Below are 57,671 nucleotides of genomic sequence, written 5' to 3'. Positions count from 1 at the left end.
TGTTCGCGGATTTCGTTATCTGTAATCATATTTTAGATTTTTGATTTTAAATTTTGGATTTTTGATTTGTTGCGTAAAGTTTTAATTGATGCAACTGTCATTGCCAGAATTTCGGTATTTTCTAACATCAAGCTTTTCACTTTTTCCAGTGGTAATAAACCAACCTCAACAACAAGTTCCATCCAATAAAGACTTTCATCGGCTTCTTCCTCTACCAAACTGAGTTTAGCAATGACATCGGCGGTTGACTTTCCACGACAAGCTGACCGATAGTTAGCTCCCACAGATGTTGCTGAACGGATTAGCTGCTTGCCAATTACATCTGCCGTTCTGCTCTGTGGGAGAGCTTCTACTAAGCGGATTACTCGCAATGCTAGCTGCTTTGTTCTCCGCTTAAAATCCTCCTCATTCATAATCCAAAATCTAAAATCTAAAATCTAAAATTCATTTGACTTTAAACTTACTAGCAGTTGTTAATAGCTCTTGTGCCATTCCTGATAAATCTTGGAACACACTAGCAATTTCTTGAGATTCAGCAAAAGTTTTATTGGCAATTTCTGCTACATCTTGCATTGATTTAGTTACTGTTACAGATTGTGCCATTTGATTTTGAGTTGCTGCGGTAATTCGCTCGATTAGCTGACTAATTTCGGCAGTTGCAGAAACGATCGCATTTAAGTTTTGGCGAGTGTCACTGACAAGATTTGTACCTTCTACTACCTGCTGAATGCCAGTTTCCATCGCTACTGCAACTTCTCCGGTTTCTGCTTGAATCTCTTGGACTAATTTTTCAATTTCGATGGTTGCTGCTGCTGACTGACGAGATAAAGAACGGACTTCATCAGCTACAACCGCAAAGCCTTTACCATATTCACCGGCACGAGTGGCTTCAATGGCTGCATTTAGAGCCAGTACGTTTGTCTGTGTGGCAAAATTACCAATCAAATTCACCACTTTGGAGATTTTTTGTGAGGATTCGCTGAGGCGTTTAATCTTTTTGCTGGTTTGAGCAACGGTTTCACGAATGCCTTGGATTGCTTTTACTGTTAGGTTCATCGCAGTATCGCCAGACTCTACAGTTTGATTGGCTTTTTGCACTGCTAGTTGAACTAATTCAGCATTCGCCACCACAGCTTGAGTAGAGTCAACCATTTGTTGAATATCACCTAAAGCTGTGGTAATTTCCTCAGATTGTTGTTGCGCTAAATTATTTAGTCCGGTTAGTGAAGCCTCGCTATTACTAGAAGTTTGAGCAACTTGTTGAGCAGCCCCCTGTACCTGAACAACGATTTGCCGCAGCGCTTGCAGGGTATTATTATAAGCATCGGCGATCGTACCAAGCTCGTCTTCTGTAATCGGTGCGCGTACTGTTAAATCGCCGTTGAGGGCGGGTCTAAGGGCTTTTAAGAGTTGAATAGATCGTTGTTGTAGTAACTCCTTAGCTGCTTTTTCTCTTGCTGCTGCTTCTGCTAATTTTGCTGACTGCGCTTCTACTTGTTGCAAATATTCGGTGTGTTGTAATGCCAGTCCTAACTGGCTGCCAATGCGTGCTAACAAAGTGACTTCCGAATCTTCCCAATCACGAGTTCCCGAATTCTGATAAGCTGCTAGCAATCCCCATAATTGTTCCCCAGCAAATACAGGAACGATTACATAAGCTTTGACTTCAAATTGCTCTAAAATTTCAATGTGGCAAGGAGAATGACCTATCTGATAGATGTCATTGACGACAAAGTTTTCTCCTTGGGCATATCGACCTCCCTGAGTTTCTTGTAAGTGGGTATCTTCCCAGACAGTTTTGATATCAGGGCCTACCAGTTTTACCCAAAGATGACCTGCTGACTCGGCGACAAATTCGCCAGTCCAGTTAGGATTAAAGTGATACACGGCGACGCGATCGCATCGTAGTAATTGTCTGACTTCTTGAGTGGTTGTTTTGAAGATTTCTTCTACATCTAAAGATTGGCGGATGCGGTTACTGATCTTGGTGACGGCTTTCTCTTGTTCCGCTATCTGAGTTAGTTTATCAGATTTCACCCGGACTAATTCCAAATAATCTATCTGTGATTTAGCTAGACTAAATTGCAAGCTAGTCTGAACTAGAAAGTTCACTTCCCAGGTTTGCCACTCACGGGTGCTGGAATTTTGATAAGCTGCCAGCAACCCCCACAATTTATCCCCGAAGAATATCGGAACAATCATGTAAGCTTTGGCTTCAAACTGCTCTAAAATCTCAATGTGACAGGGAGCAAGCCCTACTTGATAGATATCGTTAACGATAAAGTTTTCGCCTTTGACATACCTACCTCCTTTAGTTTCTTGTAAGTAGGTATCGTCCAAAACGGTTTTAATATCAGGGCCTACCAGTTTTGTCCAACCAGTACCCACAGACTCAGCCACAAATTCGCCACCCCAATCAGGGTTAAAGCGATAGACGGCGACGCGATCGCATTGTAGTGATTGACGCACTTCTTGAGTGGTTGTTTTGAAGACGCTTTCTACATCTGAAGATTGTCGGATGCGGTTAACTATCTTAGTGAAAACTTTCTCTTGTTCAACTATTTGAGCTAGTTGGTCAGATTTCGTCTGCACTTGTTCCAGATATTCTCCTTGTGAAATAGCCACACCAAATTGCAACCCAATTTGAGTTACAAAGCTTTCTTCCCAAGGTTGCCAATCACGAGGGCCAGAATTTTGGTAAGCTGCCAGCAAACCCCATAATTTTTCTCCAGAAAATATCGGTGCAATGATGTAAGCCTTCATTTCATACTGCTCTAAAATGTCAATATGACATTGAGCATGGCCCGTTTGATAAATGTCATCGACCACAAAACTTTCACCCTTGGCATAACGTCCTCCTTGAGTTTCTTGTAAGTGGGTATCTTCCCAAACCATGTAAAAATCAGGGCTGACCATTTTTATCCAGCCATTACCCACTGACTCAGCGACAAACTCGCCACTCCAGTCAGATTTGAAACGATAAACACCGACGCGATCGCATTTTAGTAATTGGCGTACTTCTTGAGTGGTTGTTTGAAAAAGCTTATCGACATTTGATACTCGTAAAATTTTGTCGATGACTTTCGCTACCGATTTTTTTGCAAGTATCCGTTGTTGCTGTTCTTTTTGAAATTCAAAGCTCTGCAACTTGTAAGTCAGTTCTGTTGTAATTTGAGATAGTAAACTAATTTCTACTTCTTGCCACTGCCGCGTTGAGAAGCAATTATTGACTGCTAGTAAGCCCCACACTTTACCTTCGACTACAATCGGTAAACTCAAACTAGCTTTAATTTGAAATTTATCTAGCAGTTGCTTTTGATAAGGGCTAAGTTGAATCTGATTGATATCGTCAATAACTACAGGTTCTATATAGTCTTGATTGGTATATAAACCAAAAATAATTCCCGGAATATTTTCGCCCAGAGTCGGAGTCCAACCTAGTGTTCTAGATTCTGATAAAACATTACCTGATTCTCTGGAAGTAAAATGATAAATTAAAGCGCGATCGCAGCCAATCTTTTCTCTAATTTGCGCTACGGTGATTTTAAGTAGTGTATCCAGGTCTGGCGCTTGACGCATGTGAGTTGCGATATCTTGTAACTGTCGCCGCCAAGTTTTAAATTCTTGAGAGATCGCATTTAACAAAGATATTTCGCTACTAGCAATATTCGCTATATTTGCGTTACCATTTTGGTTTTCTAATTCAGAGATTAGATTATCAGTTTCATGGCTATTGTTGTACAAAAATGTCATTCGATTAACCTCAAAATTTTTGATAGATAATAGTGGTAAGCAATAATGATCTGGTATTTGTTTATAAAATACTAAGAATTTTCAAAACCCGATACCTAATCATCCATTACTAAACGTTCAATTATGAGTCCCCCAGATGGGAGCTTGGATAATAGTTATGGCATCCAAATTAAAAATCATATCCTCCGAATCATTAATAAAGTATCCCTGTAAAAAAGGTGATATTTTTGGATAAAATAATTCAGGAGTTGCAGCTTTCATTTGGTTCGTATCGAGCCATTCAATATCTATAAGCTGTCGCACTAATAATCCCAAATACTTACCCTTGTTTTCCAGAACAATCGCCATCATTTTTGAAAGCAAATTTGTCCCTTGCGAAATTGGGGGATAACCTAACATTGCGTCTAAATCTACTAGCCACAGCATCTCACCGCGCCAATTATAAATACCTAAGACGCTACTGGGCATTTGAGGAACGCCACATATTTCTGGTAATGATACTTGCAAAACTTCTGTGATGTTCTGTAAAGAAATTACGGCTGTATCAGTCGCTCCCAAATTAAAACTTAAAAACTTTTCCTTGGTTTCCAAAGTTATTCATCCTTTGTCCTTGATTTTTTATCTTTGGCCACTATTTGCAGTTATTGTTTGCTATTTCCGGGTTTCTATATTAAAAATAGTGACTTGAACGATTGTTGATTTATGACATATTTACTAATTAAGTAATCGTTTTAAAATCACCACTAGTTCGTCTCGATCAACTGGTTTTGATAGATAACCATCGGCGCCCAGCATATTACCCCAAATTTTATCTACATCACTGTTTTTTGTAGAACAAAAAACCACAGGTATATTACTAGTGTCGGGATTACTTTTCAGTTCACGGCAAATTTCAAAGCCACTTTTTCCTGGTAAAATTACGTCAAGGAATATTAAGTCTGGCTTATTTTGATCTATTTTGTCTTGAGCCTCTTCACTGCTTGTGGCGCTAATCACAGAATAACCTGCCTGTTGCAAGTAACGGCTGATTATCTCCATATCTGTTAAGCCATCTTCAACAACTAAAACAGTATTCATGGCAACTACTCGTTAACTTTTTCTCAAAATGTAAACAAATTAGACATACACGCCCTAAATGATTTGTCAGCAAAGACATCACATGGAAGGGACTAGAGACTAGCCCTAACCCCTTTGCTCTAACCAATATTTCACAAATCAAATAGGACTGCTATAAATACAAATTTTTGTATTTGTCTAATTTTGGTTTAATCTTTATATATCAACCTCAGAAAAAGTACGTAATCAACATAAATTAATATATATTTAAATGTAGAATAGTTCTATAAGCAAGTTTTTGATTTAAGGCTCAAAGCTGATAAATGCTTAAGAGCAAAAAATTTAAAAACGAGAATAATTTTAAAATTCCAAATTAATTGACAAAGCCAATGACTTTAGGCATGGAGTGAATATAAAATTTAAAATCCAAAATTGTTATACCCCAATAATTTAATTTTTACTGAGGTAGGAAATTCTATAAATTTTGGGGAAGAATTCAGAATCAAAAATTGCCTCTAATTCTCCTTAATTACAAACCTCTAAATTAGATTTATTCTTCTCAGTGGATACAGTCGATGTCGGTAAATACTTACGTATTATACTCATTACCTTATCAGCCACTACAGGTTTAGTAAGAAAATCTGTAGAACCAACTACTTTGGCACGAACTCTATCTAAAAGACCATCACTGCCTGTTAATATAATTATTGGTGTGTTGGAAAAGGTAGATATCCGTCGCAACTGAGTACAAATTTCGTAACCACTGGCAACTGGCATAATCAAATCCAAAAAAATCAGGTCTGGTTTATCCTGAATTAGAGTTGGTAGAGCTTGTACAGCATCTTGAATTTTGACAAACCTAAATCCATTAGCAGTGATAATATCCTCTAGCATTTTACATACCTGAGGGCTATCGTCGACACAAGCCACTAGTGGAGCAATCCGCTTCTTTGCTTGTGTGGTGTTATTATTGTTGACTTCAGTAACTCCTAAAGGCAAGTCAGGTACTTCTACCAATTCAATGATTCCTTTAAGGATATAAGGAAGCAACGAACGAGTTAGTGGCAGTACATTCTGCTTCATTTTCATGGCTAAATCTCGCAGAGTCAATTTGCCATTGATTAAATTCACAAAGTTTTTGTAAACAGATGGACTTACCATCTGTTCAAGTTGCTCTGGTCGCCGGAGAACTGGTGCCAAGTCAGGAGAAAAATTTGCTAACCCAGCTTCTGACCAAATTTTCCATGAGTCTTGCATGTGCTTTACAGACATTTCTGCACTCGTGAAGCTCATTGGGGTTTCTAAAATAACTTCTTGACTACGATTACAACTTATAGAAGCAAAGTTTCCTTGTAAAGCTAGGTCAAATAATAGTTCTGCTATTGTATTTTCTGCAATAGATTGAATTTGTTCTCTCTGGATTTTCTGTTTTTTATAAAATATTTCTATTAGCTTATAGTCCCAGTAATCGATTGATAGGTCTTGCAAACGTAATTGCAACTTATCAACATCGATTTGAGGACAATTTTGAGCTATATGTCTACGCCAGCGCCGGAAGGGATGAGTCCCCCCTGTTGCCCAAACTATCCGTCCCAGCCGATAGTAAAAAGTCCATTGACTCCCCTTTGAACTCTTAATATTTAATTTGCCATTGTATTGCAACTGAGTACAAGTTTTAAATTCATTCATTAGGTTATTTGAAACTACCAGTTCCGAGGGGTTCATATTTTATTCCTTTCATTAAAAAGCTAGGCATTAAAAACCGACACTAGTAAAGCACGGCACAAATCCAGCTAACATCTCAATTAATTAGACAAGTTTATTGAACAGAATTCAGGAGTCATGAGTCAGAATTCAGAATGAATTTTGTGCGACTGGCGGATAGCGCAGCGTTAGCGAGTACTCGAGCGTCTTAATAACCGGCGTTTTTGCACCCCCACTAAATTGAAAATTTAGTAGTCTTCAATCAGTCGCGGGTATGAATCCCCGACTGATTAATTCTGACTCCTGAATTCTGACTTCTGAATTCTTCTTCAATAAGTCTCTTGTTAAAGGTAAATAACACTTTCATCACAGGGTCTAGCTATATAATCATAAGTGCAAGTACGTTTGGTATATAGCAATGTAAATCAATATTATTAAAAGCAAGGTAAATGGAAAATAGCAAAAATGTTGCTAGTAAATAAATTATCTAGCATAGAGTTTTTATTGGCAGACTTTACTTTTCTGCTAATATTTATGACTCAAGTGGCTTGCTATAGTCCACATCATGATGTAATGAGTATTGATATATCATCTTAAGAATTTTCATACAGAATTATATCCGTGTAAGTTCTGAATTTTTATTTAAAAAAGATTAGAAGTCTTTAGGGGGTTGGGTTTTAGTTACTGAAGTTGACAATAAATGTTAAAAATATTTATTTAAGTTTACTATTTTTAACTATGTTAGTTAATGCCAGCTTTTCTAGAAAATATTTTTTTGAAAAACAGGTGTGCTACTAAGACAAGTAGCAGTCATATTATATGGTTGACATTTCCAGAATTAAAGTGACGCGCATCTAAATTTGATAATTTAGCGCCTGAACCCGTTTGCTGCCTTAAATTACTTTGTAAAAATAGCTGACGAACAGCTTAAATATGCTTTATCCAAAAACCTTGTAGAGACGTAGCACTGCGACATCTCTACATTCTTTTTGACTATATATCTAGTATTTATCTAGAAAATTCTTTCAAGCTTGCTTATGGTTTTGATAGCTGACAACAGCTGCCCTAAGATTGCTTTGGTGTTCTGAAAGAAGCCGATCGCCTTCCTCTTTTTCCAAACCAGTCCAGTGCATTAATAATGCTAACTTCACCCATTTACCACTGCGTTCTAATAAAAAACCAGCAGCTTCCCGATTTAAACCTGTGAGGTCTTGCAAAATTCGCAAAGCGCGATCGCGTAACTTTTGATTTGTTACTGCTACATCCACCATCCGATTACCATAAACTTTGCCTAGCTGCACCATCACCCCAGTCGAAAGGATATTTAAAGCTAATTTAGTGGCTGTACCAGCTTTCAGGCGAGTTGATCCGGCGATTATTTCTGGCCCTGTCAAAAGCCGAATGTCAATATCGGCATCAAAGCTAACTTGTTCTGCGGGAACACAGGCGATAAAAAATAGTCTTGGCTCCTCGCTGACGAGCAGCATACAGCGCACCGTGGACATAAGGGGTTGTGCCACCAGCTGTAATGCCAACCACTACATCTAGTTGGGTAATTTGACGCCCTGCGATCGCAGCCTCACCATCTTCGATGCTGTCTTCTAAATCCTCCGAACTGCGTACCAGCGCACCCGCACCGCCAGCAATAATCCCCTGTACCAACTCTGGGGGTGTACAAAAAGTAGGTGGACACTCAGCAGCATCTAATACCCCTAACCGACCACTTGTCCCTGCACCGATATAAAATAGGCGTCCTCCGTGGCGCAAACGCTCTGCGGTGCTATCAATTGCTTGTGCCAACTGAATTTTCGCTGCTGCAACTGCTGCAACAGCCTTTTGGTCTTCGTCATTAAACAACTCCACCAGTTCCAGAGGACTGAGCTGGTCTAAGTTTAGACTGTTAGGATTTACCAGTTCGGTTAAAAGATGCCCACGTTCCTGCAAGTTTGTCATTTGTTTTTTGTCCTTTGTCCTTTATCCGTTGTCATTAGTCAGTTAGCGACCAATGACCAGTGACCAAGGACTAATGACTAATGACTAATTACAACAATCCTTCCAATTTGCGACGCATCTTCTCTAGTTCAGAATCAGACAATTCTGGTTCTTCTAGTGGCTGTTGATTGAGAGGGAAGGTGTCTTCAACAGTATCCACCTTCTGGGCATCTGCTTGCCAGTCGGTTTCTTCTACGTTCAGTTCTGGGGAGTGACAACTAAATTGCTGTTTTCGGGAATAATTTCCCACTCATAGCCAGCACTTTCGCAAAATTCTTTGATTTCTTCAGCATCGATCGGTTCTGGTGTCGGTGCAGGGAAATCCTGAGCTTCTAACATCAGGGCAAAGCGCGTGGCATCATCTTCTGACTCGAACATCAGAATTTTATTGCGATCGCCTTCCCGAATGGTATGAATTCCCTCATTTTCCGTTCGAGCATTAAAAATTAACACAAAGACACGCATTGGTGTAATCATCTGTCTTTTTTAAGGTCTATCCATATTAAAGTTCTACGTTGTGCCTGTGCGAAAGTCACAGGAACTATTTTCACTCTATTCAGATCAGATTTACCTGAAAACGCCAATATTATGAAGCATAAGTATTGGATTAAGCAAATACCGTAACTTAACCAATGAGGTCTTGCGTTTAGTTGGCGTATCCTGGAAATAGCATACTGAATCAGCGTGCCAGTTAATGCTTGTGTGTGCCAACGACATCTGGCAATTAATACTGTAAAAGCAAATGACTAAATCTCCCAATCAAGATATTCTCTCCCCGTGCCCTATCCGCAAGCGTCTGTGGTTGCTGGTGTTGAGTCGGGGTAGCATTGCTTTGGGCGGACTTTTGCTGTTAGGAGTTATTGTCGGTATCTATCGGTTGTGGGCTTTTGTCCAAACAGAGTTAACACCCTTAGCACAACAAAGTCTCACTACTACACTCAACCGTCCGGTAAAACTGGGGAAAGTCACACAATTTTCGTTGACGGGAGTGCAGTTTGGGGCTTCAGCTATCCCAGCTACACCCACAGATCCAGATCGAGCCACAGTTGAAGTTGTAGAGGTGGGTTTTAACCCCTTACAACTAATTTTTAACCGCCAGCTAAAGCTAGATGTTACCTTAGTCAACCCAGATATTTATATTGAACAGGATAACCAAGGGCGCTGGGTTTCCACTAATATAGCGCCGTCGCGTGAAGGTGGCGCTATTAAAACCGATTTGGACAAATTACGGTTTCGTAATGTCAAGCTGGCTTTGATGCCGCAAAAGAGGCCAGGAGGAGATGAGGAAGCAGGGAGCAGGGGAGAAGAGTTTTCCCCTCTGCCCCCGTCACCCCGCCCCTCTGCCTCTTCTCCCTTATCTCCTGTGGGATTTTCTCAAATCAACGGTTCTGCCCAACTTTTAGCAAATAATCAGTTGATCAGGTTTGATGTGGGGGGTCAAGCAGACAGTGGTGGCAATATTTCTATTCAGGGAGAGACGCGTTCCAGGGTGCTAGCAGGCAACTTTCAAGTGCGATCGCAAGACTTGCTGGTTGAGGATATTAGTCGGTTAATTAAGTTACCAGTGAACTTAGAGGCGGGTCGAGCCAATGGCGACTTGTTAGTTAGGTTAACACCAGGACAACAGACTTTATTGTATGGCAGCGCTGCTGTGCAAGGCGTAACAGTTCAAATACCCAAAGTCCCGCAACTGTTGACCGATAGCCAAGGAAATCTCCGCTTCCAGGGAACGGAGTTGCAGTTGGATAATGTTACTACCAACTACGGCAAAATTCCGGTAGTGGCTACGGGAATCATTGACACTCAAGCAGGCTTTAAGTTGGCAGGGCGGGTAAATGCGGTGAGTTTGGCGAATGCCCAAGAGACTCTCAAGGTAAAACTACCTGTACCGATCGCTGGACAAGTACAAGCTGATTTGCAGATTACCGGATCAACTAAAGAGCCAATTATCTCAGGCACAGTTACCACTATTCAAACTGCTCGGATTGACAAAGTTGATTTTAATAGCATCAGTAGTAAGTTTGAGCTTGCGACTAGTTCCTCTTTAATTACCCTGAAAGATATTCAAGGTAAAGCCAAAGTTGGTGGTGATATCACGGGCGCTGGTACAATTCAACTCGGTAAAAACCCTCAACTAGATATAAATTTTGCAGCCAAGAATGTTCCAGGGGATGCGATCGCAAAAGTTTATGAAATAGCACCCACTTTCCAAATCGGCAATGTCTCAGGTACTGCCGAATTAACAGGCCCTCCTACCAATGTCCAAACTGCGGTACAATTTCAGGCTCCTAACGGAACTTACCCCGGAACTGGTGAAGTTGCGATCGCTCCAAATCGCAACGTCTCTTTCCGCAATGTGGCTCTGAATGTGAGTGGTGGTACAGTCCGGGCAACTGGTAGTTACGCCAATGAGCGTTGGCAAGCTGTGGCTGTTGCCTCTGGGGTGAAGTTGGAACCCTTTGTAGACAAAAGTCAACTGCAAAATCTCTCTTTGGCGGAAGCACAGTTTAATGGTCGTCTTATTCTTTCAGGCAGCACAGCACCATTTAAAATTGCCACGATTCGCAGCGATGGTGGAGGAGTTCAAATCGGTGGCGGCACAGTTGCAGTTTCTAATATCCAACTGCAAGACCAAAGCTTCTCGGCTCAACTTGTAGCTAATGGTGTGCGGTTGGGGCAGATATTGAAACAGTCTCCCCCAGCTTTGAATAATCCTTTAGCGGGTACGTTCCAAGTCGCAGGTAACAGAGATAATTTCAGCCTGAAAACCCTCCGTGGCAGTGGCGAGGGTCGCCTTGCAATTGGCGGTGGTACGGTTACAGCCTCTAATATTCAAGTGGCGAATGGTGTATATCAGGCGCAAGTTCAGGCTAAGAATGTGCCTGTACGGCAGTTAGCAACAGTACCAAAGCAGTTCCAGGGAGCGTTAACTGGTCAGTTCAACGTAGCGGGTTCTGTTGATTCTTTTAAGCTGCAAACTATTCAAGCCAACGGTCAAGCGCTGGTAAATGTTGCGCGTGGGACTATTACAGCCTCTAATATCCAACTTGCCAATGGTGTGTATCAGGCGCAAGTTCAAGCAAATAATGTTCCTGTGCGGCAGCTGGTAGCAGTACCACCGCAGTTCCAGGGAGCGTTAACTGGTCAAGCAAACGTGGCGGGTTCTGTGAAGTCCTTCCAACCGCAAACTATCCAAGCCAGTGGTCAAGGACGGGTGGATGTTGCAGGTGGAACTATTACAGCCTCCAATATTAAAGTAGGTAATGGTTTATACCAAGTACAAGTTCAAGCAAATAATCTACCGTTGCAGCAGTTAGCAGCAGTACCACCGCAGTTCCGAGGGACGTTAACTGGTCAAGCAAACGTCGCGGGTTCTGTTGAGTCCTTTCAACCGCAAACTATCCAAGCCAGTGGTCAAGGAAGGCTGGATGTTGCAGATGGAACGATCGCAGCCTCTAATATCCAATTGGCTAATGGTCGCTATCAAGCTGTAGTTAATGCTTCTGGTGTGGAATTAAATCGGTTAAATCAGCAATTGCGGGGTCAGTTTGGCGGTCAATTGCAATTAGCTGGCACACTAGGATCATCCAAATTAGCTGATGTACGTGCTGCTGGACAGGTGCAATTATCGCAAGGTATCCCTGGTTTTGAGCAACCTCTGACGGCTGCGATCGCTTGGAGTGGTGAAAGGCTTACCATTGAGCGAGCAACTGCTCCCGGTTTAAGTGTGACTGGTAACATATTAGCCAATGCCAAGAAGCCAGGTATACCGGAAATTACTGCCCTAAATCTCAACGTCCAGGCGCAGAATTACAACTTAAAACAGTTACCGATCAATTTTCCTAATCAGGTTGCTGTGGCGGGGAGAGTAGATTTTAACGGTCAAATCACTGGTAAACTGCCCTTGCCAAATGTAGTAGGGCAAATTAATTTACGAGACTTAGTTGTTCAAGATATTGCTTTTGAACCGTTGTTAACTGGAAACATCGATTCAGCACAGGGACGCGGTTTAAATTTGAACTTGGCGGGAAATAGCGTAGACGCGAAGCGGCTTCTCGACAGAGATCGCTTGGCCTTTAATTTAGATGCCAATAATCGTCCGAAATCCTTCTTAGTCAAATGGCAGCAAGCATCAGCCACAGGTAATGTTCAAGGGAATGATTGGGCGCTCAAAGTTGCCAATTTCCCTTTACAAATATTGAATTTGACTCCGCCACCAGTTACTCGACTCGGTAGTGGTAAGATAACTGGCTTGTTAACTGGGGATTTGCTATTTAATCAGCAGACATTGGCAACTACGGGAAATTTAGCGATCGCTAATCCGCAAATTGGTCGGGTTAAAGGCGATCGAATAGCTGCTCAATTCCGCTACGGTAATGGTAAAGGCACACTCACCAACAGCGAATTTGTCAAAGGAAAAAGTAGCTACGCCCTTGTCGGTACTTTTGCCCAAAGCCCTAAAGGCCCTCAACTGCAAGGTAAACTGAACGTCAATCAGGGAGAGATCCAAGATGTTCTTGCGGTAGCACAGGTATTTGATTTACAAAATTTGCCAGGTGGTTCAGCAGAAATCTATGGCACAGCAGCAGATTTAACCACCACCTCCCAAGGAGCGCCAAATCAACCTTTATTAACCCAAATCCAACGGTTTTCTGAAATTGAAGCTTTGGTAGAAAAACAGGAAGAACAGCGACTTAATTCCACCCCCATACCAGATTTGGCAGACTTAAAGGGGACTTTCAACGGGGAAGTGGCTGTAAATACAGCTACAGCCAATGGATTATCAGTGGATTTTAATTTGAATGGACAAAACTTTGCCTGGGGTAAAAAGGAAGAACGAAATCGTTATTATACTGCTGATAAAGTGATTGCCGAAGGCAACTTTGAAAACGGTATTTTGAGTTTGCGACCTTTACGAATTGAGTCTCAAAACAGGCTCATTGCCTTTACAGGTAACGTTGGCGGTGAGGAACAATCTGGCCAGCTGCGGGTGAATAATTTTCCGGTACAACTACTGAATAATGTTGTCAAACTACCAGTCGGAATCAGAGGTAATCTTAACGGTACAGCAGCAATAGCCGGCAGTATTGCTAATCCCCAATCTAGAGGGGAATTGCAAATTACAGAAGGAATACTAAATCAGAACAAAATAGAGTCAGCGATCGCAAGTTTCAGCTATGCCAACGGGCGCTTAAACTTTAATAGTACTGTAGCAGTTGCTGGGCCAAAACCTGTTGATATTACTGGCAGCATCCCTTATAAATTGCCTTTTGCAACCGTTGCACCAGACAGCGATCAAATCACTTTAGATGTAAAGTTAGAAAACGAGGGATTGGCGCTATTAAACGCATTGACTAATCAAATAGTATTTGAGAAAGGTGAAGGAGAAGTAGACCTCAAGGTGCGCGGAACATTGCAAAAACCCGAAGTAAATGGAATTGCTACTGTCAATAATGCTACTTTTTCAGCCCAGACTTTGCCAGGTAAACTGAGACGTGTCACAGGTAGAGTGCTGTTTAATTTTGACAGCATCTTAGTAGAAAATCTTCAAGGTAGATTTAGCCGTGGAAAAGTAGAAGCTGCTGGAGAAATTCCCATCTTTAACAATGAGAACGTAACTATCAACAATCCCCTGACTGTTGATCTCGATCAGCTAACGTTGAATCTCAAGGGACTTTACCAGGGTGGTGCTAGCGGCAATTTGCAGATTACTGGTTCTGCCCTTAACCCGGTAATTGGCGGTAAAGTAAATTTATTTGATGGTCAAGTATTGCTGGCAGAATCTACCGACACCGCTTCATCTGCAAATAGTAGCATTGGCGTATCACCCACAAATGGCAATAAGCAGAGCAAATCTGAAATTGGGAATGGGACGAGAAATGCAAACGCCAGATTTAATAATCTAGATTTGGAATTAGGCAAAAACGTCCAAATTACCCGTGCCCCTATTCTCAACTTCCGCGCCACTGGTAATCTCATAGTTAACGGCTTAATAAATCAGCCCATACCCGATGGCACTATCCAGTTAGAACAAGGAGGAGTAAATTTATTTACTACCCAATTTAACCTTGCTCGTGGCTATAAACACACCGCAACTTTTAGTCCTTCTCAACCTCGTGACCCCAACTTAGATATTCGGCTATTTGCCAAAGTATTGGATGTAACTCAAAGTAATGACTTCAGCCGGATAAATACCACAGGATTATCAGCCTTAGAGAGTGTTCGAGTCGAAGCCACCATCAACGGCCTTGCCAGCAAACTGAATGAAAATCTAGAACTAACAAGTAGTCCGTCACGTAGTCAAACCGAAATTGTTGCTCTTTTAGGAGGTGGATTTGTAGACACCCAAGGACGCGCTGACAGTACTTTGGGTCTGATTAACATTGCAGGATCGGCTGTGTTTAACAATTTTCAGTCAGCTTTTAACCAGATTGGCAGTACCTTTGGCTTAAGTGAACTGCGAATATTTCCCACGGTTATTTCTGAGAATCCCGAAGCTGGAAGAAGCAATTCAACTTTAGAATTAGCAGCAGAGGCTGGGGTTGATATTTCTTCTAAAATATCCGTTTCCAGCATCAAAATTTTGACAACAAATGACCCCTTTCAATGGGGTGTTAATTACCGAATCAACGACGAATTTCGTGTCCGTGCTTCTACTAACTTAGCCGATGACAGTCGTGCAGTAGTGGAGTATCAAACGCGATTTTAGAAGCAAAATAACTGAGGTATGCTGAAAGTACGAAGGCACAGTCCAAACTAGGTATCGCCTTTTGATTATCCAAAATTTATTTACTGTCTGTTCCCTTTTTTACTTGCTTTTCAATAGAAGGAATGATTTTTCTACCTACATTTAATTATTTAAATTGGGTAATATTAAATTGTAATATTATCATCTCCCTGCGAATTAATAACTAATCGCAAAATTGACAAGCCTAAAATTATCAAAAACAGCACTAGCCCAATCGTGCAAGCATAGCTAATTTCCAAGTTGGTGAAGGCTTGCTCATATAAATAATATACAATCGTTTTCGAGCTACTAAGTGGGCCTCCTTGGGTCATAATGTATACTTCTTCAAATACTTTGGTGGCAGAAATAGCCGATATTACCGCCACTAGTGCTAAATATGGCTTCATCAAAGGTATAGTAATATCCCAATGTTTGCTGATACCATCAGAGCCATCAATGGCTGCGGCTTCGTACACATCAGCAGGAATTGATTGTAGCCCTGCTAAATAAATCACCATGTAGTAGCCTAGTCCCTTCCACACGGTGACAGCCATGACGCTGGCAAGAGAAATTGGTATAATGCCAAAAATTTTTGTTGGGCTAGTTAGCCAAGGAATACCTTCTGGAAAAATACCTAAAGCTTTAAATAATTGATTAAGTAATCCGTTTTCTGCATACAGCCATTTCCAAGCTATTCCCGCAACCACCATTGAAATTACCACTGGAGTGTAGTAAGCTGCCCTAAACCAATTCATCCCCCGCAGTTTCTGATTTACCAAAATTGCCAACATTAGGGGAGCAATTACTAAAATTGGTACTACACCCACAAGATATAAAAAAGTGTTTTCTAAGGTTTTCCAAAAAATTGCATCCTTCCAAAGCTTGAGGAAGTTGGCAAAACCTATCCATTGTGGCGGCTGGGCAATATCTTCATAGCTAGTAAAACTGAGGTAAAATGCTTGCAGCGCAGGCCAAAAGACTGTTAACCCCAAAAGAACTAAAGCAGGTAGTAAAAATAAATAAGGGGTCAGCCGGTGTTTGATAAATATCCAATTTTTAGGTGTTAATTGATTCATTGGGGTCTTTTATTTGTGTGAAGTATTCCTGAAACTTAGTGGTAATGTCTTTGCTATCTATGCTGGGTGTACAAGGTGCTTTGGTTTTGCTTTTCTTGTTCTCAAATCCTCTTGGCATTACTTTGAACTCGCACCTAGATGTATTAAATCTTACCCTACCTCGGATAGACCACTTTTTTCCTACAACGACTGCTTATCTAACAAGTCCCTTTGTCAATAGCTTTTGAGACGCGCTAGCCCTGCCGGTTCTAATTACTTCTGTCATTTTCTGTGGTTCGTAAAAAAACTGACTTTAGCAAAGAGTTTTAACCTTAACTGAACCGTATTGCACCATAACGCATCTCTACAGATTTAAACTCAAAAATCCAATTCAAATCTTAATTACGAATTACGAATTATTTTTAATACCCATTCATACTCACGCTGAATAGAAGTAAGTAAATCTATTTTCATTTCTGATGGCAATACATCCCAAGTGTAAGTTTCAATTTCTAAATGTGAGCAAGCATTGTTTGTCTGAAGTAAATGCAAAACAGTAACAATGTCATCTTGGGTTGATTGTAAAATTTGATAATCATGAATAAAAATTGGCACATGGAAGTGAGTACGCCATTCTTCAGCTAAAGATTGCTCTAAATGTGGTAACGCAGTTATTAAGTCAGGATAGTGATGAAGTGTACCATCAGTACGACGTTCTATTACTTGGTGAAGATAAGTAGATTCAGCAAATGGACGTAACCGCTCAACTATCAAACTACGCTTCTCAATATCCACAGGAATTTTTACTTTAATTGCGGCACTAATTTGAATCTTACCAATCTTAATTCCTGCCGATTGCAAACGCGCAAATACAGATTGTGGTTCCTCATATTCAACTGAGAAATGACAGGTGTCATAACAAATTCGAACGTGTTCTAGTAATTTAGTTTCTGCTAAACTATGCTCAATATTTAATTTTTTTGATAAGTAGTTACCGCCAATTGGCAACAACCAATTTTGATAAAAGTCAATTACTTCGGAGGTATTTTCAATTAAACCATCAGGCTCAGGTTCTAAATCAATATGTAATATCCTTCCTGTTTCTTCGTAGATACGAATCATTTCTACAACAACTGATACTATGTTCAAACAACTATTTTTAATAACTGCCTCGAAAGCTGTTTGGTCTTTTTTCCACCAAGGTTTTATAAGATAATGGTAGTGTAGAAATTCCGCCGTCAAGTCCTTCTGGTAAAAGAGTAGCTAAAATTTGTGCCAAGTTTAATGTATAGTTTACCCGTTCTTGTGTAGACCAATCTGGTGCATAAACTTGGTCTTTTACCACCTGTCGATGGAATCCACCATAAGGAAATCCATTTAAGGTAAAAACGTATAAATTCTCTTGAGTCAGCCACGCTTGGAATTGAGCCAAGTTATTATTTTGTAACAGTTCTTTGGCAGCTGCATCTGCTAATCTTAAACCAATACCAAAAGGTGCTGTTGGCGATAAACGTGATTTGAGATTGAGAACATATTTTTCTAAATTGGTGAAAACCTCTGGCCAGCTTTCACCAGGATGAATATTGCTACAATAAGTTAAGTGATTATTGCTTTTTGTAATTTTCATTTTATAGCTTTACCCTTTGGCTTATAGGATTTCAGAAATACCTACTAAATACTCATTGTTATGGGCGCACATCTATGCGCCCATACAACCGATTCATGGTATTACTGGGTGTGTGCATTCAAATTTAAGTAACAGCAAATATTTTTGCTAACTTAATCGAAAACGGTAGCAAAATTAGAACTAACAAACCGTAAGATGAACCAGCAAAACCAGAGGCAATGGTTGCATCTAACACAATTAGAGATAAAACGCCTATTTTTACGGCATTTCGGATATTTTCGGCGACTGGTTCACGCGCCGATTTGATGAAATTAGGCAAGACTCTGATAGCTAATACAACAGCAAATGGTAGTGCTGCGATCGCTGTATAATCTTCTAATAGTCCTAAAGCTAAAACAGCCGTTAAAACTATTGCAATTAGCAGTAGTGCTAATACTCCCGTAATCTTCTTACCTCCGTGAACTTCACCTTGGCTAATTGCGGTAATAGCAGCAATGTAAAGAACAGGAATCAGTGCTAAATACCAACGTTCTCCGATTATTGTGGGTACAGCACTCACGCCTAATAATAAGTTACTGCCACGACACAAACCCATATTTAAAGGGCCGAAAAAAGGATGATGTTTAGCGAGTGAGTCATATAATAGGGATGAAAGAGTGATAAATATAGCGATCGCACCACTCACCAATGATACTTGAAAAGCAGCTATAATCCCGAACGCAAACAGTATACTTCCTAATAAAGCAGCATTTTGAATAGACACGCGACCACTAGGAATTGCTCTATTTGGTCGTTCTTTGGCATCTAATTCCGCATCAAAAACATCGTTAAAAACTATACCGCCGCCGTATAAACCAGTTGTAGCCAATAATAACCAAGCTAATGGAATTAGTATGACAAAACTTGCTTCTTCATTGATTAATTTGGTAAAAATAATCCCAGAGCCAGAAGCAGCAAAACCAACAAGAATATCCGCCCAAGCAGTAACAATATTAGCAGGACGCATCAATTCTAGATAACCCCGCCAGCTTTGAAAATTTAAGCTTGCAACATTCACTTAATCTGCCTCGCTATCTAGTAATTTATCAAAATAAACCGCATATTAAAATGAATCAGATATTTATGCAATTTTTCTTCCTCACACCCGTTCGGCTACCCTCACAGCAAGATCAGTACAGACGCGATTAATCGCGTCTCTCGCCAATTTTCTATTCAATCAACACATAATCTGAAACTGATTTGATTCCTGGTTCTTGTCCGCGCAACACAGAATTGCCATTAAACAACTGACGCTGATCAACAGATTGGGGATTGAGCCAATCTGATGCTTGCATCTGCCCAGTTTGACTGTAAGCAGCTAGGGCATTTTCATAACAAACTGCTCGGATATGTTCTTCAGGAATGCCCCTATCTAACATCAATTGAGCCGTTTTTGGTACTGCCAAAGGATCGCTAATACCCCAATCAGCGCTACTATCTACGATGATGCGATCGCTTCCATATTTGCGGACAACTTCTACCATCCTGGCGTTACCCATTTTCGTTTGTGGGTAAATTGTAAAAGCTGCCCAAAAACCGCGTCCTAATACTTCTTCAACGGTTTCTTCGTTGTTATGATCAATAACTACTTGTGAGGGATCTAAGCCATATTCAATACAGCGATCCATACTCCGGCTAGCACCCGTCTTTTTATTGCGGTGGGGAGTATGAATTAGTACTAACATATCGAGTTCTTTGGCTAATTCTAACTGTTGACAAAAGTACTTATCTTCTGCTTCTGTCATATCGTCATAGCCAATTTCGCCAATGGCAACAACTCCTTCTTTACAGGCATAAAGTGGTAGGAGTTCCATCACTTCAGTTGCTAGTGCCTCATTATTAGCTTCTTTCGGATTTAGGCCGATTGTGCAGTAGTGTTGGATGCCAAACTGACTAGCACGAAACCGTTCCCAGCCTACAAGACTACTGAAGTAGTCTTTAAATGAGCCAGCATTGGTTCGGGGTTGTCCTAACCAAAAGGCTGGTTCAATGACGGCGACAATACCATATTCCCGCATTACTAAGTAATCGTAAGTAGTACGCGAACACATGTGAATGTGAGGATCTATAAACATCATGGTTTTAATGATTGGGCATTGGGATTAGGGGAAAGGTGACAGGTGACAGGTGATAGGGGAAAGGTGACAGGTGACAGGTGATAAGAAATAATTTGTACCCTGTAACCTGTAACCTATTCCCTTCTTCACTCCTTTTCATTTGTAAACTGAAAAGCGTTCGCGGCTAAAACTGCTCCAAGTCAGATTACCTTGTTGAATGGATGACTGTAAATCTGGGTAACGGGATAGTAATTCTTGCGCTTGAGGTAAAGGTGACTCGGCACAAGCTAACGCTGCTGCTTTTTGCTCGTCTATATCCCCATCAGCCAGTACCTTTTCCAAATCTGTGATGATTGTGCCATCGGCAAACCGCCCTACAGGTCGCCAAAGTTCTGGCGTAACTGAACGTTTCGCTGCCCAGCGTTCATGGGCATAGTCTGCCAACATCCTCGCCAATTCTGGGTTAGCACGTTGATCTAAACCCCAAATTAGATGCAATGGACTGCCGACAAACACAGCCTTCAGCACCATCTGATTCCAAGCAGCATTATCTAAATAATTCGCTGGGTAAGGATTACGTAATGCTATTGCTTGGAATACATTACTCATATTGCTGCGAATTCCCTCAGCAGTACGATGACGATGTAACTCTGGATGTGGTAGTAACGGCAAACTTTGATAAAGGGCAACTAACTCCCCCATATCGGCAGTGGAGAAGACTTGATCGAGCGATCGCACATAACCCTCAGTATCATCGTGGGGCAAAGCTAAAAGCAAGAGTGTGCGACCTGCTTGATCGACACTCCAATGACCAGGATACCAGCCAGGAATCACATCCTGTGCTGCTTCCAAGTCCTGAAATGTCAGCTGTAAATCCTCTTTACCTAGATAACGCGGTACAGCACTAAAAGCTGTAAAAAACACTCGTTCAGGAGCGCCGCTAGCAATCTGTGTCTGCTTCTGTTCCAGCCAAGCAAAAGCTTTGTCTGAAACAGACTTTAACAGCCAGTGATGCAGTAACTTGTTTACTTTACTCATGATAAATTCAGGAGAAGTTGCCCAACTTCTTTGTGACAACCAAGTATAAAATCTACCACTAAACTTGATACTTTGGGTTTGAAGCAGTTAAATAATATACTACTTAGATCCTAACTTCACTGAATCTATAGAAATCTCCTGACTTTCAATAAGATATTGTAAAGATACCATTTTGGTTAGGTAAATTCTACAATTATCTTACGGAAAAAATTTAGAATCTTTATATAATAATATCCATTAACAACCTTAAGATATAAAGGTTAAGCATCAATAAAAGTGGTAAATCAATGTTGCTTTTAACTTGATCTAATAGGTGAAGACACGTCAAATTTATGATTGCTTTAATAGCTATATTTGACTAGTAAATCATTTTAATATTGAAATGATAAATGGTTCTATTATATTTATTTTGCTGTAAATTGTAATTGCAGCAATCTATCTATTTACACTTACTTAAATAACAATAATCAAATGGCTATTCAACAAAAAACCGCTCTTAATCTGCAACCAATTAACCAATGTGTCCGCGTAACCTTCAATTATGATGTTCACTTTACTAAAGGTCTATTTCAGTTAGATAATCCATTACTTGCACAAATGATTGCCGCAGATGGAGAAACAACACCAAAGCAAGTGCTAGTAGTGGTAGATGAAGGATTTTTACAGTATCAGGATGGGTTGCTAAAAAAATTATCAGCCTATGCCCAGCGTTATGAAGATATACTAACATTTAGCGGTGAGCCAATAGTAGTTCCGGGTGGAGAAGCAGTCAAGAACGATTCTAGATTTATAGAACAAATTCATCAGCAGATTAATATAGCTGGATTGTGCCGTCACTCCTACGTCTTAGCAATTGGAGGTGGAGCCGTCTTAGATATGGCAGGATACGCAGCAACAACGGCTCACCGAGGAATTCGGCTACTACGAGTACCGACAACAGTATTAGGGCAAAATGATTCGGGTGTAGGGGTAAAGAACGGAATCAATGCCTTCGGAAAGAAAAACTTTTTGGGTACATTCATGCCACCTTATGCGGTCTTGAATGATTTTGATTTTCTTACTAGCCTTAATGATCGAGATTGGCGATCGGGTATTGCAGAAGCTGTGAAAGTAGCGCTGATTAAAGATGCAGATTTCTTCGATTTTATTATGACTAATGCCGATAAATTGGCTAATCGAGATATGGGCATAATGGAACGGCTAATCTATCGCTGTTCGCAGTTGCACTTAGAGCATATTGCTGGTAGCGGCGACCCTTTTGAAATGGGTTCATCGCGCCCATTTGGATTTTGGACACTGGGCTGCTCACAAACTAGAGCAATTAACTAATTACAGTTTACGTCACGGTGAAGCTGTAGCGATCGGCATTGCTTTAGATACCACCTATTCATATTTAACAGGGCAACTGTTGCAATCAGAATGGCAAAGGGTTTTAAGTACGCTTAACAAATTAGGCTTTAGCTTGTATGTATCGGCATTAACAGAACAATTAGATCAACTAGACCATCCGCATTGTATATTTCGGGGGCTTACCGAGTTCCGTGAACACTTGGGAGGAAAATTGACAATCACTCTTCTACAAGGAATCGGAGAGGGAATAGAAGTTAACCAAGTGGATTTGTCTTTGTATAAAGATGCTATTTTAATGCTGCAAGATTGGGAAGTTTTGCATTAATTCTCTTTTTCTATGCAAATATATTGCTTAATTTTCCAGGCTTAAAGGGATTTCCCCAGTTTCAAAAAGATTGCCGTTCGGTTGAATACAAAACATCAGGATGGAAGCTTGCAGATAATCGTAAATCAATAACTTTTACTGACAAGAAAGGTATTGGTCGTTTAAAACTCAAAGGCACTCGTGACTTGCACTTCTACCAAATTAACCAAATTAAACGGGTAAGATTGGTAAAACGTGCAGATGGTGTGTATGTTCAATTTTGTATTGATGCAGACCGTTCTGAGAATATAGAACCTACTGGTAAAACAGTAGGGTTAGATGTCGGTCTGAAGGAATACTACACCGACTCTGATGGAATGATGGTTGAAAACCCTAAGTTTCTTCGTATTGGTGAAAAAGTTCTCAAGCGTTCACAACGTAGGGTTTCGAGAAAAGTAAAAGGTTCAAACAATCTTAGCAAGGCAAGACAGATTTTAGGTAATCGCCACCTCAAAATAAGTAGGCAACGTAAAGACCATGCTGTGAAATTAGCACGGTGCGTAATTCAGTCTAACGACTTGATAGCCTATGTTAGCGAAGCGGGGCGCTCTTAGCGCACAGATTTGAGGATTAAAAACATGGTGAAAAATCATTGTCTTGCTAAGTCTATTAACGATGCTTCTTGGTATCAGTTCCGTGTATGGATTGAGTACTTCGGGAAAGTATTCAAGCGCGTAACAGTTGCGGTTAATCCGCAATACAGTAGCCAGGAATGCTCTAGCTGTGGTGAAATTGTCAAGAAAACCCTATCAACGAGAACACACGTTTGTAGTTGTGGATGCGTGATGGATAGGGATGAAAACGCAGCTAGAAATATCCTTAGTCGAGGATTGGGTACGGTAGGGCATACCGGAACCTTTGCACTTGATGCAAGCAACGCTTGGGGAGATGAAACCGCTACTCATTTTGGTGAAAGCCTGCATGAGCAAGTTATGTCTTAGATCCAAGAATCTCAGTGTCTTTAGACCTGAGAGTGTCAATTCCTCAACCCTCCTTGGTGTTCACAATGAAAACCTCGATTCTCCCAAGCTTGCACATCTACTTCAGTAAGCCTTGTCACATTTGAGCATTGCGGTTGAATAATTTGACTTAAAATCGCCCAAAATAAGCTGCGTGTTACATCTAATCCAGTTTTAGGCCAAGATTCCTGATTACCAGGAACACCCAATTCCTGAACAGTTTTTGGCTCAACCCAAATACCATGAGCGCCCAAAAGAATCCGTGCCATCCATAAGGCTCTGGGTAAATGACTGGGCGAGGTAATCAACATGACTTTATGCACTCCCCAACGTCGCAAAATTGGAATACCATAATAAAAATTTTCAAAGGTAGAATTCGCGCAGTTTTCTAACCAGACGTTTTGTAAACTTGCTAATTCCGCCTGAAAAATTAACCAAATACAGGGATCTGGGGAACCATGAGAAATTAAAATTGGGGTTTGTGGGTATTGTTTTGCTTGTTGGGCAACATGAATTTCTCGACGAATACTGCCACCAAGTACAAAGAAGCCATCTACTGGCTGCGAAGAAGCAAAAACTAAGGTTATAGTAGTAAAAATCAGCCAAACACCCAGGACAACGAACAATCCAACCGTTAGTTTTTGTAACGATTGCCACAAATTAAGAGAATTTTTTTTAATAGAAATTAATGATTTGATGGTAAATTTGCGTTTCATGACTTAGGTAATAAAAGCTGATTTAATGGCTGTATAACAGTGCTGCAATTGAGTGAACAAAGTGCTATCTTATAAAGGTAATCTAGAATGCAAACATGACGCTAATCAAAGTGTCATAAGAACAGTATAGCCTTCCGGAGAAGGCTAAAAAACTGAGAAATGGTTGTTAATAATGCAGCATTTTCGGCATCATTGAATGATAAAAATGATGAAGAGAGCATAACTTAGTTTGGGGTATAAAAACTTAAAATTTTCTGGAAAGCCTGATTGCTAAACTGTCAACAACACAATTATTCCAGCTAATATACATGAACCAATCTGCGAAACGTTACTCGCCGCTCCAAGTAGCCTTGATTGGTGGAGCGATCGCCACGACTGCTACTATGTCCGTATTCGGCTCTGCTTGGACTCGTGGTGTTTGGGCTACTCTAGCCCTACAAGACAGCCCAAAAACGATAGTTGACCAAGTATGGCAACTGGTGAATCATGAATATGTTGATGGCAAGTTTAATCAACAAGATTGGCAAGCAACCAGGCAAAGCCTCTTGAGCAAAAATTACTCTTCTCGGGAAGAAGCATACACTGCTATCCGCGAAGCTTTACAAAAGTTGGGAGATCCTTACACTCGGTTCATGGATCCCCAACAGTTTGAAGCTCTGACTAGCCAAACATCTGGGGAAGTCTCAGGCATTGGCATTCGGATGGAAGTGAACGAAAAAACTCAGCGCCTCACTGTTGTCGAAGCCATAGAAAATTCTCCGGCGCTGAAAGCTGGGATCAAAGCAGGCGACGAAATTTTGGCCATTGAACGCAAACCCACTCTCAAAATGAAAGTGGATGATGCTTCTAAGTTTAATCCGTGGCAAAGCGGGTACTCCCATCAAGCTAAGGCTGGGACGGGCAGGAAAAAATGCCTTTGATTTGAAGCTGACAAGGGCAACTATTGAAGTGCCAACGGTACGCTATACACTCAAGCAAGAAGGGAATCGTCGCGTTGGCTATATCCGTTTGCGAGAATTTAGCGCCCACGCCGCAGAACAAATGCAACGAGCCATCCGCGATTTGAATACTAAGAAAGTTGATTCTTATGTTTTGGATTTGCGGGGAAATCCTGGCGGGTTGTTGCAGGCGAGCATTGAAATTGCTCGGATGTGGTACAACGACGGCGGAATTGTCAAGACAGTAAACCGCGTGGGTGGCACAGAGGAAACTAAAGCCAATCGCACTGCTTTAACAAATCGTCCTTTGGCGGTTTTAGTCGATGGTAATTCAGCTAGTGCTAGCGAAATCCTCACAGGGGCACTTAAGGATAATAAGCGGGCGGTAGTCGTAGGTGGTCAAACCTTTGGTAAAGCTTTAGTCCAGTCGGTTCATGAACTCGCAGATGGTTCCGGCTTGGCTGTCACCATTGCCCATTACTACACCCCGGCGGGAACAGATATTAACCACAAAGGCATTGCCCCAGATATCAAGTTAGACTTGACAGAGGCACAAGAGCGGCAGTTGGCTTCTAATCCCGATTTAATCGGAACTAAGAGCGATCCACAATATGCGCGTGCGATCGCAATTCTATCAAATAACAACTTTGCCCAACCGCCAGCAAATCAGCCCACTCGACCGATGAGCCGCGCCGATAAACTAAAATTTTAGATTGATGCGAATGATTTGTTGCCAGGTGTTTATAAATGGTAGGTTGAAAACCCCGGAGAAAAAGCAATGTAGTTGCGTATTTCGTGTAAACCGGCGTGGAAACCTTAGCTTTTGGGCTTTAGCCCTCAATGTAATGTGGTATAGTTAGTGTAGTGGAAGGGTAATTAACCACTTAAAAAACCCTATTGCTACCTAACACGTAGACGCTGAACCTTCTCCCAAGGGGAGACGCTAACGCGAAGACAATTGAAGATATAGGGTTCTATTCCACAGTTCTAGTTCCTTCCCAGGAATAGGTCAAATCTTCATGGGAGCTAGACGACCAGTACTAAACTTCAAACAAACTTTGTAGTAATACAACTACGGTAGGGCATACCGAAAGTTAAAGCTTGGGGAGAGAACCACCTCTGGCTTAGATACTGCAAGGGGTCTAAGTTAAGTGGACTTGTTGAACCAAGAATCCCCTCGGCTAAAGCCAAGGGGAGTGTCAAATAGTAGTATTCCCAAATCCAGATTTTTGGAGTTATGAAAACTGCTCGATATACCCTTCTAGGATTTTGGATTGGGAATAATAGCTAGTAATCCCATTTCCAAAATCTCAGATTTATGAATCATCAGCCAGTTGATGCAACCACCCCCGCCAGCTTTTTACCAATGGTGTCGGTGGTTGTTCCTATTTATAACGGTGAGACAGATTTACCAGAGTTAATTAATTGTCTGTTGTCTCAAACTTATCCAAAAGATCGGGTAGAGTACTTGTTGGTGGACAATAATAGTAGCGATCGCACTCTCACTATCCTCAAAACATCTGCTGAAAATTGCCCAATTGCAATTCACCCTTTGAGCGAAACCCAAATTCAAAGCTCTTACGCTGCTCGTAATACTGGGATTCGCGCCGCTACTGGTGAAATTATTGTTTTTACCGATGCAGATTGTCGCCCACAACCGCAATGGTTAGATGCATTAATTAAACCTTTTGTCAACAAAGAAGTGGTAATTATCGCTGGGGAAATTTTGGCACTACCAGGCACAACTCTGCTAGAACAGCACGCAGATCGTCAAGAAACTTTGTCGCAAAAGCATACCCTTAACCATTCCTTTCGTCCCTATGGTCAAACGGCTAATTTGGCGATTCGACGCATTGCCTTAGAAAAAGTGGGTTTATTTCGTCCCTATCTTACCACTGGTGGCGATGCCGATATTTGCTGGCGGATTTTGGGGGAAAACATTGGGCGGTTGGAATTTGCCCCGAATGCGATCGTTCAGCACCGTCACCGCACTACACTTCAAGAACTACAAAGTCAATGGCGGCGTTATGGACGCTCAAATCGCTATTTACATGAATTGCACAGTGTAGATTTAATGCGAGACATGACACCAAAAGAATACGGCTATCGTTTGGGACGTTGGTTATTGAAAGAGTTACCAAGAGACATTAAAAAGGCAATCGCGGGTCAAGCTACCCTTGTAGATTTATTAAATACTCCTATTGGATTATTTACAGCTAGGGCGCGTTCTGGTGGGCAAAGAGATGCGAAGTTGCCAGAGAATGCCAAGATAATTGAGCGACTGTAATACCAACAAACCAGAGGAGTGCCTGAGTATTGAATACGCGCTGTTTGTTCGTTAGTTCTTACCTATCGTACCTATGCTGAGAACCTCCGGCTTTTAGCCGGGGGATGAAAGCTAGCTGCCTGATTTATCAGGCATTTTAGTTTTAATTGCTTTTTTGATTCTCAATATATTTTCTTACAACCTCTGTACTCGCTGCACCAGTTGAAGCGACAAAATAGCTAGGACTCCAAAGAGAAGGGAGTCTTTTTAGATGTGGAAATTCAACCCTTAAATGATGAGATGCCCTCCCCTTAATCCACCTTGCTACCTCAGCAGGTGATTCATGTGTCGGGACATTTAGAAAACAATGGACATGATCAGGCATTATTTCTAAGGCGATTAGTTTCCATCCATGCTCAACTACTAATTCTAATATAATTTCTTGCAAACGCTGTGCGACTTCTTTTATTAACACAGCTTTTCGGCGTTTAGGTACAAAAACAAAATGGTAGTTCAGGGATGAGACTGAACCACTTGTGCGCCTGTATTCATGGTCTGATGGTGATAATTTAGCCATTAATTAATTGTTGTTGACTTTAGCTACAACAACAATTATAGTAAAAGATACAGGAGGATAAACAAGTGTACAGAACAATTCCAGTTAGAGCTAAATTTAGTGACGAGGAGACAGCTTTTTGGATCAATCAGTGTGAAAATGCTAATAGTTTGATTAACTGTGCATTGTATGAAGCCAAGAAAATTCATTATGCCAATCTAGAAGCAAACGGCAATGCCTTTACAATTTATTGGCGTGGTGATGATTTGCGTAGCGGTTGGAAAACTTATAGATGTAGTACAACTTATCCAGAATTAGATTTAATTCTTAAGCAGAACGTACACTACAAGGCAATGGCTGCACAGTCAGCACAACAAACGCTGAAGTCTGTCGGGGAATCAATTACAGCTTACAATGGACTGGTTAAAGCTTATTATAATGGCGAGGTTGATAAGCCATCTTTGCCCAAATATCGTAAGAAAGGAGGTCTAGCTGCTGTCACATTTCCTCGCCAAGCTATCAGCTTTAAAGAAGGATACTTTAAACCTTCAATTAGCAAAGAAAGCAAACCAGAATTGTTGTCCGAGATTAGATTATATCTCCCCGAATTCATTGATTCTGATTGGGTTAAAGAGGTAACAATTCGTCCAAACTTTGGGCAACTGTGGATAGATTGGGTAATTGATGATGGTAAAGAACCAATAGGGAATAGCCCCAATTTAGATTATACGCAAGCTTGGAGTTTTGACCACGGCGGATCTAATTGGCTAACAGGTGTTTCAACTCGTGGGAAAAGCTTAATCATTGATGGTCGTAAGCTTAGATCAATGAATCAAGGTTATTGTCGTTTAGTTGCTAAATATAAGCAGGGGAAGTCTGATTTTTATTGGGACTCTAACCTTGATAGAGTGCAGCGTAATCGCAACAATCAGATGCGAGATGCGATTAATAAAGCCGCTAGATTCATTATTAACCAATGCCTAAATGACCGAGTAGGTAACATTATTGTTGGATGGAATACCGGACAGAAACAAAATTCCAACATGGGTAAACGCAATAATCAAAACTTTGTTGTCATCCCCACGGCTAGATTAATCGACAGGTTAAAACAACTCTGCCCTGAGTACGGTATTACCTTAACAATTACCGAAGAAGCGTATACGTCAAAAGCATCATTTCTTGATGGCGACTCCCTACCCAAGCATGGCGAAAAGCCACAAGGGTGGAACCCATCAGGGAAAAGAATAGAGCGAGGGTTATATAAAAGTCGTGATGGCTTCGTTATTAATGCCGATTGCAATGGTAGCGCCAATATCATGAGAAAAGTAGCCACACAGCTAGGATTAAACCTAGCCGAGGTGGGTAGGGCATTCTTGACAGTGCCACAGCGAATTGATTTGTTTACGAGATTAAATAAATCATATCGTAAACGTTGCGGAGCGGGTCTTTTAGACCCCGTAGCAACATCAGTTTAGAATCCCCCGCGCTTCTAGCCGGGGGAGATGTCAAAATGGAGAACAATCGTCATCTCAAGTATTCAGCTTGATGCCCACAATGACACTGAAAGAGCTACAACCTCAACTTTTAGCCCTATCTTTGGAAGAAAAGGCACAGGCAATTCAGATTTTGGCGGCGAGTCTCAGCAATGGGTTGATTGGCATTGAGAAAACACCGGGTGTGATGGGGGGAGATGCCTGTATTCGGCAGACTCGGATTCCTGTTTGGTTGTTGGTTAGCCTCCGCCATCAAGGGGCAAGCGAAGCTTATTTGTTAGAAGATTACCCGACGCTAACTGCTGCTGATTTAGTGAATGCATGGCTGTACGCAGAGGTTTATCCTGAAGAAATTGAAATGGCGTAGGCGTAGCCCGTCGTAGACATCGCATGGCAAGAGGCGGCTTAAGGGTGGTATTGCTTTATGCCGATGAGGGGTTTCCCAAAGTGGTTACGGGGCTACTGTGTAAATTCGGTCACGATGTGATGACAGTACAAGAAGCAGGGCAAACTAACCAGCGAATTCCCGATGATTAGGTGCTTGTATTTGCGACGATTCAAGGGCGAGCAGTGCTGACAATGAATCGAGATGATTTTATCCGCTTACATCGCATGAGTCCCAATACTAGCTCGGTTTAAGGAATTTCTTGGTTGAGAGCAAGCAGGGGGAGCATGGGAAGAAATGGAGGCAGGGGAAGGAGTTTTACCTCCCCTGCTTCCCCTGCCTCCCCTGCTTATCCGAGCAGTATTGGCATGAGTCCAGATCATGCAGGTATCATTGTTTGCACAGAAGATTTGGATCGGCAGCGATTAGCTACCGCGAATTCATGAGGCAATTGGCGGCTGAAGAATCTTTGTTTGGGAAACTGATACGAGTCAATCGCCCACCTGCTGAGAAAAGTAGATGAGGTGAAACGCGATCGCCCATGATTGCAAAGTAGGTTATTCCCATGATTGAAATTCATCAATGGCGCTACGAATTAAGGAAGTTATTTGAGCGCGACGGGTTTCAAAGTTGGCAGCAATGTAAATCAGCAAGATGCCAACTAGCAAGCCAACAACCCATTTTAAAAAAGAGTACTGCAAACTGAAAATTACCGATTGATAAATTGTAGTAATTATAAAAGTGGCTGTACCAATGTAGAGAAAAGCTCGGACTCGTAAAGCTAATCCGGCAAAAATGGCGATGAGGCTGAAAATTCCAGGTATCCAGGCTGCATCTTGATGGAATAAAATAGCCCAACCACAAATTAAACCATTGCCTAGCACTCTCAGAATATGGCGAGCTGCTTTGTATTCTGGTAGTCTCAGTTGAGTATCTACTTGAGCAATATAAAGCAGTGATAATCCAATTGCTGTTACGTACCACAAAGCATCAGTGAGATGCAACTCATTAAACCAACGGTAAAGTGCCCAATCAACCAACGCTACACTGATATACGTAAAGCGGATGTTTTCACCCACTTTGGCGATAAAGATGTAAAATCCAGCTGCGAGTAGTAAGGTAATTGGGTAAGTTTGCAGTCTGGTTTCCCATAAAATTATCAGTGGTGTGATATAAGCGGCTTGTTGCCAAGGTCTTTTAGACCAACCCCAACTTTCCCAAGGTAGGATATACAAAAAATAGGCTACCACACAGGCGATCGCACCATTCCAAGGAACTAACGGCCCAGCCCAAAATTTTCCGACTGCTGTCTCACGCCAATAAACCCTCATGGCGGCTACTTCTAATAAGCCGATGTAAACCCACATCTCGGCTATTGTGATTCCTCCCAAGATGCTGGGGGAAGGGCGCGAATTTCGTCCCTGAAAGATGGCGTAACGAATCAAAAATACTCCAGTTGCCAATCCCACCAAACGGTTAACTCCAATGGGGAGAGGAATTGCAGCCATTAATAAACAGCTACTCCAAGCCCAATGTATATGGGCAATTCCTTTCAATTCTTGGGGAGTCAAGCGCAAGTAACTAACTAGCCAAGGCGATAGGATGCGATAAGCATACATGATACTAGCGCCAAGGGCAGACATGGCAATCAATCCATCACCTAATGCTCCTCCTGAAGCTTGTAACATTTGATAGAACAAAAGTTCATAAGCAGAAATGGATACGCCAATGATTCCTAAGTAAAGCAGGGGTTTAAAACTCTCACGCCGTCGCCCCACGCCAATGATAATTAAAGCTACACCCAAGGAATACAAACCTGTCCACTCGGTAAAGGTGTACAAACGCAGCAATACGCTGAATAAACCATAAATTAAGGGCAAAATGTGAAGGCTGCTAGGAAGCCTTTCTAATTGATGTCGTCGTCGCCACCATTCTCCGACAAGTTGAGCAATTAAACCCAAGGCAATATTTGCGATCGCAACTTTAACAATTGAGCGTTCCCCAAATCCCAACACCTGGGCAGTGAGCAATTCTAAACACCAACCGATGCCATAAAATGCCCAATTTGTCGGTTCGCGCCAACTGCGATAAACAATAGCTGTCAAGGTGATTGCAGTGGCAGCTAAGTACAAAAATCCAGAATTAATAAACCCTGAGTAAATCAATATTGAGTGCAGCGTTAAGCTAAACAACTCAAAACCACACAAGGCGATCGCCCATTTATCACTGGCGGCTGCATATATAACTGCTAATTCGTTACCGCGTCGGCTCAAAACAGTCCGTGTTACCCATAAACTTAAGGTTGCGATCGCTGCTGCCACAAACCAACCTGCCATCGCGAGGCGGGGTAAACCAGGTACACCTGTCCACAGCAACGCCCCAATGAAAGTCAGAGCAAATCCTTCTGTAATTACCGCAGATGGTTGGTTTCGCAAATAGCGCGTATTTACGAACATCAATCCAGTACCTACAGCCAAACCGATTAATCTGGTTTCTGGTAGCTGGAAAATCAGTAATTGGGCAACTACAACTGTCAAAACACTCAAGTAACGGCTAGTAGTCCGACGCTCTACAATTGTGGCATTGGCAACAGCCGTGAGAGTTAAAGGTGTAACTAGCCATAAGGCTCCCCAATAAGCTTGCCTATCAGCTATGCCATACCAAGATGATTCTGCGTTTATCCATAAGAGGAAAAAACTAGCGGCGGCTAGTGCTAAACCGATGTCCCATGCACTATGTCGCCATAATCCATTGCTTAGGCTAAATCCCCATTCTGCAACCATCAGAGCCAATAAAATACTTGCCCAGGCTTGTTGACTCAGGCTTGGTAAGAACCAATTGATGGTAGAGCAAAATGTCAGCACCCCCATGATGTGAGTCAAATATATGAGTGGAAGAGAAGGGGAGCGGCGTTGAGTAACGAATGCGAGAGTGGTAGTAGAAAATAGCAGATTTAGCGATCGCAATGTGGGATTTATGAGAGCGATCGTTGTTAAAAAAGTTCCAAATAAGAGGGTGAGTAGTTCGCCAAATGTAGCCAATTCTCGCTTTTGGCTACGATAAAGGCTATCCGTGAGCGCCACCATCAAAATTACGTAGGGAAATAAAGCTACACCCAGCAAAGCCCAAGGTTCATTTTGAGAATTAGTGAGTTGGGTGGCAGTTGCGATCGCCAATTTCTGTAAGTTATCAGGTACTAATCGCCAACCTAACCAAATCGCCTGTAAACCGATAACAAAAACTACTGCGAAGTCTAGCTTTAAACTGTACCACCGCAAGCGACTTCCTACAAACCACAAACCCAAACCACTTACAGCTATTGCTTGCCAAGGATAATTTACTACCGATACCAACCAACCCAGGAAGAGTAAAATGCCACCAAGTCTTTCCCAGAGTAACAGGGATGACGGAGATGAAGAAGATATTAATGTTACTCCCTCTGCTTCCCCTGCTCCCCCTGCCCCCTGCCCCCTGCCTCCTCCTTGCTGTGCTAACCAAGTTACTAACCAGCCGCAAATGCCAATAGCTAACCCCAACTGCGTCACATCTACTTTGGCAACAAAAATCGCTCGCACTAGCAGCACTATTAATGCATAAATAATTACAGCCGTAGATAAAGTAATATTTGGCTTCTGGCGTAGGTGTAGCCCGTCGTAGACATCGCTTCCATCTGCCTCGTTCCCAGAGTTAAACCCTTGGTAAAGATTGTGATAAACACTAATGATAGTTGTGCCAATCATTGCCATATAAACGGCAACTAAGGGAAATCCTCTTAATTGCCAACCCCAATGCAGATAACTCAGTCCCAGAATATTTACTAGAGGTAATTTCCCAGTATGTAAATTGGTAAAAATAGCCCGATTTTTGGAGAGTAAAACAGTTATAGCAGTGAGAGTAGGACAGGCGATCGCAACTACAATCCAATCCACAGGATTTTGCCACAACCGAAAGCTATCCATCGCCCAAAAGTTCACTGGCACTAACAAAAGGGTGACAATCAGCAAAGTCTGAGCCGTCAATCTGAGGTTGCTTTGCCTAGTTGCCCAAAAACTTAACCCCCAGAAACTCAAAGTATAAGCAAATAAAACTCCATACTGTCCAGAAGCGGGAAACCTTTCCCACTGACTGGCAGCAAGTACCCCAGAGGATACCACTACTAAAAATACTCCTAAAAAAAGCAGCCAACGGACACTCAGTTCTGCCCCCAAGGACTGCAACATTGTGCTGATAAAGTTGGGTTTATCTGGTTTTTGTTGCGGTTGTCTACGGCTACTAGATTGTAAAGCTGCTACAGGCAACTGCTGCACAGGGTCGGAAGTTGCAAATACTACCTTTGTTTTAGCTTTAGCCTGGGGTTGCAACGCCAGCGTACACACCAAAAACTCTTGACATAACTGCCTAACTTGGGTATCGGATATCAAACCTAAGCGCAACCATATATCTAATCCTTCTAATAACTGAGGATGGGAGGACGGCAGTCTAATTTCAATTTTTAGCGGGCGCTCAAGGGGCGATGACATAAGCGGCAGCAGTATAACTATATACTTAATTATGAATTTAATTAAAGTATATTTTGGTTCTAATTGTGCCAGTTATTACGTTAATTGATATTAATTTTTAACAAAACAGAATTCTGGCTGCTGAATTCTGACTTCTTCAACTTCCCCACAAAATTCAAAATTTAACGGTATTCAATAAGTAGTGAGACTAAATCCTAAACTGTCCACTTAAATATTGCTGAATTCTGAATTTTTTAATTAGGTTTTGTTATTTTCCAGAGAAAGCGGTTTACCTGCTGTAATTTTGAATTATAAACTTTTTCAATTCCAGTTTTTAAGAAGTCAGACGGCTTAAACAAGAACAAAAATATGTCAGTAAAACCATTAGTAATCTCTGGTAACTTATTTATTTCGACAATTTGGAATCGCACTTTTGGATCAACCAAATAAGTAAGTACTTCGACTGGTGGAAGTAGGTTATCTTCATCACTAATGATAAGCGGTTTATCAGCTTGATTAACAATGTTAGCAATTTTAGAATATTCTTGGTTATCTCGAGGAAATTGATTCCACCAAATAGGGGATTGATAGTGGGCTATACAAGATATAACTTCGCCCATAATTACCATAAGTGCTATGAGAGACCAGAGCTTTTTTTGCCAAGATTTACTAGAAGTAGACCTGATCTTAGCGGTAAATAGGTAAGCAACAGCTAACTGTATACCTAAAACGGATGGAAGTGTATATCGATTAGTGACTAATCGCTTTTGAAGCACGAAATCCGTTAATAGTAAGGGAAGCATTACAGAACCAATTAAGGTTAAGACAAATAACCAAACTTCTTTATAAGCTTTTCGACAGAGAAAATAAATTGAGTAGCTCATTATAGCTAAAATAATTAAAATAAAAGGAATTAAGGCAATCTTAAGTTTTCCTGGGTCGCTAGGGCTAACACCAAAATCAAAAAATGCACGACTAAAAACACCAACCCACCTTGCAGATAACGCAAAGAATGGTTCTTTAATATTCGCCCAAGCTACTGATTCTGGTTGAGGGTTAGTAATAATAATCCAAATCCAAGGTACAAAAGCCATAAACCCTGTAAACGCTGAAATCAGGTAATAAATCGATATTTTACTCAATCGTAAGCGTTCGATTATAAGTACATAAATTCCCTGTGAAAAAGCAACCAACGTAAAAAACAAATGTGTATAAAACCCTAGTACCAGCGTTGCTGTATAAATGCACCAACTAACCTTTGTTTTGAGACGCATGGCTCGCAACAGTGCTATGCTCGATATTAAGATAGCTACTATCCATAAACTGTATGTTCGTGCTTCTTGTGCATAGACGACATGAATAGGTGAAACAGCTACCAAACCAACGGCTATCCACCCTATTAATGAAGACTCAAATAATTCTTCACATAGCCAATAAAGACAAGGAAAGGTGAGCAGACTCATGAATACTGAAAAACTTCTTGTCACTGCTACAGAATTGCCAAATAACTCTACCCAAAAGCGGCTCATCAAAACGTATAGTGGCAAAATATGCGAGTCTTCTATGATAACCCCTTTAATTGTATCAATTACGTCTTTTTCATTATTAGGATACTGGTATTTAAGTAAATCTTCTCTGCTGAGAATACGACCATTACTTAACTGCTTTCTCATTTCTAATTGCGTGTAGCCAGATAGGCGTAACGATGAAAAAACTTCATCACCCCAATAAAGCTTTTTGTCAATATTGACAAAGCGAAAAAACACACCTATTACTAATAAAATTATGATTATAAAACGTAACCAAGATTTAGAAATAATCCAGTTATGTGGCAATTGGTTTTTCATGTAGTTTTTAATCCTCTTAAGTTATTAATAAAGGGTGGTACATTTTTGTTAGGTTTATCTTTAATATCACCAAATTTGATTATTAATATGCATTTTATTTTAAATCTTATCTTCTCACACGTATTGCACGAGGCTAATAATTATTTTATGTTGGGCAACTGCGAGATTTAAGTTAACTCAAACATTGTAACTTACGTATTTTGTCACCCACTCTCCCTCTAACCAGGAATCATTTGTAAATTAGTAACCGGTTGGTAATGGTCAAAATAAATTAGTATCTTTCAATATGTGAATTGACTAAAATTAATATTTATATAACCTATAAATTAAACACAAGGGAGTTTTTATTATTGATAAAACTTACCTATTAACAGAGAAGCAAAATATTTTAATTAAAAATTTATTATGTTTATAAAATGAGTTTCAAGTATTTTGCAGTTTTTGGCTAGATAATTCCATACTAAATACAGCTGTTTCGTTGTCATCGTACAGTATAAATTAATCAACACATAAAATACTGGTATAAAATAAAAAAATTCATAAAGTTTGTATGAAAACACTATAAAGATATCTATTGATAATAAAAAACACAATAATTTTACTTAGATAATCGCCACAAGCTCCAACAAAAAGGTACTTGCAGCAATAATTTAAGCAAATTGGCTCCATGCTAACCACGTGCGGAAAAGTAGCGATGTCCCATATACTACAGCAGAATGAACGAAAAAGGTCATCGTTGATTCAGTAGTTCGCACTCAAAAAATTAGTGACAAATGTCACTAAAACCCCTAAATATGTTTATAAACGCTTCTATAGTAGCAAACAAAAGAAACATACTTTCTCCTCTCTTAAGCTACGGTGTACACGTTTTTGTACAAAACCAAAATCGTTGAACATCCGCCTAAATCCCCCAGGGCTGTTTCATCGCTTAAAAGGCTGATTTACAAGCGTTTCAAGCAAAAAAATGAGCCTCAACTTGAGGTATAGTGCTAACGCCCCTTAGTCTCTTCGTTTAAGGAAGATAACTTAATCCGCCGACTTTCACGCGATAATGGTACTAAAACTGGCACTTTACTTTGAGCATTGCTTTTTTTAAAGCTTTCCACTATCTTAGATATTTGTGCAATCGTTGGTGCTTCAAATACGCTACGCAAAGGTAACTCCACACGCAAATCATCGCGCACTCTAGAGACAAGTTGAGTTGCTAGTAATGAATGACCGCCTAATTTAAAGAAATTGTCATAAATTCCTAAGCGCTTAAGTCCTAAAACCTCAGCAAAAATTTTCATTAGCGCTTTTTCTATGGGAGTCCGAGGTGCGATGTAATTTTCAGACAATTGGGGCTGAATTGCATCATAGAATCCTCTTAAAGCGCGGCGATTGACTTTACCATTAGCTGTTAAAGGTAAAGACTCTAATATTACAAAAGCTGATGGCATCATGTACTCAGGCAGTTTTTGTGCTATGTAAGTCTGCAATTGCGGCACTAATTTACGCACAGCTTTGGCTTGTAAAGGATTATTGGCGTAAGATTGCCAGGAATGAAATTGAGTTATGCTATGTGGAAAAGTAGCTGTCTTTCCTATTATATTTTGGCGTACAAAAACCACATCATAGTGTCCTTCAATACTTGAACGTGACCAGGTAATATCAACTTTGTAATTTATATCTAATATATAAAAGTCTTCTAGTTCTACTCCTATATTTTCGAGTTCTTGCAAAGCTTTACGAATTTGACCTACAGTTTTATAACCTTCTATATCTGATAGCCATTCTGCTGTTTTAACTGCTGGCATCACTCGCGCATTAGGTACATTATTAATACATAATATTTCTGGTTTAGTTTCAATTAATAACTGATGCACTGCTGATAATGTTAAATTCTCTTCAGACCAGTTCAGTACTGAATAATTTACAGTATTATTAATAGTTTCATCATCAATATGAAGAATTACATTGTACCGAAATTGAGTTAATTCATTGCGTTCGCATCCCCGCAGCAGTTGAATTTGTACATTGCTAATTTGGGGAAAGTATTGCTTTATTGCATTAAAAAAAGCTGGATCAATCACCAGTTCTGTTTCTTGGAAAATTTGCATTTTAACCCGTTGCTGTAATTCGGAACGGGTGAGAGAAGGTTCAGCTTGATAGAGTTGCACTGACGCATGGAAAGCTTGCAATAGTGGTAAACTACGCACATCTCCTATGAAGATAAAGCCACCTGGAGCAGTCGCTTTTACAGCACCTTCTAATACACGAATTAGATAATCAATATTCGGAAAATATTGTACAACTGAGTTTAGAATTACTGCATCAAAAGCTGCTGTTTCTACTTTCTCGAAGTCAGTAGCCATTTGCTGATACAGTGTGACTTGCGGTATTTTTTGCTTTTCTAAGTGCTGCTGAATGTAGTTAAGTGAAAACTGGGGAAAAGTCTGTTCCACAATATTTAGTGCAGTGAGGTGCAATTCTGAACAGAATTAAACCTGTTCCACAACCAATTTCTAACACTCGCTTGGGTTGCAAAGCCAAAATTTGCGCTACTTGGTTATTTACCCACTCATGCATTTGCTCTGCTGGAATAGGCTGATTTGTATAACTACTGTTCCAGCCAACAAAATTCGATGTTGGATCTGAATCAACAGCAGGTTGATTATAAGTTTCGTTATAGAGCATCTGCCATTGCAAAACTTGCTCATTCTGCAATTGTATTGATTGTCCATTCTCCTGCTTACTGCTGTATTCAGCTTTTGCTACTACATAAGCTACTAAACGCTTTTCTTCTTCATACTCACGACTTATTACTACAGTTTGCTGTACTGCTGGATGCTGACTCAGCACTGCTTCAATTTCGCCTAACTCAATGCGGTAGCCACGAATTTTTACTTGCTCGTCGAGGCGGGCTAAAAATTCGATGTTGCCATCTACTCTATAGCGGACTAAATCACCTGTTTTATAAAGTCGTGCTTTTAACTTATTAGTAAAACTATGAGAAATGAAGCATTTAGCAGTTAAATCAGGACAGTTTAAATAACCTCGTGCCAATCCATTACCACTTATATATAATTCTCCTGGTACGCCTATAGGTACTGGTTGTAAATGTTTATCTAGGATGTAAACTTGGGTGTTAGCGATCGCACCGCCAATTACAGGTGCTAAATTGTTTTTATTCGTAACAGAAATATGACCAGAAGTTGTAACAACTGTGTTCTCAGTTGGCCCATAATTATTATACACTTGAAAGGAGTGCGAAGCTAAAGGATATTGATTTAGTTTGTCACCACCTGTAAGCAATATTCGTAAAGCAGCATCTTCAGGAAAATCTAATAATAAAAACTTTTCTGCTATAGGTGTTGGTAAGAAGGAAATTGTGATTTTTTGCGATATTAACCAATCTCGCAGATATTCAGGCGATCGCCTGATTTCATCATCTACAATATAGATGCTTGCTCCAGCACTAAGGTAAGGCCAAATTTCCCAACCACAAGCGTCAAAAGCAACCCCGGCTATCTGTGTTACTCGATCGCTAAGTGAAACCGCAAAGGCTTTTTGATGCCAAAAAACTAGATTTAATAATCCTCTATGTTCAATTTGTACGCCTTTAGGCTTTCCTGTTGAGCCAGAGGTATAAATTACATAAGCAAGGTTGTCTAATACAACTTCAGTAGAAAGATTATCTTCAATCTCTTGAGCAATAATTTTACAATCTTTATCTAAACAGATTATATTTGAATTAGTATTTTCTAAACGTTCAAGCCATTGCTCGTGAGTTAGTAAAACTGAAACTTGAGCATCTTTGAGCATAAAATCCAAACGTTCAGATGGATAACTTGGATCTAGAGGCACATAAGCTCCACCTGCTTTCAGAATGCCCAACATCCCGATTACCATATCAAAAGATCGTTCTACACAAAGCCCGACTAAAACTTCGCTTTTAACTCCTAATTTTTTTAGATAATGTGCAAGTTGGTTGCTGCGTATATTTAACTCTTTGTAGGTGAGTTTACCATCGCCAAATATTAGTGCGATCGCATCAGGATTCTGCTCTGCAATATTCTCAAATAACTGATGAATATATCTATCTTTAGGATAATCTAACTGAGTGTTATTCCATCCAATTAATAAATTATGTTGTTCAGATTCACTTAAAAGCGGTAATTGTGCAATTCGTTGTTCTGGATTTGTAACTATACCCTCAAGTAATGTTTGAAAATGTCCTAATATTCTGGTGATAGTGGCGTCATCAAATAAATCAGTACTGTAAATTACAAACCCACTAATTCCTTCTGAGCTATCTACCCATAAACCATTTTGAGTATTTGGCTCCCACAGGTGGAATTCCAAATCAAAGCGTGTTGTTTCTGTATCAAATGGTAACGGACTTAAAGTTAAACCAGTTAACTCTAATGCTGACATAGGCGCATTTTGCAGAGCAAATACCACTTGAAAGAGCGGATTTTGATTTAAGTTCCGCTCTGGATGCAGTTCTTCTACGAGTTTTTCAAAAGGCAAATCTTGATGGCTGTATGCTCCTAAAGCTACCTCTTTGACTCGATTCAATAATTCTCGAAAAGTTGGATTTCCTGATAGGTCTGTACGCAGTACTAAGCTATTGACAAAAAAACCAATTAATCCCTCAATTTCACTACGATTGCGATTGGCAATAGGTGAACCGATCGCAATATCTTCTTGTTGTGTGTAGCGGTAAAGTAAAACTTTAAATGCTGCTAGTAAGGTTATAAATAAAGTTACCCCTTCTTGCTGTCCAAGAGCTAAAAGTGCTTTGCTCAAATTTTTTGATAATTGCAGAGGTTGCCTTGCACCCTGATAAGTTTGAACACCTAGCCTTGGTCTGTCGGTTGGTAGATTTAATATAGAAATGTCGTCTAATTGCTTTTGCCAGTAACCAAGTTGCTTTTCTAATACTTCCCCTTGCAACCATTGGCGTTGCCAGTATGCAAAGTCTGCATATTGAATTGTAAGTTTCGGCAGAGGAGAAGGCTGATTGTTAGTAAAGGCTGTGTAGAGTGCTGCTATTTCTTGAATCAGCACCCCAATAGACCAACCATCGGAGACAATGTGGTGCATATTTAGCAACAGGATGTATTCTGTCTCATCCAACCACAGCAATTTTACTTGCAGCAACGAATCAGTTGATAAATTAAAAGGATGTTGAGCTTCTTGGTTAGTAAATTGTCGTGCTTGTATTTCTCGTTCGGCTTGTGGCAGTTGCCGTAAATCTATTATCGTTAAAGGTATCGTTAGCGTCGAATTAATTACCTGAACTGGTTGCCCTGACTGGATAACAAAATTGGTGCGTAAAGCTTCGTGTCGTCGCACAATTTCATTAAAAGTTTGTTCTAATGCGGCATTATTTAGCGAACCTGTTAAATGTAATGCTACTGGAATGTTATAGAAAGGATTATTAGGGATTAATTGGTCAATAAACCACAGTCGTTGTTGAGCAAAGGAGAGGGGAAGATTTTCAGAACCTGAAATAGGTAAAAGAGGTCTAAAGCTGTGGTTATTAGTACGATTTGTTGCTTTTAAAAATTCAATAATTTCTGCTTTCTGCTCTTGAATTTTTGCACGCAGTTCTGCTGTAATAATTCCTTCAGGCGCGTTACAACGAAACTTTTCACCATCAATAAAAATTTGAATATCTAAGCTGCGAAGATAAGATAAAAACTCAACTGTATTCAAAATTATACTCCTTCGCAACAGTTGTTACTTACCAGTAATTAATCTCATCTTTTATCACACTTGTAACAACGTATAAATCATTCCTGGGGGTGAAAGTTTCATAAATGTAACTATGGTAGACTATTCCACATTTAAATTACATAAGTTTGGCGGGCAAGATGACCACCCCAGAGCCTGAATTTATCACCACATCTCATTAATTAAATAAGTAATGAGTAATAAGTAATAAGTAATGAGTAATAAGTAAGATTCTTTACTCATTACTCCTTACTCATTACTTCACCCGCGAAGGGAGCAGGGGAGCTTGTGAGAAATGCGGGAGAGGAGTTATGTTTAATTCGATTATGCAAATTAGATGTTTTTTAGCTTATGGTAATCCGCTTTGATTTTTGAATTTATTATTTATGTAGGTGGAGAGTAGAGAAGAAGCCCTTTCGAGTTGTAAGCTTCCTACAAATTAAATAAAAGTCTTGTCTGTAGCTAAGAGACTCCAAAGTAAAAAATATCCAATATTTAGGGTGCTTCAGTCAGATAAAACCTCAAAATACCAAGGAATTATTTGTACTGACGCACCCTATTCACAGAAAATTCGGGATAGCTTAATTTTTGAAGTTCCCTAATTATAGCGCGATCGCTAGTTCACTCCTTCTAAACAAAAGGTTCACTTTTTGTTAAATCCACCCTAGCTGGAACTTTGCTTAAAGGCTAGTTTTTATGTAACCGTTCACAGAAGTTGTGCTGCTACTGTGAAAAATAGGTACAGGTAGATGGTAGATTAAGAGGCATGGAAGAAAACTGTCTCGCCTACGGAATTGAAATTTCCGACTCAGATTGGTACCTGACTCCAGCCAGGGTCAAACAACTGGTGGAGAGAATGGGGCAGCATATCAAGAAATCAGAAGAAAAGTTGGCGGAACTTGAGGCCAAACAGCAAGAACTATTAGAAAAAATCAATTGCACATCAAAAAATTCCTCATCTCCGCCGTCTTTAGATCCACTTCATGCCGAAAAAAAACCAGAAAAAAAGAAGAGTGGTAAAAAGCGAGGGGGGCAACCAGGGCACAAGGGTCATAGTCGGTTTTTGTACGATGTGTCCGAATGTGAAAGTGTTTTAGACCACCATCCAAAGACCTGTAGGTGTTGCGGAGAAATATTATTAGGAGAAGATGCCAACCCTTACCGCCACCAGATCGTAGAAATTCCCCCCATCAGCCCAATAATCGTAGAACATCGCCTGCACCAACTAATGTGTGGGGAATGCGGTACTTTAACTCGTGCAACATTACCACAAGATGTGTATCCAAGTGGCTATGGTGTAAGAGTAGTGGCTCTTGTAACTGTATTGAGTGGACTTTACCGCCACAGTCAAAGGATGGTGCAGAGTGCCATGCTAGATATATTTGGAATTTCGATGTCCTTGGGTACAGTCAATAACCTGAGACTTGAAGCAAGCAATGCAGTCGAAAGTGCAGTTGAAGAAGCGAAAATATACGTCCAGAACTCCCAAGTAGTTGGAGCTGATGAAACAAGCTTCTTCCAAGGAAATGTTGATGGATGCAATGACAAAAAAAGTCTTGGTTGGCTGTGGGTTGCGGTTACACCACTAGTGACGTTTTTTGAGATTGCCCTTTCCCGTTGTTCGGATGCAGCCCGTAATCTATTGGGTGAAAACTTTCGCGGGATTTTAAATTCAGATCGGTATGCAGCATACAATTGGGTGGGTTTAGAGCAACGCCAATTGTGCTGGGCACACTTGAAACGAGAATTCATCAAAATATCCGAGCGTCCCGGAGTTTCAAGCGACATCGGAAATGCTCTGGTCAAACAACAAGAAAAATTATTTGAACTGTGGCATCGAGTTAGAGACGGAACTTTGAAGCGTTGTGAGTTTCAGCTTTTAGTCCAACCAATTCGTAATACCATTAATTCCTCTCTAGAAGAAGCTGCCAATTATGAGATTGGTTCCAAGGAAAAAACACCACTAGCTAAAACTGTCCGCACTTGCCGCCAAATACTGAAAGTTGAACCTGCTTTATGGTTGTTTGTGACAGTTGAGGGTGTAGAACCAACTAATAATGCTGCTGAAAGGGCGATACGTCCTGCTGTTATATGGCGACGTACCAGTTTTGGTTCTCAAACCCAGGCTGGTAGTTATTTTGTGCAAAGGATGTTGACTGTTGTGACCACTCTTAAGTCTCAGCGTCGAAATGTCTTGGAATTTTTGACTCAAGCCGTTAGTGCTAAACGCCAAGGTCAGCCAACTCCTTCTTTACTTCCACAAGTTCTTGCCACTGCTGAAGAGTCAAAAATGCTGCTTAAAACCCACGAATTTATACAGTTTGATTTCTCAAATTGAATCAGTCTGCTATCTGCTTCTTTTGACCTCTAACTCTTTGATCTCAATGGGTTTAACTTTGTTGTAATTTGCGATCGCCCCGTGGTCGATTACGTTTTTATCTAGTCTTGTCTTCAATAATTCCGTCTTTGTTGATGATAACGACTTCTGGCGATGGGTTGCTAGAGATAGGGGTATGGTTATCGTTAACTTCCTTCTTGGCAGATTCTGCCGCATTTTGAGCAGATGATTTAACTGAATCAGTTGCACTCTTGGCTGAGGATTTGAGGGATTCGGCTGCACTTTTTACAGATGGTTCGACTGCCTTCGCTGTTCCCTTGACAGTTGAGCGAACATCCTTAGTAGCACCTTCAATTTCCTTAGCTACAGCTTTGGCAGAAGGCTTAATTTCATCAGTAACGCTTTTAATAGAGTTAGCAGCCCTTTCTACAGAAGGTTGAACACCTTCGATTGTGTGCTGAACTGACCCTTTTACGTCTCTAATCGTAGGTTTGACTTCTTCAGATACGTTCTTAACTGCGTCTACTACAGAAGGTTTAGCCTCTTTAACCGTCTCATTAACTGATTCAGCTATACCTTTAATAGAAGGCTTGGACTCTTCAACTGTTTGCTTGACAGCTTCTGCTGTCCCTTTGATAGATGGCTTGACTTCTTCAATCGTTTCCTTGGTTGCTGTGCCTATATCTTCTATAGAATGCTTAACACCCTCTGCTACAGAGTTAGCCGCATCCCCTAAATTATCTACAGCGCGGTTAACTGTATCAGCAGTTCCCTTACCAATGATGGCACCTGCAACTGAGCCTGCGACAGCACCGATAATGCCTCCAGAGCGAGCGCCTAGTACGCCACCAATTGCGGCTCCAGCTACTCTAGCACTAATGCCTGAACCGGATGAAGAGTCTGATGTTTCTTCTGAGTTGGATTCAGAATTTTCTTCAACTTGATTTAAAGGCAATTTTTTATCATTCTCACTTTTAACAATCTTTTCTTCACGAAAAAGAGGATTGGCATCAGTTTGATTCAAAGGTTGCTTGTTGTCATTCATAATACTTTATACATTCAATTAGCTTCATTCTTAAGCTAACTATTAATCTTAATAATTACCCCTAGCCCAAGGAGTATATATCTACCCATTAATGGTGAACCTGAGTGCAGGTCTATTATCAGTATTGGGTTCACCTGGGTTCTGGCTCGTGGCATACTGGCAATGTTGAGGTTCGACGAAACACAAAAATTTGCAACTATAAATGTTCCTATATTGATAATGTGTAGGGCTTCAGATATAGTGACAATACCTGTGGTGAACGATCGCACGAAAGCAGAAATACCTTACTCTTAAAAAGTCATTATTATACAAAACTGGATAAATCATTCTTGCGAGTGAAATTTGGATGCTTCTAACTATGGTATGAAGCTAAAAGCAGTTAACAAGATATCGCAAGGTTTAGGCTCATGATATTCATGCCTCATAATTTTCTACTTATATGGCTGGTTCAAGTGCTGTCCGTTGGGATACTTGGCGGGGGAATCTACATTCTCTATGAGTGGTACGAAGGAGAACTTGCAGGAACATCTTACTTAGTAGCTGGACTAGTAATGGTTCTGTGGACTTTTGGCGGCCGTTTTATCAGTTTGCCACTGCTGCGCCGTCCTGGAAACGAGGAACCCAAATTTATGCGTAGTGAAACCGTGCAGCGCTTGCCACGTCCAGATGGGAGCGTGTTGCAAGTAGAGTTTTTTGGCCCTGAGGATGGTCAACCAATTATTTTGTCACATGGTTGGGGGCCAAACAGTACTATATGGTATTATGCCAAGCGACAATTGAGCGATCGCTTCCGAGTAATTGTTTGGGATCTACCAGGGTTAGGAAAATCCTCTAAACCGAAAAATAACGATCACTCTATAGAAAAATATGCCCGTGACTTGGAAGCTGTAATTGCCATAGCAGGCGATAAACCTGTTATCTTGGTGGGACACAGCATGGGTGGGATGATTAACCTAACATTCTGTCGCCTGTTTCCAGACCAATTAGGGAGTCGGGTAGCTGGCTTAATTCTTGTAGATACTACTTACACCAATCCGGTAAAAACTTGCATCTTTAGCAATCTGGTACAGAAATTGCAGAAACCGCTACTCGAACCTGTGTTGTACCTGACTATCGTCTTGTGGCCGATTTTTTGGTTGATTACTTGGCTCTCGTATTTCAATGGTTCGCTGTACATCACCGTCGAACTATCTGGATTTACGGGTACTGAAACACGCGGTCAATTAAGTTTTGCAGGTTTATTATCAGCATTGGGTTCGCCTGGTGTTCTGGCTCGTGGCACGCTGGGAATGTTGAAATTCGACGAAACAAAAACACTTGCAACTATTAACGTTCCTGTACTGGTAATGTGTGGGGCTTCAGATATAGCAACTAAACCTGTGGCGAGCGATCGCATGAAAGCAGAATTGCCTTACTCTGAAAGAGTCACCCTAAAACCAGGTGGACACATGGCGTTGATGGAACAAAACCAGCAGTTTGCCGAAGCAGTCAGCGCGTTTTCTATTGGCTGCTCATAGCTAGATGTACTTAGTACAGCTTTACGTGGAATCGTGGCGAGTTGAGGGTTGAAATTTATTTAAACGCATAGGCGCGTCGCCTTCCCGCAGGGTAGGAACGCAGAGGTACGCAAAGAATTCGCTACGAATTAAGGAAATGCTGTACTTAGTACTTTTTGATTACTTCCAAAGTAGAGGTCGCTCAATTCTTCTAAAAAAACATCGGTCTGCGATTCTGGATTACGGAAGTAGGGATGGATGGGAAGGAGTTCAGCACGAGGGCGGTTTTCCGGTGAAGACAGAATCTGCTCAAGCATAGTCAGATAGTTTTCAGCAGTAGATTCCCAAGTGTAAGTCTTCAGCACCCGTTGCTGACCAGCCTGGGCAAAAGAGTCCCACTCATTAGCATCACATAGCAACCGCTCCAACCCTCGTGCAATATCAGCAGGATCTTCTGGGTCAACGAGTACACCATATTCCTTATTTCCCTGTTGGAAGCTCTCGCTAGGGCCACCGTTCTTGGTTGCTACCACTGGCAAACCTGCGGCGGCTGCTTCTAAGGGAGCAAGCCCAAAGGGTTCGTAAAGTGCCGTCAGCGCAAATACTGAGCGGCGTTTAACCATAAACCGATAGGCTGCTGCCAGTGACTCTTGAGACTGATCTGATAAGCCAAAGGCACTCACCTTGCCCCACAAGTCTTTTTCTTTGACCAGTTCCCGAATGGGGGCTAATACCTCTTCAGCTATGCCGTCACTAGCCTCCTCTCGTAAAGGATCGTCCAGCCCTCCTGTAATTAGCATCAAGTTAGCTCGTTCTTGAAGTGTTGGACTCATTGCGAAGGCTTGCACTAACCCTAATATGTTTTTTTTCGGCTCTAATCGACTGGATGCTAAAATGACGGGCAAATCTCGACGGGCTTCTGCAATGTCTCGTGCCAATCGTTCCTGAATGAACTCTTGGGTAGCTTCCTCATTTTCGGAACGTGCCTTTGCACCAAAAATCGAGAAATCTGCTCCCGGTGGAATTACTGCAAAAACGGTTGTCGTTGTTTACATCCACTGCACCACTATAGAACTCGATGAGAATACTGTTCAAAGCGTTCTTGTCGTGTACTGGTGATATTAATAGCCGAGCGATTCATGCTCAGGCGTTCGGCTAAGATGCGATATCTGAAATTAAATTGCTCGTCTATTTCTGTAAGATTTTCTGGGGTGGCTTCCAGTTTGTCTATCTTTTGAGCGCCGAGAGAATGAGCCGTAAAGGTAAAAGGTATGCCTGTCTCCTCTTGAATTAGAACGCCACACAGTCCTCCATCGGCATAGTGAGCAGTCATAGCATCAGGTAAGCCTCCTTCTTCTTGATAAAATTTCAAGATGTTGGGTATCCAATCAGCGACCAGATGAGGCCATAACAACTCTTTAGGGAGAAATTCTTTTGGGCCAGCAGGTAAACGGATAATGCGGACGTTATCGACCCCTGGATATGTCTCAAATGTTTCAGCAAACTCTGGCCATTCTGGATCAATGATTTGACGGGTGATAATATCAACTTTATGGCCCATTTGAGCTATGGCTATGGCGACTTGCTTAACGTAGACCAGCTGACCCCCAAAATCTGGGTGTTTTGTTATATGACTATTGGCTGAATCAAAATTGCCTTGAGGGTTGAGAAATCCAATATGCATCGCCCACTTCCTAATACAGGTTGATTTCCACTAGAGATTTTGCCTGAAGATGGCAGCATAACAGCTTAGTGAGCTTATTAAAAACTCCCAAGACTACAAAACGCAGGCAGTGAGGCTGTAGATAAATACCATCAACAACTAAAGTCAAAGGGCTTTTATTGATTCCCTTTAGCTTAAACCCAGCCAATTCGCGTATTTTCCTAATGTTTAAGTTAATCGCTACTGCGGCTCGCGCACATATACCCGATGACATAAATGGTAAGGTGATGTTTATCCTTAAAATTCAACGTCTTCTCGCTCTTGTCCCGTAGTTTCAGTTTTATCAGCACCTTTTGCTGCCCAAAGCATTGTATCAATATACTTAGCAAGTTGTTCAATAGTTGGTGCTTCAAACAAATTGCGTACAGTTACATCTATTTGAAAGGTATCTCGGATTCGGGAAACTAACTGAGTCGCTAGTAGAGAATGTCCACCCAATTCAAAGAAATTATCATGAACGCTTATCTGCTCTTTTCCCAAGACTTTAGCCCAAATTTCTCCAAGTAACTCTTCAAGTTGCGATCGCGGCGCTACATAATCATATCTATCAAAACTTACTATATCGGGTCTAGGTAAAGCACGATGGTCTATTTTACCATTAGGTGTTAATGGTATTGATTCCAGCACCACATAAGCTGTTGGTATCATGTATTCTGGTAACTTTTTTTTCAAGTACTTACGTAGTGTAGATGCTATATCTGATAGCTTTACTACATCAAGAACGATATAAGCCACCAAATATTTATTATCAGGTATGTCCTCATCAGCAATGACCACTGTTTCTCTTACTGCTAGATGTTCACTCAACACCGCTTCAATCTCTGATAATTCAATACGGAAGCCACGAATTTTTACTTGATTGTCACTCCGTCCTAAAAATTCAATATTGCCATCTGGTAGATAGCGGGCTAAATCACCCGTTTTATAAAGACGTGTTTTTGAATTATTACTAAAATGATTTGTAATAAATTGTTCAGCAGTTAATTTAGGCTGATTAAGATATTCTCGTGCCAGACCATCACCGCCAATATATAATTCGCCAGTAACGCCAATGGGCAAAAGTTGTAAATGGGTATCTAATATATAAATCTGTGTATTATTAATCGGGCAACCAATGGGAATAAATGTGGCTGACTTTGGTAATTCTTGGATATGATAATAAGATGAAAATGTTGTATTTTCTGTAGGCCCGTAAACATGAATTAAATGCTTTGGCGCACCATGTTGGATAATTTTTTTAACCCATCTTATATTAACAGCCTCACCACCAAATAATAAATATCGTAATGAAGCGAAAGCTTGCGGAACATCTCTAGCAATCTGTTGGAATAAAGCTGTTGTCAAAAACAAGACACTAATCTCTTTTTGTTTTAGCTGTAATGCAAACTCATGAGGCGAAAGGATTACATCTTTGCTAACACCTATAAGTTGAGCGCCGTTAAGTAGCGCTCCCCAAATCTCGAATGTTGCTGCATCAAAAGAAGTGTTTGAGGCTTGGGCGATTTTATCTGATGCTGACAACTTTATATAGTTTGTATTACAAACTAGCCGATTTACAGCTTTGTGAGCTATAGCTACTCCCTTGGGTTTACCTGTAGAGCCAGAAGTGTAAATAACATAAGCTAAGTTGTTAGATGTAGCGCTATCAAGGTTATTTTTGTTTTCTTGAGTAATAATTTCCCAGTCTTTATCTATGCAAACAATTGGATTTAAAAAGTATTCAAAAGACTTAAGCAACTTTTCTTGTGTTAGCAATACTGAAACCTGTGCATCTTCCAGCATAAACTTTAAGCGTTCTTGAGGATAGCTGGAATCTAAAGGGAGATATGCTCCTCCTGCTTTCAGAATGCCTAATAAGCCAACTATCATTTCTATAGACTGTGAAATACAAATACCTACTAAAGTTTCTGAACCAACCCCGATTTTTTGTAAATATTTTGCTAGTTGATTGCTGCGATTATTCAACTGTTGATAAGTGAGTTGCTCGTTACCAAAGATTACTGCTATAGAATCAGGATGATATTGTACCTGTTCTTCAAACAATTGATGGATACACTTATCATCAGGATAATTTGCATTAGTGTTATTCCACTCCACTAATATCTGATGTAGCTCTGCTTCACTTAATAGTGGTAAATTTGCAATTCGTTGTTCTGGATTTGCAACAATGCTTGACAACAGAGTTTTAAAATGCTTCAGCATCCGGCTGATAGTAGCTTTATCAAACAAATCTGTGTTGTAAACTATTACGCCACGCAGTCCTTCAGAATTTTCCCAGTTTGCACCCCATAAACTCCTAAAATCATCAGAACACTTCCACAAGTGTAGTTCTAAATCAAAGCGGGTTTTTTTTAAGTCAATATTCATAAAACTAGGCACTAATCCAGGCAGTTCTAGTGCCGACATTGGTGCATTCTGCAAACTAAACACTACTTGAAATAACGGATGATAGCTCAAGTTTCGTTCTGGATGCAGTTCTTCAACTAGTTTGTCAAATGGCAAATCTTGCTGGCTATAAGCCCCTAGTGTTACCTCTCGAACTCTGCCTAAAAATTCTCGGAAAGTCGGGTTGCCAGATAAATTGCTGCGTAGTACTAAACTATTGACAAAAAACCCAATTAGACCTTCTATTTCGCTACGATTACGGTTAGCAATTGGCGAACCTACCGCAATATCTTTTTGATCTGTGTAGCGGTAGAGCAAAGTTTTAAATGCTGCCAGCAGCATCATAAAAAAAGTTACACCTTCTTGCTGCGAAAGCTTTTCTAATGCATCAGTTAGCTTTTTTGGTAACTCAAAAAATTGTGTTGCACCTTCATAGCTTTGTATAGCTGGTCTTGGTTTGTCGGTAGGCAAATGCAGCATAGAAATACCATTTAATTGCTGCTGCCAATAAGTTAATTGCGTTTGCAGTACTTCTCCTTGTAGCCACTCACGTTGCCAGTGAGCAAAGTCGGCGTATTGAAGAGGCAGTTCTAATAAAGGGGAAGGCTGGTTTTGTGCAAAAGCTGTATACAGCATTCCTAGTTCCCGAATCAGCACCCCAATAGACCAATCGTCGCAGATAATGTGGTGCATATTCAGTAATAGAATATGTTCTGTGTTAGAAAGTACAAGCAACTTCACTCGCAGCAATGGCCCGGAGGATAAATCGAAGGGATGTTCTATCTCTGCGTTAATAATGCTGTTTACTTGAACTTCTCTTTCACCATCTGGCAGTAGCTGGAGGTCTAATACAGAAATAGATATTGTTAAGCTGGGCGCAATAGCCTGTAGAGGTTGCCCATCTAACACTATAAATGTCGTGCGTAAAGTTTCATGGCGACGCACAATTTCGTTAAAAGTCTGCTCCAGTGCCGTTAAGTTAAGCGAACCTGTTAAGCGAATTACTGTCGGTACATTATAAATAGTATTGTCAGGGTTCAACTGGTCAAGAAACCATAACCGTTGTTGGGCAAAAGATACTGGAAAGACAAAAACCTCTTCAGAAGACAATAGCAATCCTAAATCACTCATAAAAATCTCTCTTTATTCTCTCTGCTTTCTCTGCGCCTCTGCGGTTCGTTACAATTAAAGCTTATGCTTTCCCTTTCTCAATACAGCCTCTTAACTGTGCCGCAAGAACCTGAATATGGGGTTTCCTCAGCATAGTTAGGTGATTGCCAGGAATATGATGAATTTCTGTTCCTCCCACAGCTAAATGATCCCAACCCATACTCGGTTCTTCCTCGGCAATGTTTAACTGAACTTTTGTTCTGAAAAGATTAATTCGCTTAGGGTAGACTTGCGGAACGTAATTGAGAACTGCTTGGCTATTAGCATAAAAAACACGAAGCATAGGCACAATTGCCGACTCACTTAAAAGCCTTCGCTTAGATTCTTTAGATATAAGATTGACTGTGGCATCCTCCTTTTGGATGAAATGCGAGAACAGATTTGTTTTTAGCGATCGCAACAATTCCTTAAAATTATAAAATCGAGAAGTTAGTCTATTAATTCCGTTCTTACTAGGAGCAGTAATTAGACGCAAATAATCGAGGAAAAAAGGCCACATATATGGCACTACTGTAGTAAAAATAAACTTCAAAGCATTACTCAAAGAAGGTAGATTGCTCTTAATTGGTGCTACAGTGTCAAGCACAGCAAGTAAAGCTACTTCTTCCCCAGAATTTTCAAGTTGTTTAGCCATCTCAAAAGCAACCCAACCTCCGAAAGACCAACCTCCTATAAAATAAGGGCCTTTCGGTTGTACTGAGCGTAATGCTTCAATATAGCGGGTAGCCATATCCTCAATGCGATTTAATGGAGTTTCCCCATCAATTCCAATAGGCTGTAGTCCATAAAATGGCTGATTTTCACCCAATTGATGAGCTAATTCATAATAAGGGAAGACAACACAAAGATTGGATGAACGCAGAAGAAAGGCGGATTTGAACCATTCGGTTGAATCGGAAACGTAAAGGAGACCACGCTAGAGAATCTATTTTAGAAGATAGAGCAATTGCTAAATTTGAATTGTTTGATTTAAAAATAGATTAGATAAGGGTAAATCACCCTCAAATTGTTTGTTTATCTGGTCTAATAAACGTACAGCCAGCAGCGAATTACCTCCTAAATCGAAAAAGTTGTCATGAATACCTATATTCTTAACATTAAGGACTTCAGCCCAGATTTTTGCCAAGGTTGACTCAGTTGGAGTCCGAGGAGCAATAAAGGCTTTATCTATTGAGCGGCTCTGAGTATCAATTGCTTTTAGTGCATAACAATCCACTTTGTTATTAGCCGTTAACGGCAGAGAATCCAGAATTACAAAAGCTTTTGGTAATCATGTATTCTGGTAATTTTTCTTTTAAGAATTGACGTAGTTCAATAATTGTTTGCTCCTGGGGTGACTTAGAAACAATGTAAGCTACTAAATGTTTGCGATCGTATAGATTACCTTGAGCAATTACAATTGCTTTTTCTACATTATTATGCTGGTTTATAACTGTTTCTATTTCTGATAACTCAATGCGGAAGCCACGAATTTTTACTTGATTATCGACGCGTTCTAAAAATTCGATATTACCGTCTGTTCGATATCGGGCTAAATCACCCGTCTTGTAAAGCCTAGCTCCTTTTTTACCATTAAAAGGATTGGGAATAAACTTTTTGCCAGTTAATTCAGGACGATTGAGATAGCCTCGTGCTAGCCCATCACCAGCGATGTATAATTCGCCTGAAATCCCAATTGGTACAGGTTGTAAATGCTTATCTAGTATATAAATTTCAGTATTAGCAATTGGGCGGCCAATAGGTGGTTTAGCACTCACAGATTTAATTTCGGCAACAGTTGACCAAACGGTTGCTTCAGTAAGCCCGTAAGCGTTAAAAAACTTCCGGCTAGGACTCCACCAACGTTTTATTATATCCTCAGAACATGATTCGCCTGCACAAATAATAGTTTGTAATGCGGGGAGTGATTCTATAGGTAAAACTGCCAAAAGCGCAGGTGGGAGGGTGATGTGAGTAATAGCTTTTTCGCGTAATAGTTGAAGCAAAGCTTTTCCAGGTAGAAGCCATTCTTTGTTTGCTAAATAAAGGGTTGCTCCTATTTGCAATGCCATTACAATCTCAAAAATTGAAGCATCGAAGCTCAATGATGCGAATTGCAGAATGCGGTTACTCGGTTGTAAGTTAAAAACCTCAATCTGATCTGCTGCTAAATTAGACAGTCCTCGGTGTTCGATTAAAATGCCTTTTGGCTGCCCTGTTGAGCCAGAGGTGTAGATAATATAAGCTAAGTTTTCAAGTGTTACATAACTGTTTGGGTTTTCTGAACTATATTGTGTAATAGTTGTCCAATCTCGATCTATACAAATAATTGGATTTGAAAATTCTGTAAAATTGTCAAGTAATTTTTCTTGTGTTAGTAACACTGAAACTTGTGCATCTTCCAACATGAAGTCTAGACGCTCTTGAGGATAGCTGGGATCTAAAGGTAGGTATGCGCCACCAGCTTTGAGGATGCCTAATAGCCCGATGATCATCTCTGGCGTTCGCTCCACACAAATGCCAACTAAAGTTTCAGTTTCTACACCTATTTTTTGGAGATAATGTGCAAGTTGGTTGCTGCGTATATTTAACTCTTTGTATGTGATTTGTTGATTACCAAATACTAGTGCAGTGGCATCGGGTGTTTGCTTTACCTGGGCTTCAAATAACTGATGGAAACACTTATTATCTGGGTAACTTTTCTTAGTGTCATTCCAATCAATTAATAATTGCTGTCGTTCTTTTTCAGTAAGCAAAGCTAAATCTGAAATACACTGTTTTGGATTGACAACAATACTTTCTAAAAGTATTTGGAAATGCCCCAGCATTCGCGTGATGGTGCTTTGATCAAATAAATCGGTGCTATATACGACTTCCCCTTTCAGAGTTTCCAAGTCTCGCCACAGATGGAACTCTAAATCAAGCTTTGCAATTTTGTTGTCGAAGTCGAATAATGAAAGCTTTAACCCAGGTAACTCTAGTGCTTCAATGGGAGTATTTTGCAGACTAAATACGACTTGAAATAAGGGATGGCGGCTCAAATCTCGCTCTGGGTGAAGTTCTTCCACCAACTTTTCAAAGGGCAAATCTTGATGGCTGTATGCTCCTAAAGTTACCTCTCGCACTCGATTTAATAATTCTTGAAACGTCGGGTTCCCTGATAAATCGCTACGTAACACCAAACTATTGACAAAAAACCCAATTAACCCTTCTAGTTCGCTACGATTACGATTAGCGATCGCTGAACCTACTACAATATCCTCTTGTTGCGTGTAGCGATAGAGCAAAGTCTGAAACGCTGCAAGCATTGTCATAAACAAGGTTACATCTTCTTGGTAACTAAGTGTCTCTAGCGCTTGAGTTAAAGAGTGTGGTAGTTCTAAAAATTGTTTTGCACCCCTGTAGGTTGGAACTGCTGGTCTTACTCGGTCGGTGGGGAGATTCAGCACCGAAATCCCGTCTAATTGCTTTTGCCAATAAGCTAACTGCGTTTGTAAAGGCGAACAGCCGTTTGCCCCCACTGCTTGCAGCCACTCCCGTTGCCATTGGGCGAAATCTGCATACTGAATGGGTAATTCTGGCAGAAGCGTAGACATCGGACATCGGTTATCTTCTACAAAGGCTTTATATAATACCCCCAATTCTCTAATTAACACCCCAATTGACCAGCCATCGGCAACAATGTGATGTAGATTTAGCAGCAGCACATATTCTGCTTCATCTACTTGTAGCAGCTTCACTCGCAGCAATGGCCCGGTGGTGAGATTGAAAGGATGTTGAGCTTCTGCGGTTGCGATTCGCCGTACTTCTGTCTCAGATTCTTGGTCGAAATCGCGTATATCTATTAGGGGAAGAGGTATGCTTAAGCTGGGTGCGATCGCTTGGACTGGTTGCTGTACCATCACAAACGTAGTACGTAAGGTTTCGTGGCGACGGACAATTTCGTTGAATGTCTGCTTTAAGGCAGTGAAGTTGAGGGAACCTTTTAGGCAAAGTGCTGTTGATACATTGTAAAATGGATTGCCCGATGCTAATTGGTCGAGAAACCACAATCGCTGCTGGGCGAAAGAAGTGGGGAAGACAAAAACCTCTGTTTCTTCAGAAAAATTAAGTTCTTCATCACCCGTGAGGCTACTGAAAATAGACTCGCTCATAACAATTATTTAGTGAAATGGCATAACATCTGCGCTACTGGCGTGGCAACTATAATTGGCGCTTGTCGGTCTATTTTAACTTGCTATTGCCCTAACTAAATCGACAGTTGTTCCAGCAGCCTAAATAGGACGGTTAAATACTACGGTAAAACCATCCAGTTATAGTCAATATCTTTGCTAATTTACGACGGTTCAACGCCTGTATAAACGGGATGAATACGACCTAAAGCAGTAGGCTTGGCAAAAATCTGGGTTAATAAAATTACAATTTATCTAAACAGAATTCAGGAGTCAGGAGTCAGAATTCAGTATGAATTCTGTACGAGTGGTGGATAGCGCAGCATTAGCGAGTATTTTCGAGTCGCGTCTGAATAAACGGGTTTAAAACCCCCACCAAATTGAAAATTTGGTGGTCTTAAAGACGGTCGATAGCACAGCGTTAGCGACGCAGGAGCGTCTGACTCGCTTTCCGCGTCGCTATCAGTGGTGGGTCTGAATCCCCCACTGATAGCGTTCGCTTTTAGCGTCTCTAAGAGTTGCCTTAGCGAGTCCGCGTTCGCGCAGCGTCTCGTAGAGAGCGTCTTGATTCTGACTCCTGAATTCTGACTTCTGAATTCTTCTTCAATCCCGAAATTATCGCCGATACTCGTCGCCGCAGTCGCCGATAAGCTGGTACAAATCGCGCGATTGGCGAGATACTGCATTGATGCGATCGCGATCGTCTTCATCTAAACTAAAACTAAATACTTTGGCGTTATCTTCTATATGTTCAGATACACCAAGTCTGGCACCAACTATCACACCGCCCACAGTTGGCTGATCTAAAATGTAACGCACTGCCACATTAGAAATGCTTACACTATGCTTATTAGCAATTTCCTTTAGAATAGCCAGCAACTCTTGAAATAATCGCCAACCACCCCAAGCATCAATCATATTTTTATATTTTTTCAAACTAGCAGTGGAAAGATCAAATTCTCTTGGTTCCGGTTTGCCCAAATAGTTTTCTGATAACAAACCGCCGCACAGTGTGCCGTAAGTAAAAAGCTTTATGTCATGCTGCTGACAAAACTCCACCATGTTAACTTCGGGGCGGCGGTCAACAAGGGAAAATTGCACTTGATTAGAAACGATTTTGATACCTGCTTCGGTAATAATCTTCAAGTTTTCTGTGTCAAAATTAGTTAAACCTAGATGCTTAATTTTACCCTCAGTCTGAAGTTCCGCCATATATTTGAG

General features: G+C 40.7%; 34 protein-coding genes and 5 pseudogenes (2 of these 39 only partly in view). 10 read left to right on the top strand and 29 right to left on the bottom strand.

The annotated features are described in order from the left end of the window. The 8 genes and pseudogenes from ANSO36C_RS18950 to ANSO36C_RS18915 form a co-directional block, all read right to left on the bottom strand. Nucleotides 1-29, bottom strand: the 5' portion of a protein-coding gene (locus ANSO36C_RS18950; RefSeq protein WP_251955793.1) for a hybrid sensor histidine kinase/response regulator. Its footprint begins 3,556 nt before the window's first position; the window shows 29 of its 3,585 coding nt (coding positions 1-29); it begins with the start codon at nt 27-29; the stop codon falls past the left edge of the window. Nucleotides 30-32: 3 nt separating this feature from the next. Next, on the bottom strand, nt 33-413 hold the full coding sequence (locus ANSO36C_RS18945; protein ID WP_251955792.1) for a four helix bundle protein: 381 nt from the start codon (nt 411-413) through the stop codon (nt 33-35). A 31-nt stretch (nt 414-444) separates the two neighbouring features. After that, nucleotides 445-3,753, bottom strand: a complete 3,309-nt coding sequence (locus ANSO36C_RS18940) for a GAF domain-containing protein (RefSeq protein WP_251955791.1) — start codon at nt 3,751-3,753, stop codon at nt 445-447. Nucleotides 3,754-3,870: 117 nt separating this feature from the next. Continuing rightward, on the bottom strand, nt 3,871-4,344 hold the full coding sequence (locus ANSO36C_RS18935; protein WP_251955790.1) for a chemotaxis protein CheW: 474 nt from the start codon (nt 4,342-4,344) through the stop codon (nt 3,871-3,873). A gap of 123 nt (nt 4,345-4,467) precedes the next feature. Continuing rightward, complete coding sequence (locus tag ANSO36C_RS18930) at nt 4,468-4,830, bottom strand: response regulator transcription factor (protein WP_251955789.1); 363 nt, start codon at nt 4,828-4,830, stop codon at nt 4,468-4,470. 504 nt (nt 4,831-5,334) lie between these two features. Further along, the gene (locus tag ANSO36C_RS18925) at nt 5,335-6,534 is read right to left on the bottom strand and encodes a response regulator (RefSeq protein WP_251955788.1); all 1,200 of its coding nucleotides are present in this window, start codon (nt 6,532-6,534) and stop codon (nt 5,335-5,337) included. A gap of 1,004 nt (nt 6,535-7,538) precedes the next feature. Beyond that, a pseudogene (murQ, locus tag ANSO36C_RS18920) lies at nt 7,539-8,466 on the bottom strand (N-acetylmuramic acid 6-phosphate etherase). Nucleotides 8,467-8,554: 88 nt separating this feature from the next. After that, nucleotides 8,555-8,982 (bottom strand): annotated as a pseudogene (locus ANSO36C_RS18915) (DUF3110 domain-containing protein). A gap of 265 nt (nt 8,983-9,247) precedes the next feature. On the opposite strand from ANSO36C_RS18915, the gene ANSO36C_RS18910 reads away from it, so the two are divergent. Further along, complete coding sequence (locus ANSO36C_RS18910; RefSeq protein WP_251955787.1) at nt 9,248-15,214, top strand: translocation/assembly module TamB domain-containing protein; 5,967 nt, start codon at nt 9,248-9,250, stop codon at nt 15,212-15,214. Nucleotides 15,215-15,378: 164 nt separating this feature from the next. Here ANSO36C_RS18910 and ANSO36C_RS18905 read toward each other — a convergent pair whose 3' ends face one another. From ANSO36C_RS18905 to ANSO36C_RS18880, 6 genes are all read right to left on the bottom strand, one after another. Further along, nucleotides 15,379-16,308, bottom strand: coding sequence for a carbohydrate ABC transporter permease (locus tag ANSO36C_RS18905; protein ID WP_251955786.1), 930 nt, complete (start codon nt 16,306-16,308; stop codon nt 15,379-15,381). A gap of 381 nt (nt 16,309-16,689) precedes the next feature. After that, nucleotides 16,690-17,436: a metabolite traffic protein EboE gene (gene eboE / locus ANSO36C_RS18900; protein ID WP_251955785.1), complete on the bottom strand. Its 747-nt coding sequence runs from the start codon at nt 17,434-17,436 to the stop codon at nt 16,690-16,692. A 10-nt stretch (nt 17,437-17,446) separates the two neighbouring features. Next, nucleotides 17,447-17,914 (bottom strand): hypothetical protein, encoded by a 468-nt coding sequence (locus tag ANSO36C_RS18895; protein WP_251955784.1) that lies wholly within the window; start codon nt 17,912-17,914, stop codon nt 17,447-17,449. Nucleotides 17,915-18,038: 124 nt separating this feature from the next. Beyond that, the gene (eboC, locus tag ANSO36C_RS18890; RefSeq protein WP_410174618.1) at nt 18,039-18,971 is read right to left on the bottom strand and encodes a UbiA-like protein EboC; all 933 of its coding nucleotides are present in this window, start codon (nt 18,969-18,971) and stop codon (nt 18,039-18,041) included. 151 nt (nt 18,972-19,122) lie between these two features. Beyond that, complete coding sequence (locus ANSO36C_RS18885) at nt 19,123-20,031, bottom strand: TatD family hydrolase (RefSeq protein ID WP_251955783.1); 909 nt, start codon at nt 20,029-20,031, stop codon at nt 19,123-19,125. 135 nt (nt 20,032-20,166) lie between these two features. Beyond that, a complete protein-coding gene (locus tag ANSO36C_RS18880) occupies nt 20,167-21,048 on the bottom strand; it encodes an EboA family metabolite traffic protein (RefSeq protein ID WP_251955782.1) in 882 nt (293 codons plus the stop codon). Between the two features lie 471 nt (nt 21,049-21,519). Between ANSO36C_RS18880 and ANSO36C_RS18875 the strand changes: the two are divergent. Further along, nucleotides 21,520-22,723 (top strand): annotated as a pseudogene (locus ANSO36C_RS18875) (3-dehydroquinate synthase). A gap of 32 nt (nt 22,724-22,755) precedes the next feature. After that, nucleotides 22,756-23,703: pseudogene (locus ANSO36C_RS18870) on the top strand (RNA-guided endonuclease InsQ/TnpB family protein); the annotation flags it as partial. Nucleotides 23,704-23,738: 35 nt separating this feature from the next. On the opposite strand, the gene ANSO36C_RS18865 reads toward ANSO36C_RS18870, so the two are convergent. Further along, the gene (locus ANSO36C_RS18865) at nt 23,739-24,437 is read right to left on the bottom strand and encodes a YdcF family protein (protein ID WP_251955781.1); all 699 of its coding nucleotides are present in this window, start codon (nt 24,435-24,437) and stop codon (nt 23,739-23,741) included. 308 nt (nt 24,438-24,745) lie between these two features. Between ANSO36C_RS18865 and ctpB the strand changes: the two are divergent. Further along, nucleotides 24,746-26,087, top strand: a pseudogene (gene ctpB / locus ANSO36C_RS18860) (carboxyl-terminal processing protease CtpB). 606 nt (nt 26,088-26,693) lie between these two features. Next, a complete protein-coding gene (locus tag ANSO36C_RS18855; RefSeq protein WP_251955780.1) occupies nt 26,694-27,662 on the top strand; it encodes a glycosyltransferase family 2 protein in 969 nt (322 codons plus the stop codon). 142 nt (nt 27,663-27,804) lie between these two features. Here ANSO36C_RS18855 and tnpA read toward each other — a convergent pair whose 3' ends face one another. After that, nucleotides 27,805-28,218 carry an IS200/IS605 family transposase gene (gene tnpA, locus ANSO36C_RS18850; RefSeq protein ID WP_251955779.1) on the bottom strand — a complete coding sequence of 138 codons (414 nt, stop codon included), beginning with the start codon at nt 28,216-28,218 and terminating at the stop codon, nt 27,805-27,807. Nucleotides 28,219-28,283: 65 nt separating this feature from the next. Here tnpA and ANSO36C_RS18845 point away from each other — a divergent pair, with 65 nt between their 5' ends. From ANSO36C_RS18845 to ANSO36C_RS18835, 3 genes are all read left to right on the top strand, one after another. After that, nucleotides 28,284-29,672 carry an RNA-guided endonuclease InsQ/TnpB family protein gene (locus tag ANSO36C_RS18845; protein WP_251955778.1) on the top strand — a complete coding sequence of 463 codons (1,389 nt, stop codon included), beginning with the start codon at nt 28,284-28,286 and terminating at the stop codon, nt 29,670-29,672. A 79-nt stretch (nt 29,673-29,751) separates the two neighbouring features. Next, nucleotides 29,752-30,057: a DUF433 domain-containing protein gene (locus ANSO36C_RS18840; protein ID WP_251955777.1), complete on the top strand. Its 306-nt coding sequence runs from the start codon at nt 29,752-29,754 to the stop codon at nt 30,055-30,057. A 23-nt stretch (nt 30,058-30,080) separates the two neighbouring features. After that, complete coding sequence (locus ANSO36C_RS18835; RefSeq protein ID WP_251955776.1) at nt 30,081-30,227, top strand: hypothetical protein; 147 nt, start codon at nt 30,081-30,083, stop codon at nt 30,225-30,227. Between the two features lie 277 nt (nt 30,228-30,504). Here ANSO36C_RS18835 and ANSO36C_RS18830 read toward each other — a convergent pair whose 3' ends face one another. The 5 genes from ANSO36C_RS18830 to ANSO36C_RS18810 form a co-directional block, all read right to left on the bottom strand. Then, complete coding sequence (locus ANSO36C_RS18830) at nt 30,505-30,642, bottom strand: hypothetical protein (RefSeq protein WP_251955775.1); 138 nt, start codon at nt 30,640-30,642, stop codon at nt 30,505-30,507. Continuing rightward, nucleotides 30,633-34,595, bottom strand: coding sequence for a DUF2157 domain-containing protein (locus ANSO36C_RS18825; RefSeq protein WP_251955774.1), 3,963 nt, complete (start codon nt 34,593-34,595; stop codon nt 30,633-30,635). Before ANSO36C_RS18825 ends, ANSO36C_RS18830 begins: the two co-directional genes overlap by 10 nt. 233 nt (nt 34,596-34,828) lie before the next feature. Beyond that, nucleotides 34,829-36,421, bottom strand: coding sequence for a glycosyltransferase family 39 protein (locus ANSO36C_RS18820; protein ID WP_251955773.1), 1,593 nt, complete (start codon nt 36,419-36,421; stop codon nt 34,829-34,831). 989 nt (nt 36,422-37,410) lie between these two features. Beyond that, nucleotides 37,411-38,865 (bottom strand): class I SAM-dependent methyltransferase, encoded by a 1,455-nt coding sequence (locus ANSO36C_RS18815; protein WP_251955772.1) that lies wholly within the window; start codon nt 38,863-38,865, stop codon nt 37,411-37,413. Continuing rightward, nucleotides 38,834-42,124 carry an amino acid adenylation domain-containing protein gene (locus ANSO36C_RS18810; RefSeq protein ID WP_251955771.1) on the bottom strand — a complete coding sequence of 1,097 codons (3,291 nt, stop codon included), beginning with the start codon at nt 42,122-42,124 and terminating at the stop codon, nt 38,834-38,836. The genes ANSO36C_RS18815 and ANSO36C_RS18810 overlap by 32 nt, the downstream gene beginning before the upstream one ends. A gap of 784 nt (nt 42,125-42,908) precedes the next feature. Here ANSO36C_RS18810 and tnpC point away from each other — a divergent pair. Next, nucleotides 42,909-44,480, top strand: coding sequence for an IS66 family transposase (gene tnpC / locus ANSO36C_RS18805; protein ID WP_251955770.1), 1,572 nt, complete (start codon nt 42,909-42,911; stop codon nt 44,478-44,480). Nucleotides 44,481-44,577: 97 nt separating this feature from the next. Here tnpC and ANSO36C_RS18800 read toward each other — a convergent pair whose 3' ends face one another. After that, nucleotides 44,578-45,525: a hypothetical protein gene (locus ANSO36C_RS18800; RefSeq protein WP_251955769.1), complete on the bottom strand. Its 948-nt coding sequence runs from the start codon at nt 45,523-45,525 to the stop codon at nt 44,578-44,580. 416 nt (nt 45,526-45,941) lie between these two features. Here ANSO36C_RS18800 and ANSO36C_RS18795 point away from each other — a divergent pair, with 416 nt between their 5' ends. After that, nucleotides 45,942-47,042, top strand: a complete 1,101-nt coding sequence (locus tag ANSO36C_RS18795) for an alpha/beta fold hydrolase (protein ID WP_251955768.1) — start codon at nt 45,942-45,944, stop codon at nt 47,040-47,042. A gap of 128 nt (nt 47,043-47,170) precedes the next feature. Here ANSO36C_RS18795 and ANSO36C_RS18790 read toward each other — a convergent pair whose 3' ends face one another. The 7 genes from ANSO36C_RS18790 to ANSO36C_RS18760 all read right to left on the bottom strand — a co-directional run. Next, complete coding sequence (locus ANSO36C_RS18790; RefSeq protein ID WP_251955767.1) at nt 47,171-47,959, bottom strand: glycosyltransferase; 789 nt, start codon at nt 47,957-47,959, stop codon at nt 47,171-47,173. A 128-nt stretch (nt 47,960-48,087) separates the two neighbouring features. Continuing rightward, entirely contained in the window at nt 48,088-48,705 is a 618-nt protein-coding gene (locus ANSO36C_RS18785) for a glycosyltransferase (protein WP_251955766.1), read from the bottom strand. Between the two features lie 276 nt (nt 48,706-48,981). Beyond that, nucleotides 48,982-52,260 (bottom strand): non-ribosomal peptide synthetase, encoded by a 3,279-nt coding sequence (locus ANSO36C_RS18780; protein WP_251955765.1) that lies wholly within the window; start codon nt 52,258-52,260, stop codon nt 48,982-48,984. A gap of 61 nt (nt 52,261-52,321) precedes the next feature. Next, on the bottom strand, nt 52,322-53,107 hold the full coding sequence (locus tag ANSO36C_RS18775; RefSeq protein ID WP_251955764.1) for a thioesterase domain-containing protein: 786 nt from the start codon (nt 53,105-53,107) through the stop codon (nt 52,322-52,324). A 141-nt stretch (nt 53,108-53,248) separates the two neighbouring features. Then, nucleotides 53,249-53,515 carry a phosphopantetheine-binding protein gene (locus ANSO36C_RS18770; RefSeq protein WP_251955763.1) on the bottom strand — a complete coding sequence of 89 codons (267 nt, stop codon included), beginning with the start codon at nt 53,513-53,515 and terminating at the stop codon, nt 53,249-53,251. A gap of 7 nt (nt 53,516-53,522) precedes the next feature. Continuing rightward, nucleotides 53,523-56,432 (bottom strand): non-ribosomal peptide synthetase, encoded by a 2,910-nt coding sequence (locus ANSO36C_RS18765; RefSeq protein ID WP_251955762.1) that lies wholly within the window; start codon nt 56,430-56,432, stop codon nt 53,523-53,525. Nucleotides 56,433-57,065: 633 nt separating this feature from the next. Next, on the bottom strand, nt 57,066-57,671 hold the 3' portion of the coding sequence (locus tag ANSO36C_RS18760) for an aldo/keto reductase (protein WP_251955761.1). It continues 414 nt past the right edge of the window; only the last 606 of its 1,020 coding nucleotides appear in the window; its start codon lies beyond the right edge, outside the window; its stop codon occupies nt 57,066-57,068.

Origin of the sequence: Nostoc cf. commune SO-36 (assembly GCF_023734775.1) — a bacterium.
GTDB classification, from domain to species: Bacteria; Cyanobacteriota; Cyanobacteriia; order Cyanobacteriales; family Nostocaceae; genus Nostoc; species Nostoc commune_A.
Note: the sequence above shows the minus strand (reverse complement) of the source record. Positions and strands in the feature narration are given on the sequence as shown.

Coding starts and splice junctions, on each gene's coding strand:
- ANSO36C_RS18830 (WP_251955775.1), bottom strand. CDS start 30,642: ATGGGAATAACCTACTTTGCAATCATGGGCGATCGCGTTTCACCTCAT.
- ANSO36C_RS18930 (WP_251955789.1), bottom strand. CDS start 4,830: ATGAATACTGTTTTAGTTGTTGAAGATGGCTTAACAGATATGGAGATA.
- ANSO36C_RS18780 (WP_251955765.1), bottom strand. CDS start 52,260: ATGAGTGATTTAGGATTGCTATTGTCTTCTGAAGAGGTTTTTGTCTTT.
- ANSO36C_RS18800 (WP_251955769.1), bottom strand. CDS start 45,525: ATGAATGACAACAAGCAACCTTTGAATCAAACTGATGCCAATCCTCTT.
- ANSO36C_RS18855 (WP_251955780.1), top strand. CDS start 26,694: ATGAATCATCAGCCAGTTGATGCAACCACCCCCGCCAGCTTTTTACCA.
- tnpA (WP_251955779.1), bottom strand. CDS start 28,218: ATGGCTAAATTATCACCATCAGACCATGAATACAGGCGCACAAGTGGT.
- ANSO36C_RS18820 (WP_251955773.1), bottom strand. CDS start 36,421: ATGAAAAACCAATTGCCACATAACTGGATTATTTCTAAATCTTGGTTA.
- ANSO36C_RS18835 (WP_251955776.1), top strand. CDS start 30,081: ATGGCAAGAGGCGGCTTAAGGGTGGTATTGCTTTATGCCGATGAGGGG.
- ANSO36C_RS18885 (WP_251955783.1), bottom strand. CDS start 20,031: ATGATGTTTATAGATCCTCACATTCACATGTGTTCGCGTACTACTTAC.
- tnpC (WP_251955770.1), top strand. CDS start 42,909: ATGGAAGAAAACTGTCTCGCCTACGGAATTGAAATTTCCGACTCAGAT.
- ANSO36C_RS18905 (WP_251955786.1), bottom strand. CDS start 16,308: ATGAATCAATTAACACCTAAAAATTGGATATTTATCAAACACCGGCTG.
- ANSO36C_RS18865 (WP_251955781.1), bottom strand. CDS start 24,437: ATGAAACGCAAATTTACCATCAAATCATTAATTTCTATTAAAAAAAAT.
- ANSO36C_RS18825 (WP_251955774.1), bottom strand. CDS start 34,595: ATGTCATCGCCCCTTGAGCGCCCGCTAAAAATTGAAATTAGACTGCCG.
- ANSO36C_RS18840 (WP_251955777.1), top strand. CDS start 29,752: ATGACACTGAAAGAGCTACAACCTCAACTTTTAGCCCTATCTTTGGAA.
- ANSO36C_RS18945 (WP_251955792.1), bottom strand. CDS start 413: ATGAATGAGGAGGATTTTAAGCGGAGAACAAAGCAGCTAGCATTGCGA.
- ANSO36C_RS18880 (WP_251955782.1), bottom strand. CDS start 21,048: ATGAGTAAAGTAAACAAGTTACTGCATCACTGGCTGTTAAAGTCTGTT.
- ANSO36C_RS18940 (WP_251955791.1), bottom strand. CDS start 3,753: ATGACATTTTTGTACAACAATAGCCATGAAACTGATAATCTAATCTCT.
- ANSO36C_RS18785 (WP_251955766.1), bottom strand. CDS start 48,705: ATGCATATTGGATTTCTCAACCCTCAAGGCAATTTTGATTCAGCCAAT.
- ANSO36C_RS18795 (WP_251955768.1), top strand. CDS start 45,942: ATGCCTCATAATTTTCTACTTATATGGCTGGTTCAAGTGCTGTCCGTT.
- ANSO36C_RS18910 (WP_251955787.1), top strand. CDS start 9,248: ATGACTAAATCTCCCAATCAAGATATTCTCTCCCCGTGCCCTATCCGC.
- ANSO36C_RS18765 (WP_251955762.1), bottom strand. CDS start 56,432: ATGAGCGAGTCTATTTTCAGTAGCCTCACGGGTGATGAAGAACTTAAT.
- ANSO36C_RS18895 (WP_251955784.1), bottom strand. CDS start 17,914: ATGAAAATTACAAAAAGCAATAATCACTTAACTTATTGTAGCAATATT.
- ANSO36C_RS18925 (WP_251955788.1), bottom strand. CDS start 6,534: ATGAACCCCTCGGAACTGGTAGTTTCAAATAACCTAATGAATGAATTT.